This window comes from Streptomyces sp. NPDC014676, assembly GCF_043084105.1.
Lineage (GTDB): Bacteria > Actinomycetota > Actinomycetes > Streptomycetales > Streptomycetaceae > Streptomyces.
The window spans coordinates 57,225-110,231 of sequence record NZ_JBIBZI010000020.1; the positions used below are offsets into that span (position 1 = coordinate 57,225).

Annotated in this window: 48 protein-coding genes and 6 pseudogenes (1 of these 54 cut by a window edge); 32 read left to right on the top strand and 22 right to left on the bottom strand. The window is 69.5% G+C overall.

Features of this window, described 5'->3' with window-relative positions:
* The 3 genes in view from ACF1DX_RS35585 to ACF1DX_RS35595 are tightly spaced (at most 8 nt apart) and all read left to right on the top strand, a layout consistent with a single transcriptional unit that may run on beyond the window.
* Positions 1-560: the 3' end of a thiolase family protein gene (locus ACF1DX_RS35585; RefSeq protein WP_391795286.1), read on the top strand. Its footprint begins 643 nt before the window's first position; the window shows 560 of its 1,203 coding nt (coding positions 644-1,203); its start codon lies off the left edge, out of view; its stop codon occupies positions 558-560.
* Positions 557-1,228, top strand: coding sequence for a 3-oxoacid CoA-transferase subunit A (locus tag ACF1DX_RS35590; RefSeq protein ID WP_391795287.1), 672 nt, complete (start codon positions 557-559; stop codon positions 1,226-1,228). Before ACF1DX_RS35585 ends, ACF1DX_RS35590 begins: the two co-directional genes overlap by 4 nt.
* Before the next feature lie 8 nt (positions 1,229-1,236).
* Complete coding sequence (locus ACF1DX_RS35595) at positions 1,237-1,899, top strand: 3-oxoacid CoA-transferase subunit B (protein ID WP_391795288.1); 663 nt, start codon at positions 1,237-1,239, stop codon at positions 1,897-1,899.
* 12 nt (positions 1,900-1,911) lie between these two features.
* Here ACF1DX_RS35595 and ACF1DX_RS35600 read toward each other — a convergent pair whose 3' ends face one another.
* On the bottom strand, positions 1,912-2,946 hold the full coding sequence (locus tag ACF1DX_RS35600) for a LacI family DNA-binding transcriptional regulator (protein WP_391795289.1): 1,035 nt from the start codon (positions 2,944-2,946) through the stop codon (positions 1,912-1,914).
* Between the two features lie 165 nt (positions 2,947-3,111).
* Between ACF1DX_RS35600 and ACF1DX_RS35605 the strand changes: the two genes are divergently transcribed.
* The 7 genes from ACF1DX_RS35605 to ACF1DX_RS35635 all read left to right on the top strand — a co-directional run bounded on the left by ACF1DX_RS35605 (position 3,112) and on the right by ACF1DX_RS35635 (position 11,502).
* Complete coding sequence (locus ACF1DX_RS35605) at positions 3,112-3,894, top strand: enoyl-CoA hydratase/isomerase family protein (RefSeq protein WP_344537097.1); 783 nt, start codon at positions 3,112-3,114, stop codon at positions 3,892-3,894.
* 48 nt (positions 3,895-3,942) lie between these two features.
* The gene (locus tag ACF1DX_RS35610) at positions 3,943-4,959 is read left to right on the top strand and encodes an MBL fold metallo-hydrolase (protein WP_391795290.1); all 1,017 of its coding nucleotides are present in this window, start codon (positions 3,943-3,945) and stop codon (positions 4,957-4,959) included.
* Positions 4,960-4,964: 5 nt separating this feature from the next.
* Entirely contained in the window at positions 4,965-7,376 is a 2,412-nt protein-coding gene (locus ACF1DX_RS35615) for a xanthine dehydrogenase family protein molybdopterin-binding subunit (protein WP_391795291.1), read from the top strand.
* A complete protein-coding gene (locus ACF1DX_RS35620) occupies positions 7,373-8,242 on the top strand; it encodes an FAD binding domain-containing protein (protein WP_391795292.1) in 870 nt (289 codons plus the stop codon). Before ACF1DX_RS35615 ends, ACF1DX_RS35620 begins: the two co-directional genes overlap by 4 nt.
* Positions 8,239-8,730 carry a (2Fe-2S)-binding protein gene (locus ACF1DX_RS35625; RefSeq protein ID WP_391795293.1) on the top strand — a complete coding sequence of 164 codons (492 nt, stop codon included), beginning with the start codon at positions 8,239-8,241 and terminating at the stop codon, positions 8,728-8,730. The genes ACF1DX_RS35620 and ACF1DX_RS35625 overlap by 4 nt, the downstream gene beginning before the upstream one ends.
* A gap of 199 nt (positions 8,731-8,929) precedes the next feature.
* Entirely contained in the window at positions 8,930-10,189 is a 1,260-nt protein-coding gene (locus ACF1DX_RS35630) for an MFS transporter (RefSeq protein WP_391795294.1), read from the top strand.
* A gap of 116 nt (positions 10,190-10,305) precedes the next feature.
* Positions 10,306-11,502, top strand: coding sequence for an XdhC family protein (locus ACF1DX_RS35635; protein ID WP_391795295.1), 1,197 nt, complete (start codon positions 10,306-10,308; stop codon positions 11,500-11,502).
* On the opposite strand, the gene ACF1DX_RS35640 is transcribed toward ACF1DX_RS35635, so the two are convergent.
* A complete protein-coding gene (locus tag ACF1DX_RS35640) occupies positions 11,480-11,872 on the bottom strand; it encodes a hypothetical protein (protein ID WP_391795296.1) in 393 nt (130 codons plus the stop codon). The genes ACF1DX_RS35635 and ACF1DX_RS35640 overlap by 23 nt on opposite strands.
* Before the next feature lie 455 nt (positions 11,873-12,327).
* The gene (locus tag ACF1DX_RS35645; protein WP_391795297.1) at positions 12,328-13,056 is read right to left on the bottom strand and encodes a Sua5/YciO/YrdC/YwlC family protein; all 729 of its coding nucleotides are present in this window, start codon (positions 13,054-13,056) and stop codon (positions 12,328-12,330) included.
* Between the two features lie 824 nt (positions 13,057-13,880).
* Here ACF1DX_RS35645 and ACF1DX_RS35650 point away from each other — a divergent pair.
* The 4 genes from ACF1DX_RS35650 to ACF1DX_RS35665 all read left to right on the top strand — a co-directional run bounded on the left by ACF1DX_RS35650 (position 13,881) and on the right by ACF1DX_RS35665 (position 18,299).
* A complete protein-coding gene (locus ACF1DX_RS35650; RefSeq protein ID WP_391795298.1) occupies positions 13,881-15,020 on the top strand; it encodes a phosphatidylinositol-specific phospholipase C1-like protein in 1,140 nt (379 codons plus the stop codon).
* Positions 15,021-15,523: 503 nt separating this feature from the next.
* Positions 15,524-16,087 (top strand): GNAT family N-acetyltransferase, encoded by a 564-nt coding sequence (locus tag ACF1DX_RS35655; protein WP_391795299.1) that lies wholly within the window; start codon positions 15,524-15,526, stop codon positions 16,085-16,087.
* A 371-nt stretch (positions 16,088-16,458) separates the two neighbouring features.
* The gene (locus tag ACF1DX_RS35660) at positions 16,459-17,472 is read left to right on the top strand and encodes an ABC transporter substrate-binding protein (protein WP_391795300.1); all 1,014 of its coding nucleotides are present in this window, start codon (positions 16,459-16,461) and stop codon (positions 17,470-17,472) included.
* Positions 17,473-17,921: 449 nt separating this feature from the next.
* Positions 17,922-18,299 carry a hypothetical protein gene (locus ACF1DX_RS35665; protein ID WP_391795301.1) on the top strand — a complete coding sequence of 126 codons (378 nt, stop codon included), beginning with the start codon at positions 17,922-17,924 and terminating at the stop codon, positions 18,297-18,299.
* A 60-nt stretch (positions 18,300-18,359) separates the two neighbouring features.
* On the opposite strand, the pseudogene ACF1DX_RS35670 reads toward ACF1DX_RS35665, so the two are convergent.
* A pseudogene (locus ACF1DX_RS35670) lies at positions 18,360-18,542 on the bottom strand (transposase); the annotation flags it as partial.
* Between ACF1DX_RS35670 and ACF1DX_RS35675 the strand changes: the two are divergent.
* A pseudogene (locus ACF1DX_RS35675) lies at positions 18,542-18,826 on the top strand (beta-galactosidase); the annotation flags it as partial. The pseudogenes ACF1DX_RS35670 and ACF1DX_RS35675 overlap by 1 nt on opposite strands.
* 274 nt (positions 18,827-19,100) lie before the next feature.
* On the opposite strand, the gene ACF1DX_RS35680 reads toward ACF1DX_RS35675, so the two are convergent.
* Entirely contained in the window at positions 19,101-20,330 is a 1,230-nt protein-coding gene (locus ACF1DX_RS35680; RefSeq protein WP_391795302.1) for a sialidase family protein, read from the bottom strand.
* Between the two features lie 662 nt (positions 20,331-20,992).
* Between ACF1DX_RS35680 and ACF1DX_RS35685 the strand changes: the two are divergent.
* The 4 genes and pseudogenes from ACF1DX_RS35685 to ACF1DX_RS35700 form a co-directional block, all read left to right on the top strand.
* A pseudogene (locus tag ACF1DX_RS35685) lies at positions 20,993-21,352 on the top strand (MBL fold metallo-hydrolase); the annotation flags it as partial.
* A 103-nt stretch (positions 21,353-21,455) separates the two neighbouring features.
* Positions 21,456-21,602, top strand: a complete 147-nt coding sequence (locus ACF1DX_RS35690) for a hypothetical protein (protein WP_391795333.1) — start codon at positions 21,456-21,458, stop codon at positions 21,600-21,602.
* A 150-nt stretch (positions 21,603-21,752) separates the two neighbouring features.
* On the top strand, positions 21,753-22,322 hold the full coding sequence (locus ACF1DX_RS35695; RefSeq protein WP_391795303.1) for a PadR family transcriptional regulator: 570 nt from the start codon (positions 21,753-21,755) through the stop codon (positions 22,320-22,322).
* The gene (locus ACF1DX_RS35700; protein ID WP_391795304.1) at positions 22,309-23,124 is read left to right on the top strand and encodes an SGNH/GDSL hydrolase family protein; all 816 of its coding nucleotides are present in this window, start codon (positions 22,309-22,311) and stop codon (positions 23,122-23,124) included. The genes ACF1DX_RS35695 and ACF1DX_RS35700 overlap by 14 nt, the downstream gene beginning before the upstream one ends.
* A gap of 138 nt (positions 23,125-23,262) precedes the next feature.
* Here ACF1DX_RS35700 and ACF1DX_RS35705 read toward each other — a convergent pair whose 3' ends face one another.
* Both ACF1DX_RS35705 and ACF1DX_RS35710 read right to left on the bottom strand, forming a co-directional pair.
* On the bottom strand, positions 23,263-24,447 hold the full coding sequence (locus tag ACF1DX_RS35705; protein WP_391795305.1) for a cytochrome P450: 1,185 nt from the start codon (positions 24,445-24,447) through the stop codon (positions 23,263-23,265).
* Between the two features lie 145 nt (positions 24,448-24,592).
* A complete protein-coding gene (locus ACF1DX_RS35710) occupies positions 24,593-25,336 on the bottom strand; it encodes an NmrA family NAD(P)-binding protein (protein WP_391795306.1) in 744 nt (247 codons plus the stop codon).
* Positions 25,337-25,862: 526 nt separating this feature from the next.
* Between ACF1DX_RS35710 and ACF1DX_RS35715 the strand changes: the two genes are divergently transcribed.
* The 4 genes from ACF1DX_RS35715 to ACF1DX_RS35730 all read left to right on the top strand — a co-directional run bounded on the left by ACF1DX_RS35715 (position 25,863) and on the right by ACF1DX_RS35730 (position 30,371).
* Positions 25,863-26,381 carry a MarR family transcriptional regulator gene (locus ACF1DX_RS35715; RefSeq protein ID WP_391795307.1) on the top strand — a complete coding sequence of 173 codons (519 nt, stop codon included), beginning with the start codon at positions 25,863-25,865 and terminating at the stop codon, positions 26,379-26,381.
* 62 nt (positions 26,382-26,443) lie between these two features.
* Positions 26,444-27,982, top strand: a complete 1,539-nt coding sequence (locus ACF1DX_RS35720; protein ID WP_391795331.1) for an MFS transporter — start codon at positions 26,444-26,446, stop codon at positions 27,980-27,982.
* A gap of 328 nt (positions 27,983-28,310) precedes the next feature.
* A complete protein-coding gene (locus tag ACF1DX_RS35725) occupies positions 28,311-29,684 on the top strand; it encodes an FAD-binding oxidoreductase (protein ID WP_391795308.1) in 1,374 nt (457 codons plus the stop codon).
* Positions 29,685-29,729: 45 nt separating this feature from the next.
* The gene (locus ACF1DX_RS35730) at positions 29,730-30,371 is read left to right on the top strand and encodes a chorismate mutase (protein WP_391795309.1); all 642 of its coding nucleotides are present in this window, start codon (positions 29,730-29,732) and stop codon (positions 30,369-30,371) included.
* A 230-nt stretch (positions 30,372-30,601) separates the two neighbouring features.
* Here ACF1DX_RS35730 and ACF1DX_RS35735 read toward each other — a convergent pair whose 3' ends face one another.
* Positions 30,602-31,291, bottom strand: a complete 690-nt coding sequence (locus ACF1DX_RS35735; RefSeq protein WP_391795310.1) for a nitroreductase — start codon at positions 31,289-31,291, stop codon at positions 30,602-30,604.
* Positions 31,292-31,394: 103 nt separating this feature from the next.
* Between ACF1DX_RS35735 and ACF1DX_RS35740 the strand changes: the two genes are divergently transcribed.
* Entirely contained in the window at positions 31,395-31,988 is a 594-nt protein-coding gene (locus ACF1DX_RS35740; protein WP_391795311.1) for a TetR/AcrR family transcriptional regulator, read from the top strand.
* A gap of 235 nt (positions 31,989-32,223) precedes the next feature.
* On the opposite strand, the pseudogene ACF1DX_RS35745 reads toward ACF1DX_RS35740, so the two are convergent.
* Positions 32,224-33,043, bottom strand: a pseudogene (locus ACF1DX_RS35745) (LLM class flavin-dependent oxidoreductase).
* Between the two features lie 65 nt (positions 33,044-33,108).
* Between ACF1DX_RS35745 and ACF1DX_RS35750 the strand changes: the two are divergent.
* Both ACF1DX_RS35750 and ACF1DX_RS35755 read left to right on the top strand, forming a co-directional pair.
* Complete coding sequence (locus ACF1DX_RS35750) at positions 33,109-33,426, top strand: FAD-dependent oxidoreductase (protein WP_391795312.1); 318 nt, start codon at positions 33,109-33,111, stop codon at positions 33,424-33,426.
* A gap of 4 nt (positions 33,427-33,430) precedes the next feature.
* Complete coding sequence (locus ACF1DX_RS35755; protein WP_391795313.1) at positions 33,431-34,162, top strand: SDR family oxidoreductase; 732 nt, start codon at positions 33,431-33,433, stop codon at positions 34,160-34,162.
* 66 nt (positions 34,163-34,228) lie between these two features.
* On the opposite strand, the gene ACF1DX_RS35760 is transcribed toward ACF1DX_RS35755, so the two are convergent.
* Positions 34,229-34,663, bottom strand: a complete 435-nt coding sequence (locus ACF1DX_RS35760) for a CoA transferase (protein ID WP_391795314.1) — start codon at positions 34,661-34,663, stop codon at positions 34,229-34,231.
* On the opposite strand from ACF1DX_RS35760, the gene ACF1DX_RS35765 reads away from it, so the two are divergent.
* The 3 genes from ACF1DX_RS35765 (at position 34,647) to ACF1DX_RS35775 (ending at position 38,310) form a co-directional block, all read left to right on the top strand.
* On the top strand, positions 34,647-35,405 hold the full coding sequence (locus ACF1DX_RS35765) for a cupin domain-containing protein (protein WP_391795315.1): 759 nt from the start codon (positions 34,647-34,649) through the stop codon (positions 35,403-35,405). The genes ACF1DX_RS35760 and ACF1DX_RS35765 overlap by 17 nt on opposite strands.
* Positions 35,406-35,910: 505 nt before the next feature.
* Positions 35,911-37,224, top strand: coding sequence for a preprotein translocase subunit SecY (secY, locus tag ACF1DX_RS35770; protein WP_391795332.1), 1,314 nt, complete (start codon positions 35,911-35,913; stop codon positions 37,222-37,224).
* A 72-nt stretch (positions 37,225-37,296) separates the two neighbouring features.
* Positions 37,297-38,310 (top strand): NAD-dependent epimerase/dehydratase family protein, encoded by a 1,014-nt coding sequence (locus ACF1DX_RS35775; RefSeq protein ID WP_391795316.1) that lies wholly within the window; start codon positions 37,297-37,299, stop codon positions 38,308-38,310.
* A gap of 91 nt (positions 38,311-38,401) precedes the next feature.
* Here ACF1DX_RS35775 and ACF1DX_RS35780 read toward each other — a convergent pair whose 3' ends face one another.
* The 3 genes and pseudogenes from ACF1DX_RS35780 to ACF1DX_RS35790 form a co-directional block, all read right to left on the bottom strand.
* Entirely contained in the window at positions 38,402-40,666 is a 2,265-nt protein-coding gene (locus ACF1DX_RS35780) for an alpha-N-acetylglucosaminidase TIM-barrel domain-containing protein (RefSeq protein WP_391795317.1), read from the bottom strand.
* Positions 40,663-41,211, bottom strand: a pseudogene (locus ACF1DX_RS35785) (MFS transporter); the annotation flags it as partial. The pseudogene ACF1DX_RS35785 and the gene ACF1DX_RS35780, both read right to left, overlap by 4 nt.
* Before the next feature lie 81 nt (positions 41,212-41,292).
* Complete coding sequence (locus ACF1DX_RS35790; protein WP_391795318.1) at positions 41,293-42,153, bottom strand: VOC family protein; 861 nt, start codon at positions 42,151-42,153, stop codon at positions 41,293-41,295.
* 616 nt (positions 42,154-42,769) lie between these two features.
* On the opposite strand from ACF1DX_RS35790, the gene ACF1DX_RS35795 reads away from it, so the two are divergent.
* Positions 42,770-43,417, top strand: a complete 648-nt coding sequence (locus ACF1DX_RS35795; protein WP_391795319.1) for a GntR family transcriptional regulator — start codon at positions 42,770-42,772, stop codon at positions 43,415-43,417.
* 235 nt (positions 43,418-43,652) lie between these two features.
* Here ACF1DX_RS35795 and dmpG read toward each other — a convergent pair whose 3' ends face one another.
* Genes dmpG through ACF1DX_RS35810 form a run of 3 tightly spaced genes read right to left on the bottom strand, consistent with a single transcriptional unit; the run spans position 43,653 to position 46,445 of the window.
* Entirely contained in the window at positions 43,653-44,666 is a 1,014-nt protein-coding gene (dmpG, locus tag ACF1DX_RS35800; RefSeq protein WP_391795320.1) for a 4-hydroxy-2-oxovalerate aldolase, read from the bottom strand.
* Entirely contained in the window at positions 44,663-45,610 is a 948-nt protein-coding gene (locus ACF1DX_RS35805) for an acetaldehyde dehydrogenase (acetylating) (RefSeq protein ID WP_391795321.1), read from the bottom strand. The genes dmpG and ACF1DX_RS35805 overlap by 4 nt, the downstream gene beginning before the upstream one ends.
* Complete coding sequence (locus ACF1DX_RS35810; protein ID WP_391795322.1) at positions 45,603-46,445, bottom strand: 2-keto-4-pentenoate hydratase; 843 nt, start codon at positions 46,443-46,445, stop codon at positions 45,603-45,605. Before ACF1DX_RS35810 ends, ACF1DX_RS35805 begins: the two co-directional genes overlap by 8 nt.
* A 108-nt stretch (positions 46,446-46,553) precedes the next feature.
* Here ACF1DX_RS35810 and ACF1DX_RS35815 point away from each other — a divergent pair, with 108 nt between their 5' ends.
* On the top strand, positions 46,554-47,306 hold the full coding sequence (locus tag ACF1DX_RS35815; protein ID WP_391795323.1) for an IclR family transcriptional regulator: 753 nt from the start codon (positions 46,554-46,556) through the stop codon (positions 47,304-47,306).
* Positions 47,307-47,370: 64 nt separating this feature from the next.
* Here the strand turns inward: ACF1DX_RS35815 and ACF1DX_RS35820 are convergent, their stop codons facing one another.
* The 6 genes from ACF1DX_RS35820 to ACF1DX_RS35845 form a co-directional block, all read right to left on the bottom strand.
* Complete coding sequence (locus ACF1DX_RS35820; RefSeq protein ID WP_391795324.1) at positions 47,371-48,135, bottom strand: 3-hydroxybutyrate dehydrogenase; 765 nt, start codon at positions 48,133-48,135, stop codon at positions 47,371-47,373.
* Positions 48,132-49,001 (bottom strand): VOC family protein, encoded by an 870-nt coding sequence (locus ACF1DX_RS35825; protein WP_391795325.1) that lies wholly within the window; start codon positions 48,999-49,001, stop codon positions 48,132-48,134. Before ACF1DX_RS35825 ends, ACF1DX_RS35820 begins: the two co-directional genes overlap by 4 nt.
* Before the next feature lie 7 nt (positions 49,002-49,008).
* Positions 49,009-49,827 (bottom strand): alpha/beta fold hydrolase, encoded by an 819-nt coding sequence (locus ACF1DX_RS35830; protein WP_391795326.1) that lies wholly within the window; start codon positions 49,825-49,827, stop codon positions 49,009-49,011.
* Positions 49,828-50,046: 219 nt separating this feature from the next.
* Positions 50,047-50,682, bottom strand: a complete 636-nt coding sequence (locus tag ACF1DX_RS35835; protein WP_391795327.1) for a TetR/AcrR family transcriptional regulator — start codon at positions 50,680-50,682, stop codon at positions 50,047-50,049.
* A 290-nt stretch (positions 50,683-50,972) separates the two neighbouring features.
* On the bottom strand, positions 50,973-52,319 hold the full coding sequence (locus ACF1DX_RS35840; RefSeq protein WP_391795328.1) for an MFS transporter: 1,347 nt from the start codon (positions 52,317-52,319) through the stop codon (positions 50,973-50,975).
* Positions 52,320-52,562: 243 nt separating this feature from the next.
* A complete protein-coding gene (locus ACF1DX_RS35845) occupies positions 52,563-52,769 on the bottom strand; it encodes a hypothetical protein (protein WP_391795329.1) in 207 nt (68 codons plus the stop codon).
* A gap of 109 nt (positions 52,770-52,878) precedes the next feature.
* Between ACF1DX_RS35845 and ACF1DX_RS35850 the strand changes: the two are divergent.
* Positions 52,879-53,007: pseudogene (locus tag ACF1DX_RS35850) on the top strand (TetR family transcriptional regulator); the annotation flags it as partial.

Below are 53,007 nucleotides of genomic sequence, written 5' to 3' on the forward strand. Positions count from 1 at the left end.
CCGTCCACCGGGACGAGGGAATCCGTCCCGGCTCCACGGTCGAGAAGCTCGCCGGGCTCAAGCCCGCTTTCCGGCCCGACGGTGTCATCACGGCCGGCAACGCCTCCCCTCTCAACGACGGTGCGTCGGCCGTGCTGCTCGGATCCGCCGACGCCGCCACCCGCATCGGCGACACGCCTCTCGCCCGGATCGCCGGCCGTGCCGCGACCGCGCTCGACCCGCAGATGTTCGGGTTCGCACCGGTGGAAGCGGCCGCCCGAGCGCTGAAGAACGCCGGCGTCTCCTGGGCCGATGTCTCCGCCGTCGAGCTCAACGAAGCCTTTGCCGTGCAGTCGCTGGCGTGCGTCGACGCCTGGGGAGTCGATCCGGACATCGTCAACACCAAGGGCGGAGCCATCGCGATCGGCCACCCCCTGGGCGCGTCCGGAGGAAGGATCCTGGGCACCCTCGCCCACCGGCTCCGCGAGTCCGGCGACCGGTGGGGTGTCGCGGCCCTGTGCATCGGTGTCGGTCAGGGCCTCGCCGTCGTACTCGAGAACGTGACGGGGAGGAAGCGATGAGCGCGCGGCTGTACGACGACGCGGACGAAGCGGTCGCCGGAATCCGGCATGGCTCGACCGTGCTGATCGGGGGATTCGGCATGGCCGGCATGCCGGTGGCGCTGATCGACGCGCTCCTCAGACAGGGCGCCGCCGATTTGACCGTGGTGTCCAACAACGCCGGCAACGGTGACACCGGACTCGCCGCCCTGCTCGCCGCGGGACGCGTCCGCAAGGTGATCTGCTCCTTCCCCCGCCAGGCGGACTCGTATGTGTTCGACGAGCTGTACCGGGCGGGAAAGGTCGAACTGGAGGTCGTCCCGCAGGGCAACCTCGCTGAACGGATCAGGGCCGCGGGCGCGGGAATCGGAGCCTTCTTCTGTCCCACCGCGGTGGGCACCCTCCTCTCGGAGGGCAAGGAGACCCGGGAGATCGACGGCCGCACCTACGTACTGGAGTACCCGATCAGGGGCGATGTGGCGCTCATCGGTGCCTACCGCGCCGACCGCCTGGGCAATCTCGTCTACCGCAAGACCGCCCGCAACTTCGGACCGGTCATGGCGACCGCGGCGACCACGGTGATCGCGCAGGTACGTGAGATCGTCGGGACCGGCGAGCTCGATCCGGAGGCCGTGGTCACCCCCGGCATCTATGTCGACCGAGTGGTGCAGGAGGTGGATCGGACATGAACCCGGCCATGGGCACATCGCACAGGAACGCCCCGCTGGACAAGCACGAGATCGCGGCCCTGGTGGCCGAGCAGATCCCCGACGGCGCGTTCGTGAACCTCGGCATAGGCCAGCCGACACTCGTCGCCGACCACCTGCCACCCGGCACCGGTGTGGTGCTGCACACCGAGAACGGCATGCTCAACATGGGCCCCGCCGCCCGGGGGGACGACGTCGACCCGGATCTGACCAACGCCGGCAAGGTACCCGTCACCGAGCTGCCCGGGGCGGCCTACTTCCACCATGCGGACTCCTTCGCCATGATGCGCGGTGGGCACCTGGACATCTGCGTGCTGGGCGCCTACCAGGTCTCCGCCGGGGGTGACCTGGCGAACTGGCACACCGGGGCGCCCGATGCCATCCCCGCCGTCGGCGGGGCCATGGACCTGGCGATCGGCGCCAAGCAGGTGTTCGTGGTGATGACTCTCTTCACCAAGGACGGCATGCCCAAGCTGGTGCGCGAATGCAGTTACCCCCTCACCGGGCTCGGTTGCGTCGACCGCGTCTACACCGACCTCGCGGTGTTCGACATCGCGCCCCGGGGAGTCAGCGTCACGCACACCTTCGGCACCACCTTCGACGAGCTCGCCGCACGGCTGGACATACCTCTGCTGGATGCCACCAAGCCGTGAGACGCGCAGTCCTCACCGAATTGCCGCGGTCGACGCGCGTTCGATCAGATGAGGGCTCTGGGGAACCACCACTCTGCGTGGTTCCCCTCCCGCGGCCATGTCCAGGGCGAGTTCGACCGCTTGGATGCCGAGTTCCTTGACCGGGAGAGCGACGGTCGTGAGCGCCGGCGTCAGAAAGCCGGCCAGATCGTCGTCGTGCAGAGCGATGATCGAGAGCTGCCCGGGAACCGCGAGGCCCATCGCCCGGGCCGCCGCGAGCGCGCCCACTCCCATGGGGAAAGTCGCCGCGAAGATCGCGGTCGGTCGGTTCGCCTCAGCCGCCAGAAGCCGTTGCGCACCGCTGAAGCCGGCGGCGTAGTCACGCCCTTCGAGCGAGACGGTGAGCGCATCGGCTCCGGCCGAGCGCATCGCCTCCCGAAACCCGTGCCGGCGCCGGACCATGGTGTCGAGGGACGGCGGGCCGAAAATGCCGCCGATCCGCCGGTGGCCGAGATCCGCCAGACGCTGCACCGCGAGAGCCGCCGCGTCGCCGTCGCGCAACACCACACTGGCTTTCACCGCTCGTACCTGCCGGTTCAGGAGCACCACCCGGTGCGGCGCCCACTCGGCGAGCCGGCGCAGGGCCTTGTCCTCGATCCGCCCGGAGGCCACGAGCATCGCGTCCACGCGCCCCTGCATCAGCATGTTCGTGATCGTCTCGTGCGGGTCGCCCGCCGCGTGCGTCCCCAGGACCAGACCGTAGCCTCTCGCGGCGGCATGCTCTTCCACGCTCTTCGCGAGGGCCGTATACATCGGGCTCGTGAAGCCGGGCAGCAACAGCCCGAGTGTGGTCGTGCGCGCGTTGCGCAGCCCCCGGGCCGCCACGTTGGCGCGGTATCCCAGCGATTCCGCCGCCTCCAGGATGCGGCTGCGGGTCTCGGCTGAGGCGAAGCCCCGTGGATCATCACGCAGGACTCGCGACACCAGGCTGGTGTGGACACCCACGGCCGCCGCGACGTCCGCCAGAGTGGGCCTTCGTGGTCCGGTCGGCTTGCGGTCCGTTGTCATCGTCGCCTCCGCTGCGGCTCTGTTGCGTCCGACCTGATGAACTTTTTATATCAAACGATTGACTGCCATGTAACACGCTTCTAGCGTTCTGCCCTACCGAATAGCGCGGAGCCTGCCGTGAGGCAATGAACAGGAGAGGCCACAGTGACTGGGACCAACGCGAGCATGACCCATTTCCAGCGCCCGTCGTCGCAGTTCAAGGAGTACAAGGACCGCTACGAGACGATCGACATGGAGCGCACTTCCGATGGCGTTCTGACGATGCGGTTCCACACCGACGGCGGCCCCCTCCAGTGGAGCCTGCAAGCACACTACGAATTCGAGGACGCCTTCGCGCAGGTAGGACGGGACCGCGACAATGACGTCATTATTCTGACGGGCACGGGCGACGCCTTCAGCGGCCCCGCGATCAAGCCCGGTTCTCACCCGAACCGCAACAGCATGACTCCGTCGCACTACGACCCGATCCTGTGGGAGGGCAAGCACCTGCTCCCCAACCTTCTGTCGATCGAGGCACCGGTGATCGCGGCGATCAACGGTCCCGCGGTGCGGCACGCCGAGATCCCGCTGCTGTCGGACATCGTGCTCGCGACCGATTCCACGTACTTCCAGGACACGGCCCACTTCGCCGGCGGGATGGTCCCCGGAGACGGCATGCACATCGTCATGCCGCTGCTGATGGGGCCCACGCGCGGCCGGTACTTCCTGTACACGGGGCAGAAGATCGAGGCGGCCGAGGCCAAGGACCTCGGCCTGGTCAACGAGATCCTTCCCGAGGACCAACTCCTGGACCGCGCCCGGGAACTGGCCGCGGAGCTGCTGAAGCAGCCCCGGCTCGTCCGCCGGTACACGCGCACCGTGGTGACCGAGACCCTGCGAGGACAGCTGCACGGTCTCCTCGGTTACGGTCTGGCGCTCGAAGGCCTGGCCCGTATGCGCGAGAACTGACCGCCCACCCCGTCAACGACCGAGCGGACTTGAAATCAGGAGCGGATGATGGCCTCCAGTTGGAACAAGTTTTATCGCGGCTACGTCGAGGAGCCCAGTCTGGTGGAAGTGGGAGACGGCATTTACGCCTATCTCCACCATGACGGCAGCTGGGGGCTCAACAACTCCGGTTTCGTCCATTCGGGCCATGAACTCGCGGTGATCGACACCGCGCTCACCGAAGACCGCACCCGCCTGTTCCGTGAGGCGATGACGCGCAGGTCCGGCGTGGAAAAGCCTCAGGTTCTGATCAATACGCATCACCACAGTGATCACACTTTCGGAAACGTGGTTTTCGACGATGCCTGCATCGTGGCCCACCGCCTCTGCCGGGACGCCGTGGTCACGCAAGGACTCAAGCCCACGGACCAGGACCCGGTCGTCCCGTGGGGATCCCTGAAGGTGCGCCCCCCGCAGCTCCTCTTCGACGAGAAGCTGGAACTGTACGTCGGCGATCATCGGGCCGAACTCATCTTCGTCGGCCCGGCCCACACCAACAACGACATCGTGGTCTGGCTGCCCGAGGAACGCGTGCTGTTCGCCGGGGACGTGCTCTTCCACGACGCGACACCGATCACCCACGGTGGCTCCACCGCCGGATCGGTGCGGGCACTCAACACCATGAAGGCCCTCGACCCGCGCGTCATCGTCCCGGGCCACGGCACGGTCTGCGGTCCGGAGGTGCTCGATCAGTGGCTCGGTTACTTCTCCTTCGTCACCGACACGGCGGCCAAGACCCTGGACGCCGGCCTGTCCGTCCTGGAGGCCGCCCGGCAGCAGGACCTCGGCGAGTACGCCGAGTGGCAGCACCCGGAGCGTTTCGTGCTGAATCTGCACCGGGCCTACGAGGAACTCAAGAACGGTCCGGAGGCGGCGTTCGTCGACGAGGCGGCGGCATTCGACGACATGCTGCGGCTCAACCCCTCCTCCTACGGCCACCGCATCATCAAGGACCGTGAGGCCTACATCGACCCGTGCTCCTCGATCGAGCGGGGCGACGCGCCCGTCCGTGACCCGGAAGCGTGAGAGCCGTGAGCACCACCGCCGGGGTTCTCCCGGAGAACTCACCGACACGCGCGGAGATCGAGCGCGCGCGCTGGCCCAAGTACGACGCCTTCGCCTTCATCAGCGGGGGGGTCACGTACCTCGATGACATCGAACCCGCCGGCACCCTGCACATGGCGGTCGTACGAAGCCCCGTGGCCCACGGCAAACTCCTGGGCGTCGACGTCGGTCAGGCTCTCGCCATGGACGGCGTGGTGGCCGCCCTCGACGGCCGGGAGGCCGCCCGGCACCTGGCCCCCATGCCCTACGTCCAGAACCCCGAGGACATCGACGCTCGCACGTTCGGTGTCCCGGCACTCGCGGTCGACGAACTGTGCTGGCTCGGCGAACCCGTCGCCGTGGTCGTCGCCGAGTCCGCGCCTCTCGCCCAGGCCGCCGCCGCCGCGGTGCGCGTGCACTACGAGGAACTCCGGCCCGTCCTGGACCCCGACGAGCTGGGCGTGGACCCGTCCGGTGCCGAGGAGCGATTCGCCGACCTGGTCCTGGCGGCCAACGACTTCACCCGGGGCGACACCGGCAGCGCGTTCGCGTCGGCGCCCCATACCCTGCAGAGCACCGTGCGGATCGCCCGCAGCAGCACGGCGCCGATGGAACCGCGCGGCTACCTCGCGTCCTGGGACGCCGACGGCCGGCTGACCGTGCACGCCTCCCATCAGCAGCCCTTCCAGCTGCGCTGGGAACTCTCCACGGTGCTGCAGATGCCCGAGGACTCGATTCGCGTGGTGGTACCCCAGGTCGGTGGATCGTTCGGTCTGAAGATGACCGGATTCGGTGAGGAGCCCCTCGTCTGTCTCCTCAGCAGGCTGACCGGCCGACCGGTCAAGTTCGTCGAGAGCAGGGCCGAATGCTTCCTCGGGGGAGGACGCGAGCAGATCCACCACGCCGCGGTCGCCTTCGACGACCAGGGCCGCCTCCTCGCCCTGCGCGACCACATCACCATCCCGGTCGGCGCGGCCTCCACCTCGCCCGGCTGGCGCATGGCCTACGTGACAGCGGCCACCTTCCCCAGTGCCTACGACATCCCGGCCGTGGAGATCCGTTCACGCGTCCTTCTGACGAACCAGCCGCCCTGGCATTCCTGCCGCGGCTACGGCAAGGACACCGCCATCGTGGTCATCGAGCGGCTCGTGGACATGGTCGCCGCCCACCTCGGTCTCGATCCCGCCGACGTACGCCGGCGGAACCTGCTGCCGAGCGACCGGCTGCCCCACCGTCTGCCCTCGGGCTACCTCATCGACAGCGGCGACTTCGGCGCCCTCCTCGACCGCGCGCTCACCCTGGCCGACTACCGGCCGGCGAAGGGAACCCGCGCCACGGACCCGGAGGGCGACGTGGTCGAGGGTGTCGGCATCGCCTTCGAGATCACCCCCGAAGGCGGAGGCCATCCCTCGGGCCCGCTGCGCACGGCAGCGCGTCCCACGGCCCCGGTCCCCGAGACCGCCACGGTCTCGGTGAACGCCGACGGCCGTGTCGAGGTGCGCAGCAGCGTCACCAATCCGGGGGGAGGCAACGACACCTCGCTCGCCCAGCTCGCCGCTGACGAACTGGGCACCACCCGCGCGGTGGTCACGGTCGTCCAGGGGGACACCGACCGCGTCCCGCCCGGGACCGGCCATGCCAGCAGCAGGGCGACGGCCGTGGGCGGAGCTGCCGTCGTCCTGGCGGCGCGGGACGTCGCGAGCCGGCTGCGCGCGCGGGCGGCCGAACGGACCGGCGCCCGCCCCGACGAGATCGCCTTCGTCGAGGGACGGGTCGAGGTCGACGGGCGTCCCGTCATGACTCTCGCCGACCTCTGCTCCGACCTGCGCTCCGCCGCCGGCGCGGCGGACCTGGCCGCCACCCGCTCCTACGTCCCGCAGACACAGCGGGGCCTCAACGACAACGAGGAGTACCGCTACACGTACCCGTACGTCTCCAGCGGCGTGTACGTGGCGCGGGTGCTCGTCGATCTGGCCACGGGGAAGACCACGATCACCGGCCTGGTCGCGGTGCACGACTGCGGAAGGGTCATCAACCCCACCCTCGTGGAGGGCCAGATGCACGGCGCCATGGCTACGGGAGCCGGCCTGGCCCTCTTCGAGGAGAGCCTGTCGGACGCTGACGGCAGCCCTCTCACCAGCACCTTCAAGCACTACCTGCTGCCCCGTGCCAACGACCTGCCGAGCATGGTCGTCGAGCACATCGAGACGCCGTCGCCGCACACCCTGCTCGGTGCCAAGGGTGCCGGTGAAGCGGGGGTGGGCGGCACGATGGCCGCTGTGCTCAACGCCGTGGCGAACGCGCTCGGCCCCGGCTGCCCGCCCCCTACGGCGCTGCCCCTGACCCCGCCCCGGGTCCTCGACCTGCTCGCCCGCGCGCACGGGGGTACCGAGTCATGAGCGACCGGCGGATCGTCCGACCGCGCACCGTCATCGAGGCCACGACCGCGCTGGCGGAGGTGGAGGCGAGAGACGGGCGCGCCCTCGTCGTCGGCGGCGGCACCATCGCGGTCCCCCGACTCACCCGGCGCGAAGTGGATCCCACTGACATCGTCGACCTGGGTGACTTGGAGATCCCCCGCATGTGGCACGACGAGGACACCGTTCGTCTCGGCCCCGCCGCCAGCTATCAGTCACTTCTCGACACACCGTGTGCCGAGCGGTACATGCCCCTCCTCCACCTGATGGCCAAGGGCATCACGGGCGGGATCCAGATCCGCAGTCAGGGCACGATCATCGGGTCGCTGGTCTGCGCACGCCCGTACTCGGACGCGCCGGCGGTCCTCGTCGCCCACGCCGCCCACGTCACGCTCGCCTCATCGCGCGGCACCCGCACGATGTCGGCCGAGCAGTTCCTGGCCGGTCCCGAACATCCGGACCTGCGTCCCGACGAACTGGTCACCGAGGTCGTTCTCCCGCTCCGCCCCGAGGCCGTGGCGCACGGCTACTACAAGCTCAAGTTCGCGGAGTCCTCCTGGCCCGTCGTGACCTGTTCCTGCACCGTCCTGGCGGACGGAACGGCCGAACTCACCCTCGGCGGAGTCCTGGGGGTGCCTTGGAAGATCCACGTGTCCGTCGGCGTGGCGAACGATCCGCGCCGGCTGCGGGATGCCCTGGAAGACCGTATGTCCGCCTTCGCCGAGGACGACTTCTGGGCGGACATCCGAGCGGACGGCTCGTACCGGCGCCGAGTCGCCGCCACCGTCGCGTCGCGCGCATCGCGGCACGCCTTCGCGCGGCTCCCCTCAGGAATGGAGCAACCATGAGCAGCGAGGAAGTCACCTTCACCCTCAACGGCAAGCCCGCTCATGCCGAGATCGACGACGCCGAAACGCTGGTCGACTCCCTGCGCGGCAGGTGCGGTGTCGCCGGGGTGAGGGTGGGGTGCCGGAACGGCGACTGCGGCAGCTGCACGGCCATGGTCGACGACGAGTGCGTCAAGACCTGCCTCATGCTCGCCGGCCGGGCGCGCGGGTCCGAGATCGTCACCCTCGAGGGCCTCGGCACCCTCGACCGCCCCCACCCGGTCCAGATCGCCTTCATGGAGCAGTACGCGTTCCAGTGCGGTTTCTGCCTTCCGGGCATGGTCTTCTCGACGATCAGCCTGCTTGCGCGCATCCCGCACCCGGACGAGACGGAGATCCGGGACGCGCTGAGCGGAAACCTGTGCCGGTGCACCGGCTACGCGAACATCGTCAAGGCCGTCCAGCGCGCCGCCACCATGGTCGCCGCAGGCGATCACGAAGATTTCTGACACCGCCTTTCCCCCTCATATGGCCGGCGGTCCCGTAGCGACAGCCGCTGCCCCGCCTTGCATTTCCGTATGAGACCGGACGGCGAGTCTCAGATACACCAGCACCGTGTAGGAGCAGAAAAAGCGCAGTACCACCCGCATGCCGGAAAGACGAGTAATTCTGATGTCCGGCGTACTCCCGAAAGATGGGGCCAGGATCATGCAGACCCGTGAGACCACAGTACGCGAGAGAGAGAAAGTCACCCGCCCGCAGTTCCTTGCGTGGCTCACCGCGTTCGCGGGGTGGCTTTTCGACTACTACGAAATCGCGCTCATGACGTTCCTGATCGTGCCGATCGCGGCGGAATTCGGACTCTCGTCGCAGCAGACCGCACTCCTGCTCTCGCTCCAACTGCTGGGCATAGCGGTCGGAGGCGTCGTTTTCGGGTACCTCGGAGACCGGATCGGACGCCGTCGCGTCCTGATGATCACCATCGTGGTCTTCGGCGTGTTCACGCTGGCCCGCGCCTTCGTGACCGACTACAACATGCTCGTCGTATTCGGCATCCTCGCCGCGATCGGACTGGGCGGAGAATTCGGAGTGGGCCAGTCTCTCGTCTCGGAAGCCATGCCGGCGAGCAAGCGTGGCTGGTGGGGTGCCGCCCTCTACAGCGGGGTGGGGCTCGGTCTGGCCCTGGCCGCTCTGGTCGGCGGATACCTTCTTCCCGCCATCGGCTGGCGCTGGGTCTTCGCCGTGTCGTGTCTGCCCATCCTCCTGGCGATCCTGGCGCGGTTCGCTGTTCCCGAGTCCGACGAGTGGGAAGCGCAGTCTCGTGGCGAACGTGTGTCGACCGACTGGAAGCTGGTGCGCTCGAAGCTCTTTCTCAAGCCTTTCTTCCTCTGCCTCATGGCCTGCGCTGTCGAGTTCTTCGCCTTCTACGGTGTTGCCGCTCTGCTGCCCAAGTATCTGATCGAGGTGCAGGGTTTCAGCTTCGGCAAGGCTGCCTGGTGGACGGTGACCGTCGGTCTTTCGATCTTCTTGGGGTCGGTGACCTGCGGCTTCCTCGCCGACCGCATCGGACGTCGTCTCACCTGGTCCGTCATGGCGTCCATCGCCGCCGTCGGGAGCGTCCTGCTCGGTATCGTCCTGGAGACCGACGCCAAGGGTTTCCTGAGCCTGCCGCCGATCTTCATCATGTACTTCGGCACCGGCGTGGCCGCGGCCTTCGGCCTGGTCTTCTCCGAGCAGTTCCCGACCCGGGTCCGTTCGCTGGGCGTCGGCAGTTCACTGCAGCTCGGGCGAGGGCTCTCGTTCTTCCCGCCGCTCATCGCCGCCGCCGTCTACCCGGTGTACGGATACGGAATCCTCGTCTTCTCGGGAGCCGCTCTCTTCGCCATCCTCGCCGTCATGGGATGGGCGTTCAAGGAGGGGCGCGGCCGGGCCATGGCTGACATCGAGGCCGATTTCGCCACCAGTTGACAGAGCGGTCGTTCGGTTTGCGGCACCGAGGGGAGCTGCCGCAAACGCACACGGACCGCACCCGCGACGAAGAGACCACTCGGGCAGCGGCCCGCGTGAGAACAGGAAGAGCGGCAGTGCTGGACATCGCCGACGAGTTGAACCGGTGGGTAGAGCGGGGACTCGACTTCGCCGTGGCGACAGTGGTCGCTGTCAGCGGCAGCGCGCCGCGGCAGCCGGGCGCGGCCCTCGCGGTCGACAGTGCGGGAACCATCATCGGATCGGTTTCCGGCGGCTGTGTGGAGGGCGCCGTCTACGAACTGTGCCGTGAGGCGCTCGAGGACGGACGCGCCCGCCTGGAGCGATTCGGCTACAGCGACGCCGAAGCGTTCGCCGTCGGCCTGACCTGCGGCGGCGTCGTCGACATTCTCGTGACGCCGGTTCGGTCCGGGGACCGAGCGGTGCGCGACGTGCTGGAAACCGCTCTGACGGCGGCCGCGTCCGGACAGGCGGTGGCACTCGCGCGGATCGTGGCCGGGCCGGCCGGACTCATGGGCCGGGCCTTGCTGGTGCGTCCCGACGGCCGTCGGGAGGGCGGCTTCGGCGCCCACCCAGAACTCGACCGCACCGTCGCCGGCGAGGCACTCGCCCTCCTCGACGCCGGCCGCAGCGCCACCCTGGAGATCGGAGAAGAGGGCTCCCGCTGCGGCGCCCCCCTCAGGCTCCTCGTCGAATCCTCGGTACCGGCACCGAGGATGATCGTCTTCGGCGCGATCGACTTCGCGTCGGCACTCGTCCGGATGGGCAAATTCCTCGGCTACCACGTCACCGTGTGCGACGCGCGCCCCGTGTTCACGACCGCCGCCCGGTTCCCCGACGCGGACGAGATCGTCGTCGAGTGGCCGCACCACTACCTCGAACGCACGGACGTGGACGCTCGCACGGTCCTGTGCGTCCTCACCCACGACCCCAAGTTCGACGTGCCCCTGCTCCACCTCGCGCTGCGGCTGCAGGTCGCCTACGTGGGTGCCATGGGATCCCGCCGAACCCACCTCGACCGCAACGAGCGCCTGCGTGAGGCGGGCCTCACCGATACGGAGTTGGCCCGGCTGCGCTCCCCGATCGGCCTCGACCTCGGGGCCCGCACCCCGGAGGAGGTAGCGGTGTCCATCGCCTCGGAGATCGTGGCGACCCGGCGCGGAGGCAGCGGAGTCCCGCTCACTGGGGGGCAGGTTCCCCTGCACCACGACGACGCGCTGACGAGCCGACGCGCAGGCAGGCCATGGCCATGTGCGATTCCAGCCGGTGTCCTCACCACTGCCGACGCTCCCTGACCGGTCCGCGCCGGCTCGCCGGGATGGCTGCGCCCCGCCGACCGGGATCGACGGGGCGAGCCGGACGCAGGGCCGTCTCCCACAGGGTGGAGACCTCGGACTTGCGGGCGCGCAGCGCGTCACCGTTGACGCTGGGCAGGTCGCGCCGGACGGTCGCGCCCGAACCGCGCAGCGAACTCTCCGGGAAGGACCGTCCCTTGTCGTAGCTGACGATCAGCGGCACGCTGGAGCGGCCGGCGTCGTCGTGCTGCGAACGCACCAGTCGCGTCACGTCGAACAGCCGCCGGTCCACGATCCCCTGCGCGATCAACGGTCCGGCGTCGCGCGGCAGGACGTACGAATGGTCCGCGCACCCGGGGGAGGTACCCACCACCGGCCCGGACCTCCGGCCGGTCCGGACACGGCTCGACCTGTTGACCCCGGGGCTGCCGCGCGAGCTCAAGAGCACGGGGGGCACTGCGCGACCAACCGATCGCGTGCGCGGTGCGACTCGCGGTGGCCACCGCATCGGGAGCCGTTTCCGCAAGGCTGGACAGACTTCACCGCGAGGCGCTCACCGAGGCGATGCAGTCCGTGTGCGCTGCCCCGCGCACCGGCTGACCGCGTCCGCGAGCGGAACGTGGCCGGACAGGCCGTGACCGACGGGCCACGGCACTCGTGGACACCGGCCGGCACACCGGCCCAGATGTCCGGACTGCGCTCGGACCGGTTCCTCGCCGACGGCACGTTCCGGCGGAGGCCGTGCGCCGGGGCGCCCGCCCGGCCGCGGAGGGCCGGCGGGCGCCCCGTGGTGACGTCGCCGTTCCCCGGGGACGCGGGACTCGCTCAGCTCGCGGCGGCCTGCTCGCGGAGGTGGCCGGAGGGCAGGACGTCGCGTCCCGGGTCGTCGGGCAGCCGGATGCCGAACTGGGTGGCCATGATGTCGCTGATGAGCTCGTAGCAGGTCCCGATGCGGACGACCTCCATCGTGCTGAAGTCGATCATGGTCGACGAGCGCCGGTAGTGGTGGTACTTGCGAAGCCCATAGTCGATCACCAGGTCCACGGCGTCCAGGATCGGCTGCTGAATGTCCTGCACGCGGAACTTGGTGCCGGTGCCGGTGAGGTTGGCCGACGAGCCGAGCAGCGGAATCCCGGCCCTGTGGGTGAGGCGGACGACCTCGTCCTGAAAGCGGCCGCCGTTGACGAGGATCGCGAGCGTGTCCCCGACCGTACTGGCGGCCAGCGTCTCGGACTCGACCGCCGCGACGACGGGATGGTCGGCCCGGAAGGGCGCGATGACGGCGAGCGGCAGACCGGCGTCGATGGTGACCGCGTCGACGATTTCCTGCTCCATGCGACCCAGTCGGTGCACCTCGCGGTGCAGCTCATAGTTGCCGACCATCGCGTGCCGCTTGTGCGGTGCGCGGCGCTTGGCGACGAACAGCCGGTGCAGTGCCTCCGACGAGCTCGCGCACGCCCCGTATCCGATGTCACCGGGAAGGATGGCCGCGCCGCCCGCCGTGATCGTTTCGAGGACACGCTTCGCGTCAGCCTGGATGTCGTGCCTGCCCATTCGAGCCTCCTTGCTCGTAGCGCGGGACGCTTGCCCGCATCCCGGACCGGTGCCTGGTGCACGCACCGGTAGCCGTTCCGGTGTACACAGGTCACCTGGAATCAGACGAGGAAGAGCATCCGTCTTTTACCGCTTCGTGGCAAGGGGTACCACGATGCAGTTTCCATGAGGCGTACGTGCGACTTCCCCGAGGCCGAACGTGATGCCGCCGCACAGCTCGGCAACGCCGGGAGCGCGCACGCCCTCATCGGGCATACCGGACGCCCCGGCGCACCCCGCAGCCGCCGGAGCCGTGACGGCGGACTCCAACGCCCCTACCGTGAGGCCCCGTCGTCAAGGGGGGCACGGACGGACGCGAGGGCCTCCGGCAGCAGGTCACGGAGGGGGCGCCTCTCGCGCGGTTGCAGGTGCGGAGCGAGCCGCGCGAGCGCTCGGCGCTCCGCGAGGTCGTTCGGATCCGCGCCTCGGGAGCTGTCCGAGGCACGGATCCGTTCGTCGCGGCCACGAGCGGAGGCGGCATGTCCGACCGGTACGGCTCAGCTGGTCGGTGGCCACCGGGACGGCCGCCGCAGGCGTGCGCCGCTCGGTTGCGCCTGGCCGCGGTCGCCGCCTCACGGCCTGCGCCGCAGGCGGTTGCACGGACCGGACCGCAGCGGGTCCGAGACGTGCGCGGCCGGCACGATGGCCGGGCGGTCCGTCCGGACGATCAGGGTTCACTCGCGGGATCGTTGATCGGCGGCCTGACGATACGACGGGTCCACCCCGTCTTTGCACGGTGGGGCGGATGGCCGGTGGCCATCTCCCCTCAGTCGCAAAGGAACCGCATGTCTCTCCCCCGCTGGTTGGCCGTCGCCGCGGCCTTCACCGGACTCACGACACTGACGATGTCGACCGGTTCGTCGCAGGCAGCGGCGACCGTGGACGGCACCCGCATCAACGAACTCCAGGTGATCGCCACGCACAACAGCTACCACCGTGAGCTCTCCGGTGCTGAACAGCGTGCTCAGATGGAGGTGGACCCCGGAGCGAGCAACCTGTTCTACTCTCACGCGCCGCTGGCCCAGCAGCTGGACGAGCAGGAGGTCCGCTCGATCGAACTCGATGTCGTACCCGATCCGAAGGGCGGCCTGTACCGCTGGCCGCTGGTCCGCAAGGACGCCGGACTCCCGCCGCTCGAGGACCCGGCCTGGGAAAAGCCCGGTACGAAGGTCTTCCACATGGTCGACGCGGACTACAACACCACCTGCGTCCAGTTGACCGAGTGCCTGAAGCAGGTCCGCGGCTGGTCGCAGAAGAACCCCGGGCATGTCCCACTGCTGATCATGCTGGAGTTCAAGGCCAGCGAGGACCGCTTCGAACGGCTGGGCGGCGTCGAGAGCGCACCGTGGGAGGAGTCGGCCTTCCGGACGCTCGAGCGTGAGATCCGCTCGGTCTTCGACGCCCGGCACCTGATCACTCCCGACGACGTCAGGCGGCCCGGCCTGACTCTCGAGCAGTCGGTCCTGAAGCACGGCTGGCCCACGGTGGCCCGGTCGGCCGGCAAGGTGATGTTCGCGATGGACAACACCAACGACGTCCGCACCGCCTACCTGGCCGGCCACCCGAACCTCGAAGGGCGCGTGCTGTTCACCGACTCCCAACCGGGCACTCCCTCGGCCGCTTTCATGAAGCGCAACGACCCGCTGGGCGCGAACGCGGCCGAGATCTCGTCGTTGGTCGAACGCGGATACATCGTGCGCACCCGTTCCGACGTACCGATGGGCACGGTTCTCAACCGCGACACCGCGATGCGTGAGGCGGCGCTCGACAGCGGTGCCCAGATCGTCTCCACCGACTTCCCGGCGGCCGGCATGTCCGCTCGTTACGACCGCGACTTCTTCGTCTCCTTGCCAGGCCCGCACGCCGCACGCTGCAACCCGGTGTCCGCCCCGAAGAACTGTCGTCACGAGAGACTGGAGCACTGAGGCATTCCGCGAGCACCGCCTTGCCACGGGATGTGCGGCCGCACGCCGCGCGGAGGGGCACACATCCCGTGCCCGGCGGCACCTTCGGCACATGCCCACCCGGACGCCGCGGCCCTCAGTCGTGGTGGCTCGGCATCGAGGCCCGATCCGGGATTCTGCTTCCGGGCGTGCCGCGGCGTTGGTGACGCGGCCGCAGGGGAACGCCCTGACCTTCCAGGGCCTGCGGGACGCACGGCAGTTCGCGACCGCGCCGGGCGGCCCCGTGCTGGTCGCGGCACAACGCGGCTGAACACAACGCGGCGGGTCACGGCACCGGCGGTGTCCCGACCCCGGCCGAGTGCCGGGCAGAACCGGACCCTACGGTGCCGCCGGACACCCGACGCGGCGGCACCGCCCCTACGCCCACACGCCCGTCGCGGACCGTGAGGCGGCGGCGCCACTCCCTCCGGACGCCGGGCGGCGCTGACGGCCGACGACGTAGACTGCTGGCCGTGGAATCGGCCGTGACCGGCGATGGAACCTCCGGACTCGCCATTCTGGGTGCCACGGAGCTGGCGTCCGAGCCGGAGCTGGAGGCCGGGCTCACGGAGTCGGTTCACCGGATGCTGACGGACCTGGTCCGCGGCGGTGCCGCGTTGGGCTGGGTCGAACCGCCTTCACGCGACGAGGTGGCGGCACTCCTCGATGATGTCGTCACCGCGGCGCGTTCCGGGGATGCCGCGATGCGTGTGGCTTACCTCGACCGTCGGCTCGCCGGATGGGGGTACTGGCTCCGCTACGGCCGGCCGACGCACCGTCCGCACGCCGACATGGAGAAGCTCGCAGTGGACTCCACCGCTCATGGCCGCGGCATCGGCCGGGCGTTGACCACCGCCTTGATCGCCGACGCGCGGGAGGCGGGGATCGAGGTCCTCACCCTGGACGCCCGTGGCGACAACACCGCCGCCCTGCGCCTCTACCGGTCGCTGGGCTTCACGGAGTACGGCCGTCTGCCGGACTTCGTCGCCGTCGGCGAACGGCGCTACGACAAGGTCTTCTGCATGCTGGACTTCCGTAGGCGAGGCTGATCACCTCGGCGCACGGAGTTCGGTGCCCTCCCAGCGGCAGAGGCGCTTCGGCCGGGCTCACATCGCCGTCTGTCCGCAGACCCACGCAGAACTCGGTGCGGTGCCGGTGAGGTTGGCCGGGGAGCAGAGCAGGGGCAGCCCCGGCCGGGACCATGGCGAGCACGCCTCGCGTCAGCGTGATCGTCGTGCCTCTCGTCCGGGCCTCCTGACTCGCCACACGGAACACTCCGCCGCAATCCGGTACGCCGAGCCAGCACCTCCTCGACAGTCGTGGAAGATGTGCCGTTTGTATTGACTCCGCTGAAACCCAGCCTCTACTTTGGCGCTTCCTCGTGGCAAGGGTTGCCACGATGTGGCCATCGGAGCACGCCATGCGACGAAGCCTCAGGGCACGAGCCGCCGTCGTCCTGTCATCACTGCTCGTCCTCTCGGGTTGCGGCGGAGGTGGAAGCCAGAAAGCCGACCCCAAGGACCCGGTGACGATCGACGTGGCCGTGCTGGCAGCCACGGAGTTCTACGTCGTCCCCTGGCTGGTCGGCCAGAAGCAGGGGTTCTTCGCCGAGCGGGGAGTGGTCGTCGAGAACATCGTCGCCGGCAGCGGTGGCAGCGCGACACTGCGGACCCAGCTCTCCGGCGGCATGCCCATCGGCGAGATCGGCTACAAGTCGGTCCTCGACGCGTGGTCGGAGGACATCCCGGTGCTCACGGTCGGAGGCGGCGCGCAGGGTCCCTACGGGGGCGACTTCTACGCGCTCGCCGACAACGACCGTGTCGACGAACTCCGCGACATCAAGAAGTGGGCCTACACCAACCCCGGCTCCTCGGTCTACGCGCTGTCATTCCTGCTCCCGAAGGCGGCGGGGCTCCCTACGAAGGCCGAGCGCGTCGCCGCGGGCGGGGTCGGCGAGGGCGCGGCCCTGCTCGAAGCGGGCACCGTCGACGTGGCCTGGTTGCCGCCGTCACTGGCGAGCCGCAACGAGGGCAAGTTCAAGAAGGTCGTCTCGACCGGCGAGTACATCACCGACTTCCAGCAGAGCGTCATCACCACCAGCCCGGAATACGCCAAGGAGCACCCGGATGTGGTGCGAGGTGTCCTCGCCGGCTGGCAGGAGGCGACCCAGTGGATCGCCCAGAACCCGGACGCCGCCGCGAGAATCTACGCCGAGCACGTCGACCTTCCCGTCAAGGCGGCGGCCTCGGTGGTCGAGGGCGCCATCGCCTCGAAGGTGTGGAACGTGGGCTTCAACCCCGCAGCACTGAAGCGCGGCACCGAGGCCGCGGTCGTCAGCGGGTTCGAGGGCGACGTCGAGTACTGCGCGTTCATGGACGCTTCGTACCTGCCCGGCGGGGCCTCCACCGAACTGCCGGCCAAGTGCGGCACATGACGCGCAAGGCGTCACCGGACCCCGGCCCACGCACCACCGGACACCACTCCCAGCCGGAGAGGCGTGCACGGCAAACTGCCCACCGCGGGCGCTGAACCCGCCGGAACCGCGCAGGTCGGGGCAATGGGCATTGTCCGGGCCTTCGGGCCGGTACGGGCGCTCGAACCCGTCGACCCGCGCGGTCCGCGTCGGCGACTCGCGCGGTTGCGCAGCGACCGGAAGTCATGAACACGTAAGCCCGTGTGGATCGTCCGGCCGGCGCTGCAAAGGTGTGTCACGGGTCGTATCAGGCGGGTCGCCGGTGCGGTGCGGCCAGGTCATGTCCGCGATGCCATGCCCGGACGTCCCGCATTCAGCGACACCCTTTGACGCGTGCCGTTGGAACCACCCCGTCGCAGCGGTCCGGACGGAGCGCAGGGGGTAAACCGATGGCCTGCCCGGCGGGTGGCGTGGAAGTCTTCGCCGTCATGGACGCAGACGTGTGGAACGAGCAGGTCGCGCGAGACTACGACAAGTCGTCCGCCCAGATGTACGCGCCCGAAGTCCTCGGTCCGACAGTCTCCTTCCTCCAGCGCAGAGTGGGCCGGAACCCGGCCTCGGAGTTCGCGGTCGGCACGGGGCGCGTCGCTCTTCCGCTGAGCGCGCGAGGCGTTCGTGTCGCCGGCATCGAGAAGTCGCGGCCTGCGGCTCAGGAACTGGGCGGGAAGCCCGGCTCCGGTGAGGTGCCCGTGGCCATCGGAGACATGGCGACGTGTCGGGTCCCTGGCGTGTTCAGCCTCGTCTACCTCTGGCCTTGCGCAGTGCTCCGCCCTTCAGGGAGGAGGTGAGGCGCATCCTTGGCCCGGACCCGCGCGGCGGCGGGGTTCGCCGCGTGGCTTCTCCGACGGTCAGACGGGTCGCTTCCGCTGCTCGATGTACTGCTTGACCACGGTCAGTGGTGCACCGCCGCAGGACCCGGCGAAGTACGAGCCGGACCAGAAGTGTCCGCCCCACAGGTATCGCCGGACATGGCTGTCGTACTCCTTGCGCAGCAGCCGGGCGGACACGCCCATGAGGGAGTTGACCAGCGGACCCGGAGGCGGCCGCGGCCCGGTCCGGCGACGACCGCACCGAATCCTGGGGCTACGGCGAACGCGTCCGCGACGAGGAGGAGTTCCACGCCCGGTTCGCCGGCCTCACCGGAGTGCTCCTCGGCGACCGTGACATGTTCGGCTACTGCTACACCCAGCTGACCGACGTCTTCCAGGAACGCAACGGCATCCACCGCTTCGGCCGCAGCTCCAAGCTCGACACCGAGCGCGTCCGCACCGCACAGCAGCGCCCCTCGGCGATCGAGGAACCGGCGGAGGACTGACCCCGCTCACGCCTCCTTCAGCGGTGTCCTCGCCCGCCCGTGCACGACGCCCGTGGTCGCTCCGGCAGACCACGGGCGTCAACGCGCGGCCGCGAAGGGGGCCGCGGTTCCGGCCTGTTTCCCGAAGGACGAGGCGGCCGACGAAGGTGGCGACGACCGGCCGTGCGTCACACGGCCGGGTCCGTGTCGGGCCGCCCGGGCCTGTGGGCCCCTCGCCCCGCTCGACGGAAATCCGCCGGCACCGGGAAAGGGGCCCACGGGGGTCCTCCCGCGGCTAGGGCAGCCTGCCCGTCGCGTAATACGCCCGGCACACCGACCCCTCGAAGTCGGTGGCGATCTGGAGGACTCGCTTGCCGTCCGCCGAGGGCAGCAGCGGGGAACTGTAGTTCTGGCAGTAGTTCACCTCAGGGTTCGGCACGGTCACCGGTGCGTCGATCGCGACCCACGCGCCCTTGCCGTTGCGCGAGTTGGTGAGAATCGTGCGTCCGCTGCCCGCGTTGAGCGTGCCGTCCCGGTTGAGCAGGCGCTGCCCGATCAGCAGGATGCGCCCGTTGCCCCCGCCGCCCGGGGTGGGCGCCCACGCGATGGTGGGGGTGGCGCGGAAGTACCTGCCGTCCGCCGTCTCGGGGCGGATGCCGAGGTCGGTGGGGTTGCCCCAGTTCCAGCCGTCGGTGGAGGTGCGGTAGTGCACGACGCACTGGTACTGGCCGCCGGGGTTGCAGATCTCGTAGCTCATGAAGTAAGTGCCATTCGGCAGCCGTCGTACCACCGGCATGCCGGGCCGGTCGGGTGCCCGGGTGCTGGCCACGGTGTCGTGGTGCCCTTGCCAGTTCACCCCGTCGTAGCTGCGTGCCGCGACGAGTTTCTGGCTGTGCGCGGGGTCGGTCTCGTCGGAGTAGTGGCAGACCAGGGCGCCGTCGGCGGCCACGGAGAACTCCGGTTCCCACAGCCCGCCCGTACCGCCGGCGACGGCGCAGGACGACAGGTAGGACCAGGTGCGGCCGACGTCCTCGCTGCGCCAGATCCGCAGTGCCATACGGCGGTCCGGTTCGTCCTGCCCGGCGGAGGAGGCCCACAGCAGGGTGCCCGCGCGCAACGCGCCCACGCGGCGCGGCAGTTCGAACAGGGTGGCACAGCACAGTCCCTGGCCTGCCGCGGAGTCGGGATCGGCGACCCGGCCGACCTCGCGGAAGGTCGCCCCGGAGTCCGTGCTCTCGTGGATCGCTCCGATGCCGTTGTCGCCGTCGAAGGTGACGGCACTCGCGAGGACGCGCCCGTTGGCCGCACCGTTGTGCGCGAGCCGGATGACCCGCGGATACAGGCCCGTTCCGTCTCGCAGTGGCGTTCCGGTGGCCGTGGGGGTGACAGGGCGGGAGGCCCTCGCCTCGGAAGCAACGGGCGAGGGGGCGGCGGGAGTGGCTGCGAGCAGGCCGAGTACGCCGGTCAGTGCGAGCACGAGGATCCAGTGCCGTCCGAGGGCAGGCCGAAGTCTCAGGATCACCATGGTGTTCCTTTCGGGTGGGGAGACGCGGGTCAGGCTAAAGCGCAATGTACATCGATGTAAACGGGTGGGAGCCAAGCCGTTCGCCGGGAGCCGACCGGCCTATGGCACAGCGTCGAGGAGGCCTGCGGGGGCGGGCGAACGAGACCGGGGCGGACCTTGAGCCCACGCGGCCCGGGGCCGGGACGCACCGTCCGCAGCCCGGCGGGGCGCCGTTCCTCTTCGCCAGGAAGGCGGGCCCACCCTCAAGGCGGGCCCCGGACCGGACTCCGTCAGGGTCCTGCGCGAGGTGGGGGGACTCATGGCAAGCAGAGTCGAGGCGATCGTGGTGGGCGCGGGTGTCGTCGGGTCGTCGGTCGGATGCGAGCCGGCGCCGGCCACGGGGTTGTCGTCGTCGATCGACATGGCGGCCGATGCCTGGCCCGTGTCGACGAGTGCGTCCAGCGCGATCGTGCGGTTCGCCTGCTCGACGTGCGACGGCATAGCGCTCGTCCGGGAGGCCCACCAACTGCCGGCGGGCGCGCGGGCGGAGCATCCGGGCGGGTCCGGGGGCCGTCTCGCGTCGCTGCACAGGGTGGGTGCCGCCATGCTCGACGCGCCCGTTATGCGTCGACGATCCGATGCCGGCCGCGCAGAATCTCGTCGACGCCGGCATGGGGCCGGAGATGCGGGACGACGGCCCGCGCCGACTGCTCGTCGGCGGCCAGCTTCTGCTCGGCCTGCGCGCCGTCGGCGTCACCCCACGGGACATCACGGACGTCGTCTGCACACATCTGCACGCCGATCACTGCGGCTGGCTGTTCGACAAGGACGCCGCTCCGGTCTTCACCCGTGCCGGCATCTGGTTCGGCGCCCACGACTGGAACCACTTCGTCGCCGATCCCGACGTCTGGATGTTCGACCACATTCGGCATGGTTTCCGCGCCGCATCCGAACGCGGCGAACTGCTGCGCCCGGTCAGCCACGACACCACCATCGCCCCCGGCGTCACCCTGACCATGACTCCTGGACACACTCCCGAGCACCTCAGCGTCGTCGTCGCCTCACAGGGACGCCGGGCGCTGCTCCTGGGTGACGCCATCGTCTGCCGCGTGCGACTCGACGAACCCACCTGGCAGTCGATCGGCGATGTCGACCCGGACCCTCGCGCGACGGATCCGCGAGCGATTGTTCCGGGAACTCGAGGACGGCACGACCCTCGGCGCCGGGGCGCACTTCCCCGAGCTCCGGTTCGGGCGCGTCCTCGCCGGACAGGCACGGCGCTGGCCGGCCTGACCGTGAGGCGAGGCGGTTCCCCGGTCTCCTGCGCACTCGGCCCGGACAGCTCCTCGAAGCGCCTCCTCATAGTCATAAAACTGATTAGTCATTTTCTAGACTATGATGGGGTGCTCCGCAACGCTACACAGGCATGCGAGGAACGGATCCATGGCACTACGCCACGCCGTGCTGGCGGCGCTGCTCGACGGGGAGTTCAGCGGCTACCAACTGGCCAAGGCTTTTGATGTCGGTGTGGCCAACTTCTGGTACGCCCGTCCACAGCAGTTGTACGCCGAGCTGACCCGGTTGGAGAGAGACGGGCTGGTCGCGGGCCGAGAGGTGCCGCAGGACGGCCGGCCGAACAAGCGGCTGTTCCATGTGACCGAGGCCGGCCTGGCAGAGCTGGAGGCCTTCACGGCCGCCTCGGCCAAGCCCGCCTTCGTCCGCGACGACCTGCTGGTCAAGGTGCAGGCCGCCGACCGTGTCGACGTCGACGACCTCGTCGCCCAGCTCAGCGAACGTGCCCGCATCGCCCAAGCCAAGATCGACCTGTTCGAGAACCTGCTCCACCGTCTGCGCGGTGAGCGTACGGAGACGGAGTTCCTGCGCCACGGCGACCGCGTGGGCCCCTACTTGACCTGCCTGCGGGGCGTGGCCTTCGAGCGGGAGAACCGGGACTGGTGCACCCGCACGATCGCCGTACTGGAAGAGAGGCGGCAGGTCCATGCCCGGCACTGAAGCGGTGTACCTGCGCTACGTCGCCCTGGGTGACAGCCAGACCGAGGGGGTCGGCGACGGTGACGACACGACCGGCCTGCGTGGTTTCGCCGACCGCCTCGCCGAACAGCTGGCCCGGCACGAGCCGTCTCTGCAGTACGCCAATCTGGCCGTGCGGGGCCGCCTCGCCGCGCAGATCCACGCCGAACAGCTGGCCCCCGCCCTCGCCCTGCGGCCCGACCTGGCCACCGTCGTCGCGGGCGTCAACGATCTGCTGCGGCCCCGTTTCGACGCCGACGAGGTCGCCGGTCACCTGGAGGCCATGTTCGCCGCGCTCACCGCCCAGGGTGCCCGCGTGGCCACGATCACCGTGCCGGATCTCGCGCGTATCAGCCCGCTCGCACGTCCTCTCGTCCCGCGTGTCACCGCGCTCAACCAGCGCATCCGGCAGGCCGCCCACCGCCACGGGGTGACCGTCGCCGAGACGGCCCTGCACCCCGTGGCCGGTGACATCCGCATGTGGAGCTCCGACCGTCTCCACGCCAGTTCCCTCGGCCATCAGCGCATCGCCGCCGCACTCGCCCACGCCCTCCGGCTCCCCGGAAGCGACGACACGTGGACGCACCCGCTCCCCACGGCCCCGCTGTCCACCGGCTGGCAGACCGCCACCACCGAACTCCGCTGGCTGGCGGGCTTTCTGGGGCCTTGGCTCACCCGCCGGTTGCAGGGACGCTCGTCGGGAGACGGCCGGACGGCCAAGCGTCCCGTTCTCCTCCCCGTACGTGCGGACGGCAGTACTGCGACAAGGGCCGACACCCACTGACGCCCGCTACCGGCCGGCCCGATCGGACGGCTCGGCGGGCGACTGGCGGGCAGGACACTCGCGACGACCGGTCGCCGGCTACGGGCTTTTCCGCGGCGCCGGGCCGCGGCACGGGCCATGGGCCCGGCGCCGTACCGGTCACCAGCGCACGGGCAGGCTCCGCACCCCGCGCATCAGCACACCCGGAAGCCATTCCCCCGGCTGTCCGTCCAGAGCGAGATCCGGGGCGCGCTCCAGCAGGGACCGAAGCGCCACTCGGGTCTCCAGGCGTGCCAGGGGTGCGCCGAGGCAGTGGTGGATCCCGTGGCCGAACGCGACGTGGCCACGGGTGTCACGCCGGATGTCGAAACGGTCCGGGTCGGGGAAGCGGTCCGCGTCGCGATCGGCGGCCGCCAGTCCGACCAGGACCCACTCCCCTCGCGTGATCCGGACTCCGGCGATCTCCAAGGGTTCGGCAGCGAACCGGTACGTCGCCGTCTCCACCGGGCCCTCGTACCTGAGCGCTTCTTCGACCGTGCCGTCGAGAAGGCTCATGTCGGCGCGGAGGGCGGCCAGTTGCTCGGGGTGGGTGAGCAGGGCGTGGACGGCGTTGGTGATGAGGTTGACCGTGGTCTCGTGGCCGGCGAGCAGCAGGACGAAGGCCATGCCCCGCAGTTCGTCCCGCGAGAGCCGGTCGCCGTCCTCCGCCGTGGTGCGGATCAGGTCGCTCAGCAGATCGGTGCCGGGCGGGCTGACGCGCTTGTCCTCGATGAGGTCGTCGAGATGGTCGGCGAGCCGCACGAAGGCCGCGCGGAGGTTCCCCGGGTCGGCCGGCACCACCACGTCCGAGGAGATCTTGCGGAACTCGGTGCGGTCCATCTCGGGGACGCCGAGCAGCTCGCAGATCACGGTGATCGGCAGCGGATAGGCGAAGGACCCGATCAGGTCGGCGCGGCCCCACGGGAGCATCGTGTCGAGGAGTTCGTCGGTGATCTGCTGGATCCGCGGCCGCAGTCCCTCGATGCGGCGGGCCGTGAACGCGCGCGTGATCAGGTTGCGCAGCCGGGTGTGCCGAGGCGGATCCGCGGTCAGCAGATGCTTGCCGATCAGTTCCTCGTCGATGGGGGTGAACCCGATCCTCGAGCTGTCCTTGGCCAGCCGTGGATCGGCGAGCGCGGCGCGCGCCTCCTCGTGCCCCACAATGAACCACAGCTCCTGGGCGGCGCCCGGTTCCGGCAGCCGTACTCGGTGCACCGGACCGCGTGCTCGCAGGCGCGCGTACACGGGATGCGGGTCCTCACGGAATGTTTCGCCGAACTCCCCGAGGTCAACGACGTCCGTCATGTGACTCTCCTTTCACTTGGTGGTCCTTCTCCTTGTCGTCCGCGCTCACGGCGGCGTTCGTTCGCACGGCGCTGCCCAACCGCCTCGTCACAGGGTTCGGAGTCGGTCGCGGGGCCGGCCGGGCGACAGCCCTGGTGCGCGCCCGTCAGGCTGCGGAGCCCATGCGCCGCCGGGCCCACTCCTCGAAGCCGGTGAGCGGGAGACCGAGGTCCCTCGCGTACTGCGGGCGGGCCGGCTGGCCGACAACGTCGTACAGCTCGTGCGCGGCACCCATCGGCGGCATCCCTGCGGCGATGGCCTCCGTCTCGGTCGTGCCGGGCGCGGACAGCGGTACTCCCGGCACGCGGGTGAGGATCTCCGCGATACGGGTCATCGACAGGTAGTCGCTCGCCAGTTCCAGTTCCGCCTTGTCGAACCGCTCCGGCGCGCTGATGGCCGCGGCGGTCGCCGTGCCGATGTCCTCCACCGCGGCGAGGGACATCGTGGTGCCGGGTTTCACGACGCTCACCGGACCGCCCTCGATGCCGCACGGGAAGCAGAACCTCGTGGACGGCAGGAACTCGTCCGTGAAGAAGCCCGGCTTGAGCAGGGTCCAATGGGGAAACCCGGCTTCACGCAGGCGGTCCTGGATCCTGCTCTCGGCGGAGTGGTAGGGCTCCATCTGCTCCCGCGTCCTCCGGTCCAGGCCCGCATGACGGAATCGCGGTCGAGGAGATCGCCGATTGACGAGATCGGCGCCGAAGGCCTCGATGGTCTGGGCCTGCGCGTTGGCGGGGTCGCGCACCAGGGCGTGGACAGGCACTCCCGCCGCCAGCGGGGCCCGGGCCGTGGCCCCGCCCTGCCGGCCGGTGGCACCGGTGACAGGGACGGGTGCGGATCTGCTGGACATGGTCGGTCTCCCTCAGGATGGCGACGGACGTGGGAGGGCACCTGGCCCTGGACTCCTAAGGCCCCGGAGTCGGCGGACGATGGCGGGACGCGGACCCCGCCCGACACCGGCAGGTCTGGATCCGCCTGTCGCGCCCCGCGGTCATGGTCACCGGGTTCGAAGGCGGGTCCCGAATCGGGGTGGCCGGATGAAACGGAGGGCGTACGACGCCGGCCTGGGCAGCCCGTTCGCAAGACCACGGCTTTCCCGAGTAACGCTAGCGAGCGCCCCCCTTCCGGTCAATACCGAACGTTCTACCTCACGCTCTGCTAGCCTGACGGACGAGCACGGCTCCACAGAGACGACGTGGCGCCCGGCTCGAAGCCCCGACCCGTCCGGACGGCCGGCACCGACGCCCTCACCGGCCTTGAGCGTCCGTCAGGACCCGGCCCGCACCACCTGACTCACCCCACGCCGACACCCACAGGATCACCCCGCGCGACAGCGCGATCACATAGTTGCCTGAAGCAATAATTTGGAGCCGCATGTGGCCACGAACGCCCTGCACGAGGAGCTGATGCACCAACTCAGCGCCGTCGGAGCCGTACGAAGGGAACCGGGCCGGATCGTCCCGTCCGGCTGCTCCGAGGGATCCGCCACGGTGCTCACCCTGCTGAGCCGTCACGACACCGTCAGCATCCGCAAACTCACCGAACTGCTCGGCATCGACATCTCGGTCACCAGCCGCTACGTCGCCCACCTCGCCATGGCCGGCTGGGTCGACCGCAGCCCCGACCCGGCCGACCGGCGCTCGCGCATCGTGCGCCTGACCGCCAAGGGCCGCGTCCGGTTCGCCGAACTCTCAGAGCGCCGCTCGCGGGAACTCGCGGCACGGCTGTGCGACTGGAGCGACGAGGACATCCGCCGGCCGACCACGCCGCTGTCCCGGCTCCGTACCGATTTCGACGACGTGTGGGCGGGGCGGTACCCGCGCGCCGATGCGCCCGCCTCCGACGCTCCCGCCGCACGACACCTTTCGCACCGGACAAAGGACCGTACTCCATGACCACCACACCCAGCACAGGTGCGCAGTCACCCGCCCTCCCCGGGGAAGGCACCGACGCGCCCATGACCCACGCGCAGATCATGCGCGCCCTGTCGGGACTGCTGCTCGGCCTGTTCTGCGCCATCCTGTCCTCGACCGTCGTCACCAACGCCCTGCCCCGCATCATCAGCGACCTCGGCGGCGGCCAGAGCGCCTACACCTGGGTCGTCGCCTCGTCGCTCCTCGCCGTGACCGCCTCGACCCCTCTGTGGGGCAAGCTCGCCGACCAGTTCAGCAAGAAGATCCTGGTCCAGTCGGCGCTGGTGATCTTCGTGGTCGGCTCCCTGGTCGCCGGCCTCGCCCAGAACACCGCCACACTGATCGCCGCCCGCGTCATCCAAGGTCTCGGCGGTGGCGGCCTGTCCGCCCTGGGACAGGTCGTGCTGGCCGCGATGATCTCGCCCCGGGAGCGCGGCCGCTACTCCGGCTATCTGGGCGCCACCTTCGCCGCGGCGACCGTCGGCGGTCCGCTGCTCGGCGGGGTCATCACCGACACCAGCTGGCTCGGTTGGCGCTGGTGCCTCTTCGTCGGCGTGCCCTTCGCCGTCCTCGCCCTCATCGTGCTGCAGCGCACCCTCAACCTTCCGCTGCTCAAGCGTGAGGCCAAGGTCGACTGGGCCGGCGCCTTCCTCGTCACGGCCGCCGTCTGCACGCTGCTGATCTGGGTCACGTTCGCCGACGACAAGTACGACTGGCTGTCCTGGCAGACGTACACGCTGGTCGGTGCCTCGCTGGGGCTGACGCTGATCTTCCTCTTCGTCGAGACGAGGGCCAGTGAGCCGATCATTCCGCTGCGCCTGTTCCGCAACCGCACCATCGCCCTCGCCTCCATCGCGTCCCTGTTCGTCGGCGTCGCCCTGTTCGCGGGTACCGTCTTCTTCAGCCAGTACTTCCAGGTGGCCCGGGGTGAGACCCCCACGATGTCGGGCGTCATGACGATTCCGCTCATCGGCGGCCTGTTCGTCTCCTCCACCGTCTCCGGCCGGATCATCACCCGCACCGGCAAGTGGAAGGGCTGGCTGCTGACGGGCGGCCTCCTGCTCACGGTGGGCCTGGCCCTGCTCGGCACGCTCCGCTACGACACTCCGTACCTGTACATAGCCGGCTGCATGACGCTGATCGGGCTCGGAGTCGGTATGACCCTGCAGAACCTCGTGCTGTGCACACAGAACCAGGTGTCCGTCGGTGACCTCGGAGCCGCGTCCTCCACCGTGACCTTCTTCCGCTCGCTCGGCGGCGCGGTCGGCGTGTCGGTGCTCGGCTCGGTCCTCGCCACCCGGATCGGCCACCACGCCCTCGCGACGATCGGCCGGCTCAGCGCCCAGGACCAGGCCACGGCCGCGACGGCGTCCGGCAGCGGGAAGCTGCCCGATCTCGCGCTGCTGCCCGCCCCGGTCCGCACCTGGCTGGAAGGCGCCTACGGCCACGGCATCGGTGACATCTTCCTGTACGTCGCACCGGTTGCCCTGATCGCCTTCGTGGTCACCCTGTTCATCAAGGAGGTCCCGCTGCGCGCCACCAACGGCATGGCTCCGGTCCCGAAGGCCGGACGTACGTCCTGACCGGCGCGCGCAGCCTGAACCCGCACATGGTGATGGAGAACGTTCGGTCTTGACAGTCGTGAACAGGCCTTGCCATGATGAACAAGGCAGAACGTTCGTTCCCTTGACGCCCGCCCGAAGCCTGACCACCCCTCAGGCCTGCCGGATCCGCTGATCGAGGACGTGCCCGCACCGCACCCGGTGCCACGCCTCCCTCGCGTCACCACCCTTCCGCGGGCCCGTCCCGACCGGGCCGTCCCGGTGCCGGCCGGCGGGGGCGGCCGGCGTGGGCGGCCGGCAACAGCCCCGCCGCCCACGCCCTTTGTCCGGCATCAGAGAAAGAAGTCCCATGCCTTCCACAGACCCACAGCTCGTCGCCCGCCTCGCCGGCACTCTGCGACGGCTCGTGCCGGCGGAACGGGTGGTCACCACCGGGCCCGACTACGAGGCCGGCCGGAACATCTGGAACGGTGCCGTGTCCACCCGTCCCGGCGTCATCGTCCGGTGCGCCGACCAGGCCGCCGTCCGGGTCGCCATACAGGCCGCACGGATGCACGACGTGCCGTTGACGGTGCGCGGCGGGGGCCACGACTGGGCCGGCAGGGCACTGAGCGACGGCGGCCTGACCATCGATCTCTCCGGCATGCGCCAGGTGACGATCGACCCCGAGTCCGAGGTCGCCGAGGTGTCGGGAGGGGCCACGGCAGCCGATGTCGTGGCCGCCGCCCAGCCGTTCGGCCTGACCGCCGCGACGGGCTCGGCGGGTTCCGTGGGCATGGCGGGCCTGACGCTCGGCGGGGGCTACGGGCCGCTCAGCGGCCGCTTCGGGCTCGCCTTGGACAACCTGCTGTCCGCTGACGTCGTCCTCGCCGACGGCTCGGCCGTCACCACCGACGCCGAACGGGAACCGGACCTGTTCTGGGCCCTGCGCGGCGGCGGCGGGAACTTCGGCGTCGTCACCTCGATGCGGGTGCGCCTGCACCGTGTGCCCACGCTGTTGTCCGGCCTGATGCTGTTCCCGTGGGACCAGGACGAAACCGTACTGACCGCGCTGTCGGACGTCCTGGCCGGGAGCCCGGACGAACTGACCGTGCAGTCCGGCGTCCTGCCCGGTCCCAACGGCAAGCCCGCGGTGTTCCTCTCACCCACCTGGAGCGGCGACGACACCGGCGCGGGAGAACGCGCGCTGGCACAGCTCGCCACCCTCGGCACGCCCCTCGTCGCGCAGGTGGGTCCCACCACCACCTCCGACATGCTGGCGGGCATCGACGCGCTGTTCCCCTTCGGACGGCACGTCGTGATCCGCTCGCGTTCGGTGCCGTCACTCACCCCGGGAGTGCGGGACATGCTGAGCCTCGCCGGCGATACGCTGACGTCGCCCTACTCGGCGGTGTCGGTGCACAGCCTGCACGGAGCCGCGTCACGCGTCCCCGTCGCGGACACGGCGTTCGGCAACCGCGACCCGCACCTCATGATCGAGATCATCGCCCTGTGGGACGCGAGCGACATCCGTGGGACTGAACACCGCGCCTGGGCCGACAAGTTGACCGATGCTCTCGGCCCCGACGCCCTTCCGGGCGGCTATCCGAACCTGCTGGGCGAGGACGAGTCCGCGCAGATCGCACACGCCTACGGCCCGAACACCGCACGGTTGCGCGAAGTGAAGCACCGCTTCGATCCCGACCACGTCTTCCGGGCCATTCCCCTGCCGGACCCCTCGTAAGAGGTCGGGCAACCATCCCTCCACACATCGAGACGAGGCAATTCCTTGAACCTCCGAAACCGCACGACTCGCTGCGCCGCGACCCTGGGGCTGCTGCTGGCCACCACGGCGGTGACTGTTCCCCAGGCCATGGCAGCGGACGCGGGAGCGCGTACGAGCACGGGTCCCGGGAGCGGCACGGCGAGCGCGCCGATCGGCAAGCTCGGCCCTCTGACGGGCCTCGTCATCGAGCGTCTCCTGGTGAGTGACGACGTGGCGGCGTCCAAGTTCGGCACCGACTCGCCGATCGAGGACCCCGTACGCGAGGCGCAGGTGCTGGAGTCGGTTCGCAAGCAGGCCGACGCCGCCGGAGTGAACGCGGATGCGGCGGTCGCGTTCTTCCGGGACCAGATCACCGCGAGCAAGGTCGTGCAGCGCGGTCTGTTCGCCCGCTGGACCGCTCACCCCGAGGAGGCTCCCACGACCCGCCCCGACCTCGGCGCCATCCGCACCAGGCTCGACCGGCTGACCACGGCCCTGCTCGCCGAGCTCAAGGCCACGGAGCACGTGCGCGACAAGCCCATCGCCTGCACGGTGCAGCTCGCGCTGGCCGGTGCGTCGGGGGCGGTGGTGGACCATCTGGACGCGCTCCACCGCCAGGCGCTCAGGACCGCGACCGACTCCGTGTGCGCGCCGGCCGGCCAGTAGCACCGGCCCTTCCCGGCACGGCGCCTCTTGGACCGGGGCGCCGTGCCTCGCCGGCCCGCACGGGCCGGCCCTGGCATGGCGTGACATGGGGTCGTCGCGGCGGCGCGGATCTTCCCGACGCCTGTTCACAGGGACAACCACACGGCAGCCGATCCCGGTCCGGCCGAGCACGTACAGGGCGGAGCACCGCCCGTGCGCCACGGCTGAGTGCCGTCGTCCTGCGAGGGCCCTCAGCCGTGGAACGTCGTGACCGCTTCGAGAGCGGCCCGCTCCGTCGCGAGGTGGTTCACCGGTGCCGTCTCGTCGGCGTAGCCGAAGGAGATGCCCACGAGCAACTTGCCCTCATCGACTCCGAGTTCGGAGCGGATCGTGTCGGCGTAGAAGCTCAGCAGCCCTTGCGGGCAACTCGCCACCCCGTACGCGGTCATCGCCAGGAGCAGCGTCTGCATGTACGCACCGACGTCGGCGGCCAGCCGGGCCCCGCCGTCCCCGGTGACGAACAGGAACGCCGCGTGCGGTGCGCCGTAGAAGCGAAGGCTCTCCGCGTCGTAAGCCGCCCGCGCCTCGTGATCCTCAGGGCCGATGCCCAGCGCTCCGTAGAGCTGGGCACCGAAGGCCGCTCGGCGCTCCTGATGCACCTGTGTGTACATGTCCTCCGAGTACGGGAAGTCGGCCGAGACGCGCTGCTCCGCGCGGGCCGCCCGCAAGGCGTTCGCCATGCGGTCCCGTGCGGCTCCGCTCACCACCTCCACCCGCCACGGCTGGGCATTGGAGTTGGACGGCGCGGCGCCCGCCAGCGAGAAGATCGCCCGCAGCGTCTCCTCGGGCACTGCTTCCGGACTGAACGCGCGGGTCGCGCGACGCCCCCGAATCAGCTTTTCCGCGCAGCCACTCAGCTCGTCGGGGACCAGCAGGCTCATGAAACTCTCTCCTCTGCGTCCATCAAGGTAAACGTCAACGTATACATGACGGCACGTTAGCGGGACGCGCCCACAGAAGTAAACACAGTCGTATACTTGCAGTGTGAGTGTGACGACTACGGCGCCCCGGGGGCGAGGACGCGGCGGGCGGGAGCGCATCCTGGCCGCCGCCGCACAGCTGTTCGCGACCCAGGGAATCAACGCGACGGGAATGGAGCAGGTGGCGGACCAGGCCCCGGTGTCCAAACGCACGCTCTACGCCCATTTCCGGACCAAGAACGATCTGGTGATGGCCCACCTGGAGGACCTCGTGTCGTCCGGGGCGACATCGGAGAGCGTGCTGACCCGCGAGGACGTTCCCCCACGGGAGCGGATCCTCCGCCTGTTCGAGCAGCCCGTACCGGACTCGGCGCCGGTCCGGGGGTGCCCGTTCATCGATGCGGCCGCGGAGTTCCCCGATCCCGCCAGCGCGGTCCACTCCTACGCCCGCGAACAGAAACTGCGGATGGTGGAGCTGGTCACCGCGCTGGTGACTCAGCTGGGCTGCCGGGAACCGTCCGCGCTGGCCGAGCAGTTGGTCACCCTCGCGGACGGGGCGGCCAGCCGCGCCATGGTGCTGGGTGATGCGGACTACGGCCGGCACGCACGGGCGGCGGCGGAGATCCTCCTCTCCCACGCCCTGCCGAGCGGCACCTGACCCCACCGGCCATGACGGGCGGCGGACGTACGTCTGGTGTGCGTACCCACCGAACGACGAGCAGGACATCGCATGCCGCGGCGGGCCGAGGGCACCGGGAAGCGGCCGTCGGTGAATCGGGCGACGGTCATTGCCAGGGTGCCGGTCCCGTTCGCGCACGTGCGGCGCCATCCCCCCCCATGCCGTGTCTCCGGCCGGGCACCGACGAGTCGACGCCAGGGCTGTCTTCCGCTCGTCAGCCGCCGCGAAGAGGGTCGATGACGGTGTCGGCGACCCACTGAGCGCCCCCCGGAGGGCAGGGCGCGCTCAAGCCGAGCACGAAGTGGCCGAAGCCGCCGTCGAGCGCCTCACGGGCGGCGCGGCGGGTGTCGCCGGGCCGGTCGTAGGAGACGGAGAGCACGGTGGACCGGGTGATCTCGGCCGGGCCCCGGCCGGCCTCGGCGCAGAGTCGGTCCAGCGTGGCGCTGCGCTCGATCGCGTGGTCGATGTCGCCGCCGGGCATGTTCCACCGGTCCGCGTGTCCGGCCACCACGCGCAGCGTCCGACTGGCCTGGCCGCCGATCAGGATGGGCGGATGCGGCCGCCGCACGGGTTTCGGACTGCAGAACGCCCCTGTCAGCCGGTGGTGCTCGCCCTGGAAGTCGAACGGCTCGGACTCCGTCCACAGCCGGCGGATGATGGTGCACGCCTCGGCAAGGCTCTCGACCGCATGGGCGGCATCGTGAAAAGGAAGACCGTGCGCGTCGTATTCACGCCTCGCCAGCGGCACGTCGGTCCGCGAGCCCGCGCCGATGCCGAATTCCAGCCGGCCGCCGGAGACGATGTCGACGGTGGCGGCGATCTTGGCCAGAACAGCCGGCGGACGGAACCTGTTGCTCGTGACCATCAGCCCCAGACGCAGCCGCTCGGTCTGGGCGGCCAGGGCGGAGAGCAGGGTCCAGACCTTCGAAGGTGGGTCCGTTCGGGTCGCCGCCCAGGGGCATGAGGTGGTCGAACAGCCAGGCGTGCTCGATCTGCGGTATACCGTCCGACGGGGTACTGGAAGCGGTACGGATCCGCGACCTCTCGACGGGCGAGGTCTCCGCTCTCGATGTCGCGGGTCTCTTCGTCAACGACGGCCGTGGCACCGAGGACGTCGCTGCTGCGGAACCTGGTGGAGCTGGACTCGGACGGCCGTGTGCGGGTGGACGCCGGGATGCGGACCTCCGTCGAGGGGCTGTTCGCCGTGGGGGATCTCAGGTCCGACTTCGCCGGCTACGCGATCGCCGCGGCCGGCGACGGTGCCGCCGCCGCGGGCTCGGCACGACGCCTCGTCAGGAGCTGGTGCCGCGACAGGCAACGTTCTCCCGGAGCGGGCCGGGCCTGGTCAGGCGAGCGCGGTGGTGCCGGCCAGGGTGCAGCGCACCCTGGCTCGATGCCGCGCCGGCACCGAGGATGAAGCCATGACCGATTCGAAGATCATTCTCGTCACCGGCGCCAGCAGCGGCATCGGTGAAGCAGTGGCGGCGCACCTCGCCGCCGAAGGGCATCACGTCGTCGCCGGGGCTCGGCGCGAAAACCGCCTTGCCGACCTGGCCGGCCGGGTCCGGGACGCCGGCGGCAGCATCGACGTGCGGCGCCTCGACGTCACCGACCGCGCGAACGTCGCCGCGTTCGTCGACGCCGCGGTGGCCGAACACGGGCGAGTGGACGTCATCGTCAACAACGCCGGGGTGATGCCTATGTCCCGGCTCGATGCGCTGCTCGTCGATGAGTGGGATCAGATGATCGACGTCAACGTGCGCGGGCTGCTGAACGGCATCGCGGCGACGCTGCCGCACTTCCAGCGGCAGGGTGGTGGACACTTCATCACGATGGGGTCCACCGCGGCGCACGAACTCGTGCCTACGGGCGCGGTGTACTGCGGGACGAAGTATGCGGCCTGGGCGATCACCGAGGGCCTGCGCCTGGAGGTCGACCCGTCGATCCGGGTGACGACCGTCTCCCCCGGTGTGGTGGAATCCGAAATCGCCGAGTCCATCAGCGACCCGACTGCGGCCCAGGCGATCAAGGAGTACCGCGCGGCGGGCGTCATCTCGCCGGATGCGATCGCCCGCGCGATCTCCTATGCCATCGGAGAGCCGGCGGATGTGGACGTCAACGAGTTGATCATTCGGCCGACCGTGGCACGCTGATCCCGCACCGTTGACTCCGCGCAGCAGGGGAGCCCCGTCTCTGGGCCCCTTTCTCGGCTTCTGAGCTCATCCGGCAGCGGACCGACGGGCGCCCGGGTGATCGCGTTCACCGGCGTAGTCGACGGGGCAGGTGACCGGGTTGCGTACCATCGGCACCCCCTCGACGTCCACGACGGGTTCGAGGCCCAGCCGGGCGGCCATCTCCACCCCGCCCCGTACGTCGTTGATCGGCCCGCACGGCAGGCCGGCCCGGGTGAGCAGCTCGGCCCATTCGTCGACGCCACGGGTGGCCAGCGCGGTCTCCAGCTCGGGGCGTAGCTCCTCGCGGTGGTCGTTGCGCAACCCCACCGTGGCGAACCCCAGCGTGCCCTCGCGGACGAACCCGTACAGGGTGCCGTCGTGGTAGTGCCAGCCGGTGCTCTGGCCCGACGGGATGGTGATCTCCCGCAGGATGCAGTCCTTCCCCCCTATGGTCGTCTGGGAGATGATGGTGCCGGTCACGCCGGGACCGGGCGGTGTCGCCGCCGCGGTGCCGACACCGATCATGGTGGTGACCGCCGCCAAGGCAGTCACAAGGCCGATCCACGAACTGCCGGCCGGGGATTCCCTCTTCATGCCCCACGGCCAGGCCCATCAACTGTTCTCCGGACCGGACGCGTCGTTGCGGGGGATGGACGCTTTCGACGGGGTCACCCTCGGGGACGCCGTCTGTGCCGTGGACGCCTGCCCGAGTGGCGAGCCGGTTCCCAGCGCGATCTTCTTCAACGGCCGCATGGATTTCGACCTGGGCGGGATGCAGGGCATCAACCGGCTGATGCCCGATGTCATGCTGGTCGACGCGACAGGCAAGCGTTACCCGGGACTGCTGCCGATCCTCACGTCCATGCGGCACGAAGTGCGCGCCGGGCGCGTCGGGTTCGCCGGCGTCCTGGCCCGCCTGGCCGAAGTGGCGGCGGCCATGATCGTGCGGGCTGGGTCGAATGCGGATGTGACAACGCCTCAGGGCTCGTGGCCGCGTTGCGCGACCCCCGCCTGGCCCGCGCCATCCCGGCCCTGCACCGGCGGCCGGGACACCACTGGACCGTGGCGGAGCCGGCTGCGGAATGCCATGTGTCCAGGTCTGTCTTCGCGGAGCGGTTCCAAGCGACCATCAGGATGTCACCCCTGCGTTACACCACGGAACTGCCGCGATCCCGTCATGTCGTGCACACGCTCCGCCCGAGCGGTCACATACTCGGCGTAACCCCGTCGCGTTCGCTGCCCATCGGCGGGGTCGGCGGCCACGCGGCGGCCGACGAGACCTTCGTCCGCGTCGACGCCGTTTCGGTCGGCGCGGACTCTCGTACGACGGGTGCGCCGCATCGACCGAGGTGATCCTCCGAGTTGGCACCGCACCCCACGATTACGGCGTAATCGCCGGGCAGTTCACCAGGCCGTGGCCCTCCTCGATGGAGATGCGCGCGGCCGGAAGCGACTCCGCGCCCGGGCCCTGAGGTAGACCGTTCGGTCTTGACATCGCCGAGAGGAAACCCCACGATAGTGCGAGACAGAACGTTTGGTCTCATACGGGGGTCCCTCCGGCTCGTGCCACCCCCGAGGCCAGGTCCAGGCATGCCGTGAGGAGAGCCGTCACCGCCTCCGTGTGGCTGGTTTCATCACTGACGCGACAGCCGTCGCCGATGTGCCGTTGTCCATTGAGAATCTGTGACCCCCACGACGGCGCTGCACGGAGGGTCGTGGGAGGCACCGTGTTCGTGGCGTTGGCCCACGCGTTCAAGACGCCTGACCTGCGCAGGAAGCTGCTCTTCACGCTCGGGATCATCGTGGTGTACCGCGTCGGCACCCACGTCCCGATTCCCGGTGTCGACTACCGGGCGGTCCAGCAGTGCATCGACCAGACCTCCACCAACCAGGGTCTGTTCGGGCTGGTCAACCTCTTCAGCGGCGGCGCTCTGCTGCAGATCACCATCTTCGCGCTCGGCGTTCTCCCCTACATCACCGCCAGCATCATCCTGCAACTGCTGACCGTCGTCATCCCACGCCTGGAAGCTCTGAAGAAGGAGGGCCAGACCGGCACGGCGAAGATCACCCAGTACACGCGGTACCTGACCATGGCACTCGCGGTCCTTCAGGGCACCGGCCTCGTGGCCACGGCCCGCAGTGGCGCGCTGTTCCCGAACTGCGCCGTCGCCGGCCAGGTCGTTCCGGACCGCTCGGTCTTCACCACGATCACCATGGTCATCACCATGACCGCCGGTACGGCCGTCGTCATGTGGCTCGGCGAGCTCATCACCGACCGCGGCATCGGCAACGGGATGTCGATCCTGATGTTCATCTCGATCGCCAGCACCACTCCGTCCGCCCTGTGGGCGATCAAGGAGCAGGGCTCCCTGGCCGGCGGCTGGATCGAGTTCGGCGGTGTCATCCTCGTCGCCCTGGCCCTGGTCGGCCTCGTCGTGTTCGTCGAACAGGCCCAGCGCCGCATCCCGGTGCAGTACGCCAAGCGCATGGTCGGCCGGCGCTCCTACGGCGGCACCTCCACCTACATTCCGCTCAAGGTGAACCAGGCGGGTGTCATCCCCGTCATCTTCGCCTCCTCACTGCTCTACATCCCGTCGCTGGTGGCCCAGTTCTCCAGCGGCGACTCGGAATGGAAGGCCTGGGTCACCCGGACTTTCGCCCAGAGCGACCACCCGATCTACATCGCCACCTACTCCGTGCTCATCGTGTTCTTCGCGTTCTTCTACATCGCGATCACCTTCAACCCGGACGAGGTCGCCACCAACATGAAGCAGTACGGAGGCTTCATCCCGGGTATCAGGGCCGGGCGGCCGACCGCCGATTACCTGCGCTACACGCTCAATCGGATCACGTGGCCAGGGGCGCTGTACCTGGGATTCATCGCGCTCATCCCCACCATCGCGCTGGCCACGACGGGAGCCAACCAGAACTTCCCGTTCGGCGGGACCAGCATCCTGATCATCGTCGGTGTGGGTCTGGAGACGGTGCGGCAGATCGAGAGCCAGCTCCAGCAACGCCACTACGAGGGCTTCCTGCGCTGAGCGGCCCGCCGAGCCGCGTTCACGTCATCGCACCTTCACCGGTACCCCACTACCCGTGACGAGGAGAGGTTCATGCGCGTCTTCCTCACCGGCGGCAGCGGCTTCGTCGGTCAGCACCTGATACGCCGATTGCGTTCCGAGGGGCACGGCGTCGTCGCCCTGGCCCGCTCTGCCGCGAGCGCGCGGAAGGTGGCCGACGCGGGAGCCGAACCGGTGCGGGGCGACCTGATCGAGCTGACCCGTGGCGACTCGGCGGCTCCCCCGGCCTGGCTGGAGCACCTGCTCAGCGTCGACGCCGTCGTGCACGCCGCGGCCAGAATGGAGTTCTGGGGTGACGACGCGGGCTTCCTGGCCGACAATCACGAGCCGACCGTCGCCCTTCACACGGCCGCGGCGGCGGCGAAGGTGTCCCGGTTCGTGCTCATCAGCGCCGCCGCGGTGTCCACCGGCACGCAGCGCGCCACCGTGGTGGACGAGGACACCGACAGCGGCACGCCCCTCATCGCCTACGGCCGGGTCAAGCTGGCCACCGAGAATGCGCTGCGCGCCACCGCGACGCCGGGGATGACCCTGGTCATCCTGCGTCCCCCTTTCGTCTGGGGCGCGGGCATGAACATCGCCGACACGGCCGCCGACGCCGCCGCGGGGCGCTTCCTGTGGATCGACGCAGGCCGGCACGTCGTGGACTTCATCCATGTCGGGAACCTCGCGGAAGCGGCCGTGCTGTCCCTCACCCGCGGCGACCACGGTGCGCCGTACTACGTCACCGACGCGAACCCGATGCCGGTCCGCGACCTCTTCAGCGCCCTGTTGGCGACCCAGGGGGTCGACGTCTCCGCCTGCCGGAGTGTCCCTGGGGCTGTGGCCGCGCCGCTCGCGGCCCTGGTGGACGGTGGGGCGCGCCTGTTCCGCCGGAGCGCTCCCCCACCGATCACCAACTGGCTCGTCGCCTTCCTGAGCCGCGACCGCATCTACGACATCAGCGCGGCCCGCGCGGCGCTCGGCTACCGACCCCGCATCGGCTTCGCCGCGGGCCTACGGGAGATGGAGGAGCTGGCCCGTCTCCCCCACGCCGACTCGGCGTAGCGAGCCCGGAGACCCGTCCAGGTCCGCGCCCGGGGGCGCGGCTGGTGCGGGCCGTGGGGTCGCCGCCCCGCGACCGTGCCCCTCGCTTCAGCTACACATCGCGCTCCTGCTGACCGCTCACCCCTTCCCCGACGAACCGGACCGCGAGATCGAGTACGGCGGCCGCGGCCTGTCGGGGGTCACCGCTCGGTCGTTCGGGGTAGGTGGTGTCCGCTCGGTTCCATCGGTCGGCCTGGACGTACCAGTCGACAGGCTTTGTCGCCTCTCCGACGAGGGTCGCGCGGACTTCGTCGAGCCAGAGCGCCCATCGGGAGCGGTAGTAGTCGCCCACCAGGCCGGCCCAGGAACGATTCGCGTAGGCGTCCAGGACGGTCGCGTCCTCGTAACCCCACGAGGTCAGCAGCCTCTTGGCCTCCATGGTGAGGTATGCGGCCTCGTCCTCCTGCGCCCCCCATGCGCGGGCGTCGGCGAGCCATCCACCGAGCAGGAAATGCTCGTTCGTCCCCAGCACGGCCTCCTGCGCGTCGATCAGTACCAGCAGACGCCGTGCGGCGGCGTCGTACGCCCCGATCTCGCGTGCTCGCGCCGCGTCGGCGACATCACGCAGGGCCGCCCGTGCCGCGTCGTCGGCGACCTGGCGTGCGAGATCGACGAGGTCGTAGGACAGGCCCGGGGAGTCCAGCCGCCCGGCGGCGTCCAGCAACGCCCGCAGGGCCGGAATCAGCGCCCCCTCCGGATGGGCGAGGGCTCTCGGGCCCACCAGACTGGCCTGGTTGGCGTCCAGGCTCGGCACGGCCGCGATCACCGAGTCGGTGGCGGCGTAGGCCGGGACGGCTTCGGACATCTCGCCCGCCAGCTGAGCGAGCATCTCGGCGAACGCGGGCGCGCCGTGCACGTCCGCGGCGTCCACCGGGAGACCGGCGAGGGCCTGCACCGTCTCGGCGGGAAGACCACCGTTGCGCCCGTGCCGCCAGGGCCCGTAAGCCGTGGCCAGGAGGTTCCGCCATGCCTCCTCGGCCTGGGCGTCGGCCGCGCCGTAACGCGACGTGGTCCACTCCCGCATCCACTCGCCGAGGTCGACCGGCCCGTCCGCCCAGGTGAGGTCGTGGAAGAGATCCCACAGGACGGGGTTGTTGACGAGGCCCTCGGCCATGTCGGCAAGCCCGGCGAGCCCTCGCGGCCCGCTGTCGCCGAGCCACCGGCCCGGCAGGGAGGCCACGTCCGCCAGGTCGCCGTAAAGGGCGGTCCGGCCGCCGTAGTCGGGCAGGATGCCCCACACCCACTCCGGACCGCCGAACCCGTCGTCGCGGTGGGACTCACCGGTGAGGTCGAGGACGACGACGCGGTCGGTGCCGACGGCCTCCAGCAGTTCACGGCGGGGATTGCCGGCCCAGGCCTGCATCACCCATGTGGCGTCCGGGTCGGCGGCCGTCATCGCCTCCAGGACGCCACGGGCCGCCGCACCGAGATCAGTACCTCCGGTGTGGCCACCCTCGTGGATCAGGTCGACCGCCCACATGCCGGTGGTGCCGAACGCGGCTCGCTGTTCTGCGTAGAACATCTCCGCCACGGCGGCGTACGCATCGGTGGTCGAGTCGAGCCAGTCCGGCCGTACCGGGCCGACGAGGTCCTTGTACCAACGGCCTTGCGGAACGGTGCGGGAGCCGGCCCAGCGCTCGGCGAAGCCGGGGGGCACCGTACCGCTGAACCCCGGCAGGATGGGGACGATGCCGAGGTGCCGCATCCGCTCGATGACCTTGCGGGCCAGCGCCGCCCGGCGGTCGACGAGCGTGCCGCTGGTGCCGCGGCCGAAGTTCTGGATGTTGTTCATCCAGAGCCACGGCTGGTGCGACGGCGGTCCCAGCCACCGCAGGATCTCCTGCTCGCCGTATCCGCACCGTTGGAACGTCTTCAGGTACACCAGTTCCTGGCCGAGGGTGAGGTGCGCCGCGTTCACCCCGCTCGCCGCCAGGAGGTCGATCTCGCGTTCCCACTGCGCCCGGTCGTAGAAGGGCGTCGTGTAGCCGCCGACGGTCAGGTTGTAGGCGACTCTCCGGCCGAATGCCGCGTCGCCGGAGACCTCGGCGCCCTCCGGCAGTCGCCGGGTGACCGGCCGGGTGCCGATACGCGAGACGTGGGCGACACCGGCCCGGCGTGCGAAGGCGGCGTAGCCCGCGACGGCCGCGCCGGCGTCCGACGCGGTGACGGTCAGGACGCCGCCTGCCGACCGGGCACGGAACCCGTCGTCGATCTCCGTGGTGAGCACGACCCGGACCGCCTCGTCGGGCAGCCCGCTGAGCCTGCGTATCGCCGCCGCGGCTTCCACCGCCGACGCGTCGTGTCTGTTCCGGGTCATCGGGTCTCCCCATGAGGGGCTTGGGTGGTCACGGGTTCCGGACGCACGCGCAGGATCGCGAGGGAGCCGGTCAGGGCGATGGTGCCGCCGATGAGAAACAGCGCCGGGTAGCCGCCGAGACACGTCACCGCGAGCGACGCGACGAACGGGGCGACGACCTGCGGTGCGGTCAAGGCGATGTGGAAGACGCCGAGGTCACGGCCCGTGTCCCCGGCCTCGGGCAGCGCGAGGGTGGCGAGCGCCAGGTCCACGCCGAGGTGGAGGCCGAGCGCGAGACCGCTCAGCGCGGTGCACACCAGGAACCCGGACCAGGTCCGCCACACCAGCGGGACGAACAGCGCGACCGTGAGCAGGAGCGACGACGCGAGCACGAAGCGGCGATGCCGTCCGAAGCGGTCCACCAGGGGGCCCGCGCCGGCCGTGCCCACCGTGACACCGATCAGACTGATCGTCAGTGCGGTGGCGACGCCGTCGGCCGGTGCCACACCGCGCGGGGGGTGGATGAAGTCTTCCAGGACGTAGAGGGTGAATCCGTTGACCATGTTGTAGCCGAGGTAGGCATGAGGCGGCGGGACATGTGTGCTCCCCCTCGGGGATCGGTGGCGACCAAGGGGTCCGTCCCGTCGCTACTTCCGGGCGAACGGATTGGCCTTGGTGTGCTGGTGGCCCCATACGTTCGGGACGCCGAAGTCGTGCGGCACCCAGTCGTCGCCGACCTCTATCCCGCCGCAGGCGATCTCGATGTGGAAGCCGCTCGGATTCTCCACGTAGAAGGAGATGGCCTTGTCGTTCATGTGCCGTCCGAGGCTGATAGAGATCGGCGTGCCGTTCTCCTTCGCCCGGTCGTAGGCCCGCCCGACATCGTCGATCGAGGCGTACTCGAACTCGAGGTGGTGGAGCCCCGCCGTCTCTGCGCTGCCGAGCGCGATGCTGTGGTGTGTCGAGTTGCAGCGGAAGAAGAACAGGCCGGGGTCGCGGTAGTCGGTCAGTCGGAACTCGAGCACGGACTCGTAGAGCTCCCGGAGTTCGGTGAGTCTCGGGCTCGCCAGCACGAAGTGGCCCAGGCCGACGGCGCCGGGAGTTCCGTCCGGGCGCGCGACAGCGGTGCGTGCCTTGGCTTCACCGACAGCCAACTCGACCCGGTATCCGACCGGGTCGGTGAACCGGCGGAGGTGGGTCGCGCCGCGCAGCTCCCTCTCTTCCGCCGTGCCGTCCTCGACGGTGAACCCCGCGTCGGAGAGTCTCCGGGTGAGTCTCTCCAGCTCGCTCGGCGTATCGACGATCCAGCCGAGTTCTCGCGGGCTGTCCTCCGTGGAGGGGTACAGGGCGACGCGGTACTTGAACACGTCGAGTTCGGCCAGCGTGACCTCGTCCGGGCCGAACTTCGCCGTGGTGACACCGATGCCCAGCGTGCGACCGAGCAGGTGGGTCCAGGCGTCGATGTCGGTGACGTTGAGTCCTACATAGCCAAGCTTGCGGATACCCACGTTCTGTTCCCTCCGCTACGGCGGCTGCTGCACCTTGCAGACATGCGCGAGTGATGTGGTGGAATCCGGGCGCACACACGTCGCGCGCCCGGTGCCGGGCATGAGACAGGTCCAAGGGTTCCGCGGGGGACGCGGTCGACGATGCTCGGCGCTCAGGCCTGGGGGCAGGTAAGGTCCCCCGGCTCGCCTCGCACCTTTTCGGCCACGACTGCGTGAGCGGGGTCATCGGTCCCGGGGTGGATGCGAAGACGTTGGCGCCCGGCGGGCCGGCGGCAGGCCGTCCGCGATCCGACACTTCGCGTGATGGAGCCGCACGATCGGGGCGCCGAATCGACGCCGGTCCAGGCCCATGGCCGTCCCCGGCGTCCCGCGCATTAGGTCACGGGCGCCCCCTCCTGTATGTAACGTTCACTCTACACGAGGACGCAGACTTTCAGGGTCCCTTTTCGGTCACAGTCGAACGAGCGGCGGCACCGGCCGGCCTTGGGGAACCGAGTGTCAGTTCAGGGAACCCAGTTCCCTCGAAGCCTGCGCGGCCCGAGTGAGGAAGCCGACCGTGACCGGTCCTCAGCGGCAAGCACCCCGAGCCGAGGGACGCCGAGGAGCGCCGTCGGCGGTGGAACGGGTGGTCACCACCGTGCGGGAGGGCGTCAAGAGTGGCCGCTACGTCCCTGGTCAGCGCCTCGTGGAGGCCGATCTCATGCAGGAACTCGGCGTGGGGCGCAACGCGCTGCGCGAGGCGCTGTCGCGGCTGCGCAGCGATGGCTTCGTACCGACCGAAGCACACCGGGGCGCCTCCATCCGCCGGCTGACGCGCGAGGACGTCTTCCGGCTCCACGAACCGCGTGAGGTCCTGGAAGGGCTCGCCTGCCGCCTCGCCGCCGAGCGGATCGACACCGCGGACCACCGTGAGCGGCTGCCGGCGGCACTGGCGTCCATGCACGAGGTCGCGCGCACCGCCGAACTGCCGGCGTACATGGACGAGAACATCCGCTTCCACCGAGCCATCGTCGAACTGGGCGGCCACCCTCGCCTGGAGGAACTGGTGGACCAGCTTCAGATCCAGACCTTCCGCGTCCAGTTCCGCTCAGCGGCGGCGACCCACGAAAGGGCCGGCATGCGGGAGTACTCCGTCGCCGAGCACCAGAGCCTCGCCGAAGCGATCCTCGAAGGCGACGGCGTCCGGGCCGAGGACCTGATGCGCCGTCACTTGAGGCACACGAAGAGCGACGTCATGCGACTGCCGGACGACAGTTTCGCCTGAGCCCGGCCAATCCCCCTCGGGAAACTCCCGGGCGCCCGGCCGGGGACGGCGGACTGCCTGCCGCTGAGAGATCGCCCGGGAGGAACGGGCCGCAATGGTTCGGGCCCCGACGCCCTCCCGTCGGAGGCGTCGGGGCCCATCAGCCGACCGGGCACGACGAAGTCGAGTGCCCCCGGCGACCGATCCTGTGGTGACGGCCACCGCGTGGTCTCCTCCGCGAAGGCCGTCACCGCGCTCAGGCACGAGTCGCGGCAGCGAGGTCGAGTGCGACATCGGTGATCATGTCTTCCTGTCCACCGACCATGCCCCGTCGCCCCACTTCCACGAGGATGGCCCGCGTGTCGAGGCCGAAGCGCGCCGCCGCTGCCTCGGCGTGCCGCAGGAAGCTGGAGTACACGCCCGCATAGCCGAGACTGAGGGTTTCGCGATCCACCCGGACTTCCCGGTCCTGCAGCGGCCTGACCAGGTCGTCCGCCGCGTCCATCAACGGGAACAGATCGCAGCCGTGCTCCCAGCCCATGAGGTCCGCGACCGCGATGAACGCCTCCAGCGGGCAGTTGCCCGCCCCCGCGCCCTGCCCAGCGAGGGAGGCGTCGACGCGGACGGCACCGTTCTCGACGGCGACGACCGTGTTGGCGACGCCCAGAGCCAGGTTGTGGTGGGCGTGGATGCCCAATTCCGTGGAGGGATCCAGAACGTCGCGGTAGGCCTTGAACCGATCCCGTACGCCGTCCATGGTCAGACGTCCGCCGGAGTCGGTGACGTAGACGCACCGGGCGCCGTAGGACTCCATGAGCTTCGCCTGGCGGGCGAGTTCGGCGGGCTCGGCCATGTGGGACATCATGAGGAAGCCGGCGACGTCCATGCCGAGTTCCCGTGCAGCGCTGATGTGCTGGGCGGAGATGTCCGCCTCGGTGCAGTGCGTGGCGACACGCACGGACCGGATGCCCAGGGCATGGGCTTGGCGCAGGTCGTGCACCGTGCCGATGCCCGGCAGCAGCAACGTCGTCGGAACGGCCCTCTTCGTGACGTCGGCGACGGCCTCGATCCACTCCCAGTCGGTGTGCGCCCCGACGCCGTAGTTGATGGAAGAGCCCGACAGCCCGTCACCGTGGGCGATCTCGATGGCCGCGACCCCCGCGGCGTCCAGGGCGCCGGCGATCGCCCGCGCCTGTTCCACGGTGTAGCGGTGGCGGATGGCGTGCATGCCGTCCCGCAGCGTCACGTCCTGCACGTACAGACCGGTCATCGGGTGGGCCTTTCGGTGCGATGGCCGGCGATGCGCTCGGCCGTGCGGAGCGCCGCAGAGGTCATGATGTCGAGGTTCCCGGCATAGGCGGGCAGATAGTGCGCCGCTCCTTCCACCTCGAGGAACACGGACACCTTGGTCGCGCCACCCGACACGTCCGCCGGCAGCAGCGAGCGCAGGGGGTCGTCGCCGGCGACGGTCTCGAACTGGACCTTCTGCTTGAGCCGGTAGCCGGGCACATAGGCCTGGACGTGGCCAACCATCGCCTCCACGGACTCCGTGATCGCCTCGGTGTCGGCGTCCGAGACCAGGCAGTGCACGGTGTCCCGCATGATCAGAGGCGGCTCGGCCGGGTTGAGCACGATGATCGCCTTGCCCCGGGCCGCTCCGCCGACCTTCTCGATGGCGGAGGACGTGGTCTCGGTGAACTCGTCGATGTTGGCCCTGGTGCCGGGACCGGCGGAGCGGGACGAGATGGAGGCGATGATCTCCCCGTAGTGCACGGGCGTGACCGCGCCCACCGCAGCGACGATCGGGATGGTGGCCTGGCCTCCGCAGGTGACCATGTTGACGTTCTGCGCGTCGAGGTGCTCGTCGAGGTTGACGGGCGGCACCACGTACGGGCCCACCGCCGCGGGCGTCAGGTCGATCACGGTCCGGCCCAGCTCGCGCAGTACCTCGTCGTGATGCCGGTGGGCTCCGGCGGACGTCGCGTCGAAGACGAACTCCACGTCGGCGAACTCGTCCATCTTCACGAGGCCGTCGACGCCCTCGTGCGTGGCGGCGACCTTCAGCCGCCGTGCTCGGGCCAGTCCGTCGGAGTCCGGGTCGATGCCGACCATCGCCGCCATGTCCAGGCGTTCGGACAGTCGCAGGATCTTGATCATGAGGTCGGTGCCGATGTTGCCCGACCCGATGACGGCCACCCGGGTGCGGTCACTCACCGCTTTCCCCCTCACTGGCGGACTCCGGTGCGAACCGGACGGACACGTCGCCCAGTTGCGAGATGGAGGCGGCGAAGACGTCGCCCGGGGCTGCGACGACCATCGGCCCCAGCGCACCCGTCAGCACGACGTCCCCGGCCTTCAGCGGATCGCCCAGCTCGGCCAGCGCCCGGGCCAGCCAGAGCGCGGCGTTCAGCGGACTGCCGAGGCACGCGGCGCCATTGCCCTCGGAGGCCACGTCGCCGTTTTGGGACATGCTCATGGAGACGGTGGCCAGATCCACCTCGTTGAGAGACACGCGCTGCTCCCCGAGGACGTAGAGACCGGAGGAGGCGTTGTCGGCGACTGTGTCGACGAAGGTGATGTCCCAGTCGGCGATGCGACTGTCCACGATCTCCAGGGCCGGCACCGCGTACTCGGTAGCCGCGATCACGTCGTCGATCGTGCAGGCGGCGTCCGGGAGATCGGCGTTGAGGACGAGGGCGACCTCCGCCTCGACCTTGGGCTGCAGCAGCCGGCCGAAGGGAACCACGCCGTCCTGGGCGACCACCATGTCGGAGAGCAGCGCGCCGAAGTCCGGCTGATCGACACCGAGCTGACGTTGCACGGCCTCGGAGGTGAGACCGATCTTGCGCCCGACCAGCCGGTGCCCGGTGGCGAGCCTGCGTTCGTTGTTCAGCCGCTGTACGGCGTATGCGGTGCTGACGTCGCCTTCGGAGATCAGACTCCGGACCGGGGGACACGGCTTTCCGCTCGCGGCCGCTTCCGCCAGCAGATCAGCGGCTTCCTGGACGGTCGCGGACGAGCCGGAAACGGGGGGGATGGCGCCGGACATACGAGGACCTCCGCAAGAAAGGGTTCTGTGGGGGTTCCTCAGGTATATGGGCAGCCGACTTCCTGTGCCAAAATTCGTTCCATGTCGCGGAACAGCTCTACGGGGAACATGCTCGACAAGGCGGCTCACCTCCTCGATGTCTTCTATCCGACGGGAGGAGCGCTCCGCCTTTCGGAATTGGTGATGCGCACCGGATTGTCCAAGACCACGACTTACCGCCTCGCCGGCAATCTCGTCCAGCTCGGATATCTGGAACGAACCGGCGAGTACTACCGGCTCGGCAACCGGCTGTTCGAACTCGGTTCCCTGGTATCCCGGCGGCTGGACCTGCGCGAAACGGCTCTTCCCTTCCTCCAGGATCTGTTCGAAAGCACGCGGCAGACCGTGCACTTCGGTGTGCGGGACGGCTTCGACATCGTCTACGTCGAACGCATCCACGGCCATGACTCGCCGGCCCTCCCGTCACGTATCGGCGGGAAACTCCCCTTGAGCTGCACGGCGATCGGCAAGGCCCTCCTCGCCTTCTGCGAAGAGGCGGCCTGCGACCTCCTGGCACGTGAACTGCCGCGGCTCACCCCCTACTCGATCACCGATCCCGCCGTTCTCCGCGCCGCGCTCGAACAGATCCAGCTCTCCGGCCTGGCCTACGAGGAACAGGAAGCGGCCGTCGGCGTGAGCTGCATCGCCGCGCCCGTGTTCACCGGCGCCAGGGTCGTGGCGGCCTTGTCGGTGGCGGTACCCCAGGAGCAGTTCCGGCCGGCCCATCTCGCGCCGGCGGTACGGACGGCCGCGCTCGGGCTGTCCCGGGTGCTGCGCAACGGTGTGACATCCGGCATGAAGCCGCCGCCCCTGTCGGGGTGACCGCCCGGATCGCGCGGAGACGGGGCGGAGGCGGCTCGCAGGCGCCAGGAGGCGCTAGGAGCCGCTAGGAGGCGCTCCAACCGCCGTCGATGGTCAGCTGGGTGCCGGTGATGGACGTGGCTTCGGGTGAACACAGGAACGCAACCGCCCCTGCGACCTCGTCCGGCTCGACGAGGCGCTTCACCGCCGACCGTGCCAGCAGTACGTCCGACACCACGTCGTCGACGCTCATCGCGTGGACCTCGGCCTGGTCCGCCAACTGGTTCTCCACCAGCGGAGTGCGGACATATCCGGGGCACACACAGTTGCTGGTCACTCCCTTGGCCGCCCCTTCCAGAGCGATGACCTTGGAGAGACCTTCGAGACCGTGCTTGGCACTGACGTACGCGGCCTTGTACTGGCTGGCGCGCAGGCCGTGGACGCTGGAGATGTGCACGATCCGTCCCCAGCCCCGCTCGTACATGTGCGGGAGGACTGCTCGGCTGAGCAGGAAGGGGGCTTCCAGCATCAGCCGCAGCATGAAGGCGAACTTCTCATGGCTGAACTGTTCGACGGGCGCGACGTTCTGAACCCCGGCGTTGTTCACCAGGATGTCCGCTTCGAGTCGCAGATCGGCGAGATCGGCCGTCCGGCTCAGGTCCGTCACCAGCGCCTCGCCACCGATGCGCTGGGCCATCGACTGCGCGCCCACCTCGTCGACGTCGCACACCACGACGTGGGCACCCAGTTCGGCCAGTCGCGCCGCCACAGCCGCACCGATGCCACTCGCCGCGCCGGTGACCACCGCGCGCCGCCCGGAGAGATCGGGGCCCGTCACCATCGGCGTCATGATGCCGTCGAAGCGAAGGGATTGGCGTTCGCGTGATGGTGGCCCCAGACGTCCGGGGTCCCGAAATCGTGTGGCACCCAGTCCTCACCCACCTCGATGCCGCCGCAGCCGATCTCCAGGTGGAAACCACTGGGATTCCTGATGTAGAACGAGATCGCTTTGTCGTTCATATGCCGACCGAGGCTGATCGAGATGGGCACACCATCGGATTCCGCGCGATCATGCGCACGTCCCACGTCATCGATGGAGTCGTGTTCGATCTCGAGATGATGGATGGACGTCGTTTCCGCCCGCGCGAGCGCGATGCTGTGATGCGTCCTGTTGCAGCGCAGGAAATACAGACCCGGGGCTCTATAGTCGGTCAGTTTGAACTCGAGGACCGACTCGTAGAGTTCCCTGAGTTCGTCGAGCTGAGGGCTGGCCAGGACCAGGTGACCGAGGCCGATGACGCCGGGGCTCGCGTGGACGGGGCGGGCCGGACGGGTGCGGACCTTGGCAGCACCGACCGCCAACTCGACCCGGTAACCGACCGGGTCGGTGAACCACCGCAGGTGGGTGGCACCGCGAAGCCCGGTCTCGTCGACAGTGCCCTCATGGACGTCGAAGCCGGCCGTGGTCAGCCGCTCGGTGAGTCTGTCGAGTTCACGCGGTGAATCGACGATCCAGCCCACCTCGCGGGGACGGTCCTCCGCCGACGGGTAGAGAGCCAGTCGGTACTTGTAGGCGTCGAGTTCGGCCAGCGCGACGTTCTCCGTGCCGATCTCGTCGAAGGTGACGCCGACTCCCAGCGTGCGGCCGAGGAGACTGTTCCACGCGTCGAGATCACTGACGTTGAGACCGACGTAGCCCAGTTTGGTGACACCCATGCCGCATTCACCCCTCCCGGGCTGCCGCCGCGGCACCGCCGCGCAGGAACTCGCGGACGATGTGGTTGAACTCGGGCGCCCTCTCGTACTGCACCCAGTGACGGCAGTGCGGCAGGACGCGAAGTTCCGCGTGGGGGATGCCCTGGAGAATCCTGGTCGCCCACGTCAGCGGAACGGTCTGGTCCTCCCGTCCCCATACGAGCAGGGTGGGCGCGGAGATGAGGCCCAGCTCGGGGGTGAGGTCACCGAAGTTGGGCGGGATCGGCAGCTCCGGGTGGGCACGGAGACTCGACTCGTAGCGCTCATCGATCAGGGCGTCCGTCGCGAGATCCTGGTTGTACACCATGAGGCGAACGAACTGCGCCATCTCGTCACGGGAGGGCTTGTCGGACGCCATGTAGTTGAAGAGGTGTTCCAGCCCGACCGGCCATGGAGGCGCGTCCGCCGGAAGAACCCCACCCGGCGCCATGAGGACGACCCGGTCCACACGGTCCGGCTGGGTCATGGCGATCCGCATCGCGACAGCACCGCCGTACGAGTTGCCGACGAGATGTGCGCGCTCGATCCCGAGGGCGGTCATCGCGCGGCACACTCGCTCGGCCGCGTGGAAGATCAACGGCTCGTCCGTCGCAGGCCGCGGAGAACGGCCCCAGCCCGGAAGGTCGATCACGATGTTCCGGTAGTCCGAAAAAGCGGGCAGGTTACCGCCGAAGTTGCTCATGCCCGTGGCGCCAGGCCCCGAGCCATGCAGCCAGATGACCGGACTGCCGGTACCGGACTCGACGTAGGCGATTTCAGCGTCCCCGACATCCAAGGTGCTGGTCACTCTCACACCCCCAGACTGTGTGTATGTAACGCTCACTATACGGGATGCGGGAGTGATGGCAAGCGCGTGCGCACACTCGACCGCGCCACTGAAGGCGCGGGGACGGATAAGAGTCAGTGAGTACCGGGAAAACGCGACGTCAAGCGCTGCGAAGACACCGCAGGAACGCTCGCGTCACGGCACCGGGAAATGTCCCACCGGAGGCTTTGTGCAGCGGGGTCACTTCTTCTGCTTGCCTCGCTGGTCGGCCAGACTGCGGATCAAGGTGATGAAAGGCGCGGCATGGGCGCTGTAACTCATACCGTCGAAGGTATTGGTCAGGGACAACCCGTCCGTCATGGCCCTGCCGAGAACGGCCAGTTCTTCGATGAACTTCTCGTCCACCGGGCCGCCGTTCGCGGCGAACACCGGTGTGAGGGCCTCGACCCACGAGGCGTGTGCGTAGTCGCGGATGCGACGCACGGTGGCCCTGACGACCTCGGCGTCCTTGTGCGGGCCGACACTGATCGCCAGCAGGAGGCGGAGGTAATCGGGCCGCTGGTCGAGGGAGGCGCACGCCTCCGTGAACCACGCCTCGAACCGCTCCAGCGGCTCACGGTCATCGAACGAGGACGGATTCGGGAACAGAGCGTGCAGCTCGTTGAAGGTGCGCTCCAGCAGCGCCGCGAGAACGCCGAGTTTGTTGCCGAAGTGGTAGTAGATGGAGCTGGCCGGCAGCCCGGACCGCGTCGACAGGTCCGAAATGGCCATGCCGTCGTACCCTCGGCTCGCCACGAGGGTACGCGCCGCATCGAGGATGACATCACGGCTGCTCAAGTTGGCAGTGGCCGATACGGAGTCGTTTCCCTTCACCATAGGCCCATGATAGGTCCCGCATGCTGCGCGCACGGACCGGCGTGCACCTGCCCGAACCTGCGCAAACCGTACTGGGTTTCCACGGATACGCGCTCCCTCAAGGCATAGAAAAGGACGACGGCCTCGGCCCAGTCACGCAGTTCGGCCGGCCGCCCCTGCCACCTCGCCGGCCCCCTGAACGCGGTGCCGCCCGGGTACATCGCGGCACCGCGTTCAACGTCACCATCGTGGGTGGTCACCGCCGACCGGAGGTGAGGTCGTTCCCACACCCGGGGGCGACCACACACCCGCTATGCGGTACCCTTGGCGACCTCCGGCACCTTCAGCACTTCCTCCGCGTTCCGGCGGGCCCCTTCGCGACGGAGAAGAAGGGTGGCGAGGGCGCCGATCACGGCCGGTATCGCGAAGACGCGGAACATGGACTCGGGTGCCCATCCCGCCTCGAGCAGGAAACCGGCGAGCAGGGGCGCCAGCACCGCACCGAGTCGGCTGACCGCCACAGCCATGCCCAGCGCCGTCGCCCGGGCTTCCGCGGGATAGACGCTTGGAATGATGACGTTGATGCCCGAAACCGAGCCGTTGAGCAGGAACCCGACCAGCACGGCGACGAGAAGCGCACTGGCGAGCGACCCGAGCGAGACCGAGAAGAGGACGAGCGCGAGTGCGGCGACACCGAAGTAGACAGCAGTCAGCCGGCGTGGCTCGACACGGGACGCCAGTACACCCAGCAGAACGGCTCCCGTGACACCGCCGAGGCTGAAGAGCACGCCGCCGCTGATGCCTTGCTGACTGGACATGCCCGCTTCGAGCAGGAGGCTGGGTGTCCAGGAACTCGCGAAGTAGAACATCGTCATCGCTGAGGTGAACGCGAGCCAGATCAGCACCGTTCGCAGGGCGTTGCGCCCTTGGAACAGCGACTCGAGCGCCACCTTGCGCGACGATGTCTGCCGCTGGGGCAGTTCATCGACCTCGCCGTGCCCGATGGAGACGAGGATCCGGTTCAGTCTGCCCAGGGCGTCACGGGGACGGCACGCGACGAGGTAGTCCATGGACTCGGGAAGGAAACGGAGCCCCAGCGCGAAGAGGACCGCTGTGGCGATGCTTCCGATGATGAAGACCGATCGCCAGCCGTACGGACTCAGCAGAAGGCTCGTACTGATGCCGGCGATTACCGAGCCGATACCGTAGCCCGTCGTGATCAGGGCGATGGCCAGCCCTCTCCGCCTGTTGTTGGCGTACTCGGAGGCGAGCACGGGCAGACTGGCCGCCATCACTCCCACCGCCGCTCCGGTTATAAGCCGGCTGGCAATGAGCTGGCCGAAATTCTGCGACATCGCTGCGAACAGCATGCCCAGCGATGCCATCGCCAGGCCGCTGAGCGTCAACCGGCGTCGGCCGACGCGATCGGCAAGTGGGGCGAGGAAAAGCGCCCCGAATGCCATACCCGCGAGGCCGCTGCTGAGCAGCAATCCCACTTGCGACGGGGAAAGGCCCCATTCACGAGTGATCGCCGGTCCTACGAAGGAGGTCGCCAGGAGGTCGAACCCGTCAACCAGATTCATGGTGAGGCACAGCACCACTGCCCTGATCTGGGCACGACTCATCGGCCCTTCTTTGACCTGCTCAAGAATGCTCATGAAGACCTCGCTTCATCGCGATGACCCCTGTATGTAACGCTCACTCTACAGATGAGGGGCAGGCGTGGCTAGATTCGTGCGCGCTCCGAAACGGACCCGCGAGCACGCGCCGCCGAAGCAATCACCGAAGGCCATTGAATGGCTCGACCATCCATGCAGAAACATGCAATAGACACGAATGCGGGGCCGGCTCCACCGAGGACTGCCGAGAGGGATCACGACCGCGCGGCCATGACGCAGGGGTCAGTCCTGGGGAGAACTCGGCACGATCCTCGCCACCGTCCAGTCGGGCCCCGCCCCCGGCTCCACGCTCTGGACCCGTCCAGCCGTCTTTCCGGGTGTGGCACCGACGGCGGCCGCGTGGGATGCGATGAACGGCAGCGCACTCGCCGAGCCGGTCACGATGGCCAGGGAGAGGCCCAGGAAGAGGAGATAGCGACGGAGGGCCACGGAGCAACCACCAATAAAGGGAGAACGTTCTGTCTAGTAGGTGATTCAACGGGGTCACCCCGGCCGCTGTCAAGACCGATCGTTCTACCGTGCGGTAGGCTTGGCGGTTATGAGTCGGAGTTCTGAAGGCGGCAACATCTCTGAGGCGCGTACGCGGCTCCTCAACACGGCGACCCGGATCTTCTACACCGAGGGCATCCACTCCGTCGGCATCGACCGGATCACCGCCGAGGCACAA

Coding starts and splice junctions, on each gene's coding strand:
- ACF1DX_RS35600 (WP_391795289.1), bottom strand. CDS start 2,946: ATGACAACGGACCGCAAGCCGACCGGACCACGAAGGCCCACTCTGGCG.
- ACF1DX_RS35725 (WP_391795308.1), top strand. CDS start 28,311: ATGCCTTCCACAGACCCACAGCTCGTCGCCCGCCTCGCCGGCACTCTG.
- ACF1DX_RS35590 (WP_391795287.1), top strand. CDS start 557: ATGAGCGCGCGGCTGTACGACGACGCGGACGAAGCGGTCGCCGGAATC.
- ACF1DX_RS35630 (WP_391795294.1), top strand. CDS start 8,930: ATGCAGACCCGTGAGACCACAGTACGCGAGAGAGAGAAAGTCACCCGC.
- ACF1DX_RS35710 (WP_391795306.1), bottom strand. CDS start 25,336: ATGTCCAGCAGATCCGCACCCGTCCCTGTCACCGGTGCCACCGGCCGG.
- ACF1DX_RS35810 (WP_391795322.1), bottom strand. CDS start 46,445: ATGTCCGGCGCCATCCCCCCCGTTTCCGGCTCGTCCGCGACCGTCCAG.
- ACF1DX_RS35775 (WP_391795316.1), top strand. CDS start 37,297: ATGCGCGTCTTCCTCACCGGCGGCAGCGGCTTCGTCGGTCAGCACCTG.
- ACF1DX_RS35660 (WP_391795300.1), top strand. CDS start 16,459: ATGCGACGAAGCCTCAGGGCACGAGCCGCCGTCGTCCTGTCATCACTG.
- ACF1DX_RS35840 (WP_391795328.1), bottom strand. CDS start 52,319: ATGAGCATTCTTGAGCAGGTCAAAGAAGGGCCGATGAGTCGTGCCCAG.
- ACF1DX_RS35835 (WP_391795327.1), bottom strand. CDS start 50,682: ATGGTGAAGGGAAACGACTCCGTATCGGCCACTGCCAACTTGAGCAGC.
- ACF1DX_RS35680 (WP_391795302.1), bottom strand. CDS start 20,330: ATGGTGATCCTGAGACTTCGGCCTGCCCTCGGACGGCACTGGATCCTC.
- dmpG (WP_391795320.1), bottom strand. CDS start 44,666: ATGACCGGTCTGTACGTGCAGGACGTGACGCTGCGGGACGGCATGCAC.
- ACF1DX_RS35645 (WP_391795297.1), bottom strand. CDS start 13,056: ATGGGCAGGCACGACATCCAGGCTGACGCGAAGCGTGTCCTCGAAACG.
- ACF1DX_RS35765 (WP_391795315.1), top strand. CDS start 34,647: ATGATGGTGCCGGTCACGCCGGGACCGGGCGGTGTCGCCGCCGCGGTG.
- ACF1DX_RS35690 (WP_391795333.1), top strand. CDS start 21,456: ATGTCGACCCGGACCCTCGCGCGACGGATCCGCGAGCGATTGTTCCGG.
- ACF1DX_RS35595 (WP_391795288.1), top strand. CDS start 1,237: ATGGGCACATCGCACAGGAACGCCCCGCTGGACAAGCACGAGATCGCG.
- ACF1DX_RS35695 (WP_391795303.1), top strand. CDS start 21,753: ATGGCACTACGCCACGCCGTGCTGGCGGCGCTGCTCGACGGGGAGTTC.
- ACF1DX_RS35650 (WP_391795298.1), top strand. CDS start 13,881: ATGTCTCTCCCCCGCTGGTTGGCCGTCGCCGCGGCCTTCACCGGACTC.
- ACF1DX_RS35815 (WP_391795323.1), top strand. CDS start 46,554: ATGCTCGACAAGGCGGCTCACCTCCTCGATGTCTTCTATCCGACGGGA.
- ACF1DX_RS35705 (WP_391795305.1), bottom strand. CDS start 24,447: ATGACGGACGTCGTTGACCTCGGGGAGTTCGGCGAAACATTCCGTGAG.
- ACF1DX_RS35780 (WP_391795317.1), bottom strand. CDS start 40,666: ATGACCCGGAACAGACACGACGCGTCGGCGGTGGAAGCCGCGGCGGCG.
- ACF1DX_RS35755 (WP_391795313.1), top strand. CDS start 33,431: ATGACCGATTCGAAGATCATTCTCGTCACCGGCGCCAGCAGCGGCATC.
- ACF1DX_RS35605 (WP_344537097.1), top strand. CDS start 3,112: ATGACCCATTTCCAGCGCCCGTCGTCGCAGTTCAAGGAGTACAAGGAC.
- ACF1DX_RS35620 (WP_391795292.1), top strand. CDS start 7,373: ATGAGCGACCGGCGGATCGTCCGACCGCGCACCGTCATCGAGGCCACG.
- ACF1DX_RS35610 (WP_391795290.1), top strand. CDS start 3,943: ATGGCCTCCAGTTGGAACAAGTTTTATCGCGGCTACGTCGAGGAGCCC.
- ACF1DX_RS35825 (WP_391795325.1), bottom strand. CDS start 49,001: ATGGGTGTCACCAAACTGGGCTACGTCGGTCTCAACGTCAGTGATCTC.
- ACF1DX_RS35625 (WP_391795293.1), top strand. CDS start 8,239: ATGAGCAGCGAGGAAGTCACCTTCACCCTCAACGGCAAGCCCGCTCAT.
- ACF1DX_RS35820 (WP_391795324.1), bottom strand. CDS start 48,135: ATGACGCCGATGGTGACGGGCCCCGATCTCTCCGGGCGGCGCGCGGTG.
- ACF1DX_RS35720 (WP_391795331.1), top strand. CDS start 26,444: ATGACCCACGCGCAGATCATGCGCGCCCTGTCGGGACTGCTGCTCGGC.
- ACF1DX_RS35735 (WP_391795310.1), bottom strand. CDS start 31,291: ATGAGCCTGCTGGTCCCCGACGAGCTGAGTGGCTGCGCGGAAAAGCTG.
- ACF1DX_RS35700 (WP_391795304.1), top strand. CDS start 22,309: ATGCCCGGCACTGAAGCGGTGTACCTGCGCTACGTCGCCCTGGGTGAC.